This window comes from Agrobacterium sp. GW821-FHT14E08 (genome assembly GCF_058803865.1).
In genome coordinates this window covers 676164-732224 of sequence record NZ_JBXAPJ010000002.1, presented here as the reverse complement: position 1 = coordinate 732224, position 56061 = coordinate 676164, and the positions used below count along the sequence as shown (strand labels likewise).

Genomic DNA, 56061 nt, shown 5'->3' with positions numbered 1-56061 from the left:
TCCGGGCGCAGCAGCACGGATGGTTCCCCGGCGAGAATATCACGCAGGACCCCGCCGAACGTCGCCGTCAGAACACCGGTGACGATGGCCACCGTTGCCGAGCCGCTCGCGGCCAGCCCCTTGGCCGCTCCCATGACGCAATAGGCGGAGAGGCCGATGGCATCGAGCCAGATCAGCACCCGGTAACGGGATTCGAAAAGATGTGCGGTGAAGAAGAGCAGAACCGCAACTGAGACACAGACGAGAATATAGGTCGGGTTCACTACCCAGAAGACCGGCGCCCTGCCTAGCACGAGATCGCGCACCGTTCCGCCGCCGATCCCTGTCGCGGCTGCGAAAAACAGGAAGCCGATCAGGTCGAGCTGCTTGCGCGAAGCGGCCAATGCGCCGGTTGCGGCAAAGACGGCAACGCCGGCATAGTCGAGAAAACCCAGCAGTGTCATGAAAAGGTTCCCCCCGGAAACACGGGCTGCGAACACGTCAGTGTCGCGCAAGCACTAAACTCTAGGCTGGCCGCCCGGATGATCGCAACATCCATAACCGAAACGGATGCAAAGGAAAATGCCGTGCGAATCGCTCTCGTTGCCGCTCTTCAGGCGCTGGTCCTTTTGATGTTTCCGGCGGCGCTGTCGGCACAGCAGCAGCTGGTGAACGATCCCGAGATTTATGAGAAGGACCATTTCCGCAAGGAGTGCAAGGTTGCGGCCTTCGGCGACGATTTCGTCACGCGGCTGGATATCAATAATGACGGCCTGATGGATGCGGTCGTCAATCACGGTGTTCTGGATTGCGATGGTGAAAAAGGTCGCAGCTGCGACGACGAGGGATGCCCCTATAATTTCTACGTCCAGGTGAAAGAGGGCGGCTATCTGATGATCGCCACAGCCCGGATTTACGGCTACGACTTCATCAAGCGTTTCGGCAACATGGTCTTCGTGCTGAAGATGCACCCGCGTTATTGCGAGCGCACGGACAAGGAACCCTGCCTGATGACGGTGCGGGTGCGCGGCACGAAGTTCGTCACCATTTCGCGCAAGTAACGGCGAAGCCGTTGGCGGCAAGGGCGGTCATGGCGCGATGCGCCTGATTTTGACCCTCTGATTATAGCGGTGGCGAAGAGAGCGCGGAATGATGAGGGTAGCAGTCGCGACGGCAAAAACTGTTGCCGCCACCACCCATAGGGCATCCGACTGGAGTGTGGCACCGAGCACCGCGCCGCAGATCGCCCCGCATATCATGCCAAGCCACGGTACGATCTGAATACCCCAGTCGAGGCTCCGCTCGCCCAGGAGAAAACGGCCGATGCCGCGGCCGAAGCGGGAAAGAGCACCGGTCACATAGGTAAGGCCGATCGGTAGCCCCTCAATATGCTCGACCGCGGCATTGACCATGCCCATGGCGAAAACGACGAGATAAAACTGCGCGAGGGCGGCCTCATTGCGCAACAGCGCTGCAATTGCCATCAGCGCCCCCACGCCCATGAGAACGGCAAAGATGCGCCGGTCGAATTTATGGGCGACCAAAATACCCCCGGCATTGCCCGCCACGAAGGCAACGATTGCGAAAAGCAGTTTCACGGCATGGGAGTAGGTGCCGGCCTCCATCGAGACGGCGGCGCGCGTGGTGTTGCCGGTCATGAACGAGACGAAATCGCCGGAAATATAAAGACCCACGGCATCCGTCATGCCGGCGATGAAGGAAATGGCGGCTACCAGCGCGATGCCGGTTCCGGTGCGTCTTGCCCTGATGATGCTGCGGCGTCTTTGTCTGGTCATGGAAGGCTCGATATGAAAAGCGACGGCCGATACGCCGACCGTGCTATCCTATGTCTAGAATGCCGGGAGGCCCGTTTGCAATCTTTCCTGATGCGTTACCAGCCGCGCCATTTTGTCTAGACAAGTATAAAATCCCTGCCTACCATGCCTCAAATAAAGCGATAAAAAATGTCGCACAAAAATAAATCAAAATGGGGTTCAGATCATGAAAAAAACGTGGGTTCTCGCCACAATCGCAGCGCTTGTTTCATCCGCTACCGCCTATGCGGAAACGTCGGTGACCATCGGCATGTCCGGCTGGACCGGCTTTGCGCCGCTGACACTTGCCAAGCAGGCGGGCATTTTTGAAAAGAACGGCCTGAAGGTCGATATCAAGAAAATTCCACAGGCCAGCCGGCATCTGGCCCTTGCGTCCGGTGACATCCAGTGCGCCGCCACCACGGTGGAAACATGGATCGCGTGGAATGCCAATGGCGTGAAATCCACCCAGATATTCCAGATGGATAAATCGCATGGCGCCGATGGTATTGCGGTGCGCGGTGACGTTTCGAAAGTCGCGGACCTGAAGGGCAAGACGGTTGCCGCTTCCGCGCCGGGCACGTCCCCCTATTTCTTCCTTGCCTGGATACTCAAGGAAAACGGCCTCACCCTGAAGGACGTCAAGGTCGTCAACCTTGAGCCGGGACCGGCCGCGCAGGCATTTGTGGCTGGCCAGAACGACGCGGCCATGACCTATGAGCCCTATCTGTCCACCGTGCGCGCCGCGCCCGACAAGGGAAAAATCCTCGCCACGACGCTCGAATATCCCGCCGTTATGGATACGTTCGGCTGCACACCGGATTTCCTGAAGGCCAATCCGCAGGCGGCGAAAGCCCTGGCGGACAGCTATTTCCAGGCGCTCGACCTCATCAAGGCCGAGCCTGAGAAGTCCTATGCGACGATGGGCGCGGATGTGAAGCAGGCAGGAGAGGCATTCGCAGCCTCGGCGAAGTTCCTAGAATGGCAGGACAAGGCCGCCAACCAGAAGTTCTTCGAGGGCGAATTCAAGACCTTCTCCGAAAAATCGGCCGATCTGCTGCTGGAAATCGGCGTGATAAAGTCGAAACCGGATCTTTCGACCCTCGCGGATACATCCTTCATCAAGTAGCAGAAAAGGCGGCCACATTTCGGTAGGGAATGTTGCCGCCAAAGTTAAGCGAGAGCGTCGATTGTGCGTCACGAAAAGCGCAAGGCGCTCCGATGGCGCGGCGAAAATGCCGCGCCGGTTTTTCGGACAGGCGACAGATGCAACCTCTTCAACCCATAAGGAACAGTACGCGGATTATCCTCGGCATCCTGTTCTTCGTGCTGTTTTTTTCCGCCTGGGGCTTTGCCACGCTGGGCGGTTTCGTATCGCCAACCTTTCTGGCCGACCCCATTACCATGCTGAAGGATGGCATTTATCTGCTCACCGATCAGGGTTTTGCCAGCGATATCGGCATGACGATCTGGCGCGTGGTGGGCGGTTTCGTGCTGGCATCGCTCATTGCCGTGCCAGTTGGCATCGCCATGGGGGCGTACAAGCCCATCGAGGCGTTGCTTGAGCCTTTCGTCTCCTTCGCACGCTATCTGCCGGCTTCCGCTTTCGTACCGCTCCTCATTCTCTGGGCCGGCATTGGCGAAATGCAGAAGCTGCTGGTGATCTTCATCGGCGCGGTGTTCCAGATCATCCTGATGGTGGCCGTGGCTGTCGCCGGCACGCGGCGTGATCTGGTGGAGGCGGCCTATACGCTTGGCGCGAAAGACCGGGGTGTGGTGCGCCGTGTTCTCATTCCCGCCAATGCGCCCGATATTGCCGAAATCCTCCGTCTCGTTCTCGGCTGGGCCTGGACCTACGTTATCGTTGCGGAATTGATCGGCGCCTCCTCGGGCATCGGTTATATGATCATCAACAGCCAGGCGCTGATGGCGACCGGGCAGATCATCTTCGGTATTATCGTCATCGGCATTATCGGTCTTATTTCGGACTTCGCGTTCAAATCGCTGAACCGGAAGCTTTTCGCCTGGAGGCTTGCCTGATGAGCGAACTCGTTATTAGGGGCGTCAGCCGCACCTTTCCGGGTGTGCAGGGCGGGCAGCCGACGCTGGCCCTCCAGCCCACCGATCTGGAAATCCCCCGCAATGATTTCGTCACAATCCTCGGCCCGTCGGGATGCGGAAAATCGACCCTGCTGCGCATCATCGCCGGTCTCGACCGCCCGACGACGGGCGAAGTGCTGCTGTCCGGCAAAGCGGTAACGGGGCCGGGGGCGGATCGCGGCATGGTGTTCCAGTCCTATACGCTATTTCCCTGGCTGACGATCCGCGAAAACGTCGCCTTTGGCCTGCGTGAACGCGGCGTTGCCGAGAAGGAAAAATGGGAGATCGTCGACAGCTATATCGACAAGGTCGGCCTGCGCGGTTTCGAGAACCATTGGCCGAAACAATTGTCCGGCGGCATGCAGCAAAGAACGGCCATCGCCCGTGCCTTGGCCAACGGCCCGAAAATCCTGCTGCTCGATGAACCTTTCGGCGCTCTCGACAACCAGACGCGCGGGCTGATGCAGGAATTGCTGCTCGGCATCTGGGAGCGGGAGCAGAAGACGGTCATTTTTGTGACCCATGACATTGAGGAGGCGGTGTTCATGGCGTCGCGTGTGGTGACCATGTCCGCAAGGCCGGGTCGCATCAAGTCGATCACGCCGGTCGACCTGCCGCATCCGCGTCACTACACCGTCAAGGCCAGCCCGGAATTTTCCGAGCTGCGTGCGAAGTTGACGGAGGAAATTCGCAGTGAGGCGATTGCCGCCGCTGCCCATGGATAGTTGACCCATCAAAACGGGAGGATGGAAGCATCGGGATGAGGAGCACAGGCGCCGATCTTCAGGAAAAATCGCTGCACGAGCGCATCCGCAATGATGTCGAGCGTCATATCATGTCGGGCGAGTGGCCGCCGGGATACCGCATTCCCTTCGAACACGAGATGACCCGTCAATATGCCTGTTCTCGCATGACGGTGAACAAGGCTCTCGGCGAATTGGTGCAGCGCGGACTGATCGAAAGACGCCGCCGTCTCGGCACCTTCGTTCGCCAGCCCCATGCGCAATCGGCCGTTCTGGAAATTCACGATATCGAGCGGGAGGTGCAGACGCTGGGTCTGGTCTATGGTTACCGTCTCGACAAACGACGGCTGCGCCCTGCGGGGGAAGAAGACGGCGCATCCATGGCGCTTGCCGCGGACGCCCGGGTTCTGGAACTTACCTGCACGCATTTCGCCGGCGGTATTCCCTTTTGCCTTGAGGAACGCATCATCAATGTCACCGCCGTTCCGGAAGCGGAATCTGCCGATTTTTCGCAGATCGGCCCGGGAACCTGGCTGCTGAAGATGGTTCCATGGAGCGCTGCCGAACATCGCATCAGCGCCGTTTCCGCCGACCGTAAAAATGCGGCAGCGCTCGGCATAACCTCCGGTGCGGCATGTCTGGTCATCCATCGCCGCACCTGGCATGGGGCGGACTACGTCACCAGCGTCCGGGTGACCTATCCCGGTGACCGCCACGCCCTCGTGGCGCAATTTTCGCCCTCTCAAAACGCCTGAGGGCGCTCCGACGGTCAATTTTTTGTAAAGAAGAGTTTACGGGTGGTCTTTTGACAATATAATAGTTGTCAAAAGAACTCAGGTTTATTATCGGAACGTCAAGCTTTCACGACGGTATCCGTTCATGACCCCGGTTTTCAGGAACCGGTCAATCTGCGGATGAGTTCATCGACGGAAATCCGGGATAAAAATTATGTCAGCTGAGACCTCAACTTCTTCCGCGTCCTTCACCAAGGCAAACAAAACACGGCACATCTCACTTGCCATGACGGTCACCTTGCTGGCCGGCTTGAGTGCCGGAGCGGTTTTTGCTCAGTCGGCATCTGACACCCAGACACAGTCCGCCCCGGGAACGGAAACGGTTCAGCCTGCGCAGCAGCCGGCGGAAACGCCGAGCGCTCCGGCAATCCAGCCGGCACCGCCTTCCGCTGCTACACCGGAGCAGCCAGCCGCTGCCGCGCCTGCGCCGCTGCAGCCTGCGCCTGCCGCAGGTAACTCCGCGCCGGCGGCTGAAGGTCTCGCACCACAGCCGACACAGACTGAACAGCCCGCACCAACGAACGCAACAGCCGCGCCGAACGAAGTCTCGACGCCGGTTGAACCCGTAAGTGCCGAGCCTGCGAGTGCTGAACATCGTGCGGACATTCCGCACAACCTGTCCCCCTGGGGCATGTTCATGGCGGCGGACTGGGTCGTGAAGGGTGTCATGATCGGTCTTGCCTTCGCATCGCTCGTCACCTGGACAGTATGGGTTGCGAAGTCGATCGAACTTGCCGGTGCCCGCGTACGCGCCGGTTCGACGCTTAAGGTCATCCGCCGGGCAAAGACCCTGAACGAGGCGACTGAGGCCGTCGAAAAGAAGGGCGGGCCGGCAGCGCTGATGTTGCGCATGGCGACCCACGAAATGCAGCTTTCCGATGCGGTGGTCGAACATACGGATGGCGGCGGTATCAAGGAGCGTGTCTCTTCGGCGCTGTCGCGTATTGAAACCCATGCCGGTCGCCGCATGTCACGCGGAACGGGCGTTCTCGCGACCATCGGTTCCACCGCTCCCTTCGTCGGCCTGTTCGGCACCGTCTGGGGCATCATGAACTCTTTCATCAGCATTTCGGAATCGCAGACGACCAACCTTGCCGTTGTTGCGCCGGGCATTGCCGAGGCGCTGCTCGCCACCGCCATCGGTCTCGTCGCCGCCATTCCGGCCGTGGTGATCTATAACGTCTTCGCCCGCTCGATCACCGGTTACCGCCATCTGCTGGCGGATGCAGCAGCCGGCGTGGAACGCCTCGTCAGCCGCGACCTCGATTTCCGCCGTATTCCGCCGGGCAGCGCCAGCAAGCCAGCAGTATCGCTGGTTGGACGGTGATCGGTCATGGCTGGCGGTATTCGCGAAAATAGCGGAGACGATCTCTCCGAAAACCACGAGATCAATGTCACGCCCTTCATCGACGTGATGCTGGTTCTGCTGATCATCTTCATGGTCGCCGCGCCGCTGGCGACCGTGGATGTGAATGTCGATCTGCCCGCCTCCACGGCCAAGCCGGCGGAGCGTCCGGAGGAGCCGCTCTATCTGACGGTCAAGGACGATCTCTCACTCAATCTCGGTAATGACGCGGTTGCCCGCGAAGCCTTGGCGGCCGCCATCGACAGGCAGACCGGCGGCAAGAAGGACACGCGTATTTTCCTGCGTGCCGACAAGGCCGTCGACTACGGCCACTTCATGGAAATCATGAACCTGCTGAGAGATGCCGGTTATCTGAAGATCGCCCTGGTGGGACTGGAAAACGCGGCTGCGGCGTCGCAGCCCGCCGCTGCTGGCCAACCCGTGGCGCCGGCAGCGCAGGGAACCGCGCCATGACTGAAAACGGCTACCCGCAGGCCCGGCATTCCCGTCTCGGGGAAGTGACGCTGTGGTCCGCCGCGGCGCTGCTCATGCTGGGCGTTCATGCCGGTTTTGCCTATTATCTGATGCAGGAGCCCGAGGAGCAGGAAGCCGGCGGGCCGCCTCCTGCCGCGATCATGATCGAAATGGCGGCGATACCGGAAGCCGTCAAGACTGAAGAAACGACGCCGGCGCAGGATGTCGAAGACGCGGAAGAGGTGAAGAGCGACAGCAGCGAACCGGTGGAGGAAGCCGCCCCGGAAGAGCCGCCGCCACCGGAGCCGGTTGCGGAAACGCCGCCACCACCGCCGGAGCCGGTGCAGCCGCCTGAGCCGCCGGTCGAGGAGATCGTCGAACCGCAGGAAATTCCCGAACCCGTGGAACCCATCGATCCTGTTCAGGAGCAGATGATGGCGGAACTCGAAAATGTCGAGGTTCCCTTGCCAGTCGTAAGGCCTCCGCCGCCACCCGTCGAAAAGAAGGTGGAAAAGAAAGAGCCGGAAGAGAAAAAGAAGGTTGAGCGCCAGCGTCCCAAGCCGCAGCAGGCATCGGAATTGCGCGAAACCGCAAAGGCGGAAGCCCAGCAGTCCGATCGGACGGCGGCATCACGCAGCAATGCCGGTTTCTTCTCGTCCTCGTCCATGTCAAATGCCGACTGGGGTGCGAAAGTGCGCTCGGCGATGCAACGGCGACTGGTTCGCTCGGCTGGAAAATCGGGAATGACCATTACGGTTTCGTTCAAGATTGACAGCGGCGGATCCGTCGGCGGTGCGAGGATTGTTTCATCCACCGGCGACTCGGCGATGGACCAGAAGCTTCTGGCCGTCATACAAAAGGCGTCCGTCTCGCCGCCCCCTCCAGGCGCAAATACGAGTTTTACCTTGCCGATTCTTTTCAAGTAGGCTGGAACTGAACGATTATCTCAGGCATCCCAGCTCCGGAAAGGATGGGATGCCTGATTTATTTTCCATGTTGATTTGCAGCGGTCCTATGCCGCAAAGTAGGACCAATCCGTCCCATCGCATGCAAGCCAACAGGAATCACGAAAATCATGAAATTCTCAATCGCAGAGGCGGAGGATCTCGTATCCTCTATCTTTGAGCGCAATGGCGTTCTGCCGCAAAACGCCCGCTCGGTGGCAAAGGCGCTCGTCGCCTCCGAGGCGGCCGGTCAAGGCGGTCACGGTTTTCGTCGTATCCCTGTTTATATTCGCCAGGCGCGGGTTGGAAAGGTCGATGGCAAGGCGCGTCCCGTAGCGGCGCGGGTAAAGCCGGGCGTCCTCTCAGTCGACGCCAATCACGGCTATGCCTATCCGGCGATCGATTGCGCCCTTGAGGAATTGCCTGACATGGTCCGGCAGCAGGGCATCGCGCTTGCCGCGATCCACCGTTCCCATCATGCGGGTGTCATGGCGCTGACGGTCGAGCGGCTCGCCGAAATGGGCTTTGTCGCGCTCATGTTCGCCAATGCGCCGGCATCCATGGCGCCCTGGGGCGGCAGCAAACCGCTTTATGGAACCAATCCAATCGCCTTCGCCACCCCCGTCGGCGGCGCCGATCCGCTGGTGATCGATCTGGCCCTGTCCAAGGTCGCACGCGGAAAGATCATGGCGGCCCGCCAGAAGGGTGAAACCATCCCCGGCGACTGGGCTCTGGACCGAAACGGCCGGCCGACGACCGATCCCGAAGAGGCCATAGAGGGAACCATGGTGCCCGCAGGCGAGGCTAAGGGCGCTGCCTTGGCGCTGATGGTGGAGATCATGGCAGCAGCGATTACCGGCGGAAACTTCGCATTCGAGGCGTCTTCCCTTCTGGATGACAAGGGTGCTCCGCCGTCGCTCGGCCACACGATCATTGCCATAGATCCGGTATCGTCGGGCGGTGCCGCTTTTACCGAGCGACTGGCGCTCATCGCTGGCGAAATAGAAAAGCAGGAGAATGTGCGTCTGCCCGGCCGGCGCAGCCAGGGCGTTCGCAGGCAGGCTCTGGAAAGCGGGATCGTCGTCGAAAGCGATATTCTCGCTGAAATCCAGTCGCTTTGACGAGCCGAAAAATAAAAACCCGGCGGACCGAGTGATCCGCCGGGCAAACCGTTTATAGCTGCTTTGCACTGCGTCGATGTGGATCGGAAATCATTTCCGAACCACTTCTGGTCCGCCATCCTTCCATTGAAAGGAAGGATTCTGACGCAGAAAGCCGCTCATCCGGTTTTGGCTTACGGGAAGGGGACGATTTCGCGTAAGCTGTCGTAGCGGGTCATGGGCGCCGGTCGGCCTTGGTCCGGCGCGATCAGGCATCCTGTTCGATCAGGCCGCGCAGCAGCGCGATGCTGACCGCATTCAGCAGATTGGCAGCACCCAGCCTCTGGCGCACCCGCTCCAGCGTATCCTTTACGTCCGCTTCGTCCGCACCGGTCATCAAGGCGACGTGTGAGGGATGTTTGCCCCGTGCCACCAGTCCCAGATACTGTCGTTCACGGTCCGAAAGGACGATTTCACGTGTTTGGCGATGTTCATGCGGCGTTTTCGAAGACATGTTCTTTCAGCCTCAAAAGAGATCGACCTTCGCGCAGCACGATCAGGGTCTGTTATAATTCCAATCCCTTGAACCGGCCGGCTAACCACTGCGTCTGCTCTTGAGCAGCAACGCCAATCTCGGTCAGGAGTTTCGTCAGGCATCAGGAATTCTGCAATAAACGGTCACTTGCGCACCAGCCGGTCCCGGCATCATCTCTCGGCAATGGAAAACTGCTCCATTATTCTTCCCAGGAACCGGAATCGGTGCCTTTCGAGAACAATAAAAGATTCAAAGCTTTGGAATGTTTTCGTTATACCCGAAGGGACACGCGGCGCTCTATTATGCGATATCCCATATCAAGAGAATAACATCTCGCGCCAAGTTCTGCGTCTTTATTGTTATGTTTCGATACAGAAGCCGATAAACATCGATATATTTTACAAATTTATTTGATGATTGCGAAACATTGATGCAGAAAACGGGTCTTATCCGGTGGAATGATGCGCGTGTTTTCTGCGAATATCCGTGGGCGTTGCCCCGAACCAGCGGGAAACGGAGCGCGAAAACGCCCCTGGCGTTGAATAACCGAGCCTGTAGCTGATGTCGGAGACCGGAAGGTCGCTTTCCACGAGAAGCTTGAAGCCGGCATTTTTGCGAATGGCGTCCTTTATCTCGTTGAGATTGGTTCCAAGCTCCGCAAGCCGCCGCTGAAAACTACGCTCCGACAGGTTGAAATAGGGTGCGATTTCGCCGAGCGACAGTTCCGCATCAGAGAGCCGCACCTGCATGTATCGTTTCACCTGATCGATGAAATGTGTCGCATCCGCCGATGTTTCCGGCCGCAGCATCCGGCACTGCAAGTTCATCAGTTCGAACAGCCGCTCATCCGCATTCGGATTGACCACATCGAGAAGCGATGTTGGAAGACGCATGGTATGGATAGGCTGGGAAAAGCTGACGCGTCTGGTCATTCTTTCTTTAAATAGCTGAATATTATTCGGTTTCTGCCGTTCCAGACCGATCTCTATCTGGTTGATCCGCTCTCCTAGAATATCGCGAAGGCGCTGGATCAGAATAGCAAGCGATAAATCCACATATTGATCGCGCTTGGCAATCACCGGCGCAAAGGACCATGACAGGGTAACCTGCGCGGCATCCGCCACCATGGTGAAGTTGCTATTATTGGTCGCGTAATAAACGTGATCCTGAAGAAACCGCAGAAAGGCTCGCACCGTCGGCGCGCTGATCAGGCCATATCCGAATGCGCCGGATGCGCCGGCGGGAAAGGTGGAAGCGCATTGCAGACCGAAGGCATCGTCACCGGAGATCAATGCGCAGGTCTCCAGCAGGCGGCACAATCTGTCGAGGCTGATACGCTCCGTCAGGCTGTCGAACGTGGCGGGATTTATATCGAGAGCCTTGCAGATGGGGGTGATATCAATGCCCCGCGACCGCGCATAATTGCCGACGCCAGCGGCAAGACCGGCCACCACAGTTATCTCGTCGCTGACCCTCTTGTCGGGCATCCCTCGCCTTGGCGTAGCATGTTTGGAAATTGTCGCCTGATGGTAAGCTTTGTAAGGCCTCTTGTCGAGCGGTTAGGCCGGGGGATTTTAGAGGCGGGCAGGGCGGGCGTTCTGCTCTAGCACCTGCATGATGGTTTTCCCCGCATCTTCGATGGCACCACTATTGTCCACCGTCGTTACGTCGAAATCCCCGGCGACCGCAAGCGAGCTGCGTTCCAGCCGCAGGAGGATTTCCTCCCGGCTTTCCCGCCCGCGCTGCTCCAGCCGCCGCGCCAGCACCTCCGGCCGTGCAACGATGTTCACCACCTTGAGGCGTGAAAAGGCGGCGCCAAAATGGGGTAACGCCGAGCGCGAGCCGTTGGCGATCACCACCTCTCCCGCATTGAGATGGTGATGGACGGCGGCTGGAATGCCGTATTTCAGCCCATGCGCCTGCCAGGAGACCGCAAAGGCGCCCTCATCCTGTAAGCGGTTGAACTCGGTCATGGACACGGCATCGTGGTTTTCGCCGCCCGCATCGCCGCTACGGGTAATGACCCGGCGGGTGAAGTGGAAGCCCGGCCGTCCGCACAATTGTGCCGCCGCATACTCCATCAGCGTGTCCTTGCCGGCCCCGCTCGGGCCGACAATCACGATCATGGTTCCGGGCGTTGCGCCGGCCCGCCGATTATCCTGTTCCTCACCGGTCATGCGACACGTTTGCCCTGACGCCAGACGGAACGGGCAACGGGAACACCATCTTCGCGGTGAACCCTGACGAGATCGGCCCGCAATCCCGATGCTATGCGGCCGCGGTCATGCAGGCCCACCGTTCGTGCCGGTGTAGCGGTGACCATGCGGAGCGCTTCCGGCAGGGTGATGGCTTCCACCTGGTCGGCGAGCAGGAACGGCGCGTAAAGCAGGCTGAACGGCACATAGTCGGAAGAGAGAACATCCAGCACGCCGAGCTCGGCGAGATCGCGTGCAGCGATGTTGCCGGAATGGGACTTGCCACGGACGATGTTCGGCGCACCCATCAGCACGCTCATGCCGGCACTGTGCGAAGCTTTTGCCGCCTCGACGCTGGTGGGGAATTCTGCCAGTTTCACGCCGTGTCCAATCGCTTCGCCCACATGGGCTTCGGTTGCGTCGTCGTGGCTTGCAACGGTTATGCCGCGCGCCGCGCAACGGGCGGCGAGATAGTCGCGGTGCTTGGCGGAAAATTCCGCCGATGCTTCCTGCCGCCGTCTGACAAATTCGGCGAAGGCCTCGTCGCTCAGTCCGCGCTTTTTCTGATAATAGAAGATGTACTGATCCATCGACTGGAACTGGCGCTGTCCCGGGGAATGATCCATCATCGAAATCAGCCGCACGCGTGGATCGGTTTCGAAATCTTCGAAATGTTCCAGCACATCGGCGGAGGCGACTTCGCAGCGCAGGTGCAGCATGTGGTCTGCCCGCAGGCGGTTCTGATCGGCCGCAGCCTCGATGGCGTCGGCCATTTCCCGCATTTCGCCCTTCTTGAAGCCGCCATCCTCGTCGGAGCCAAGCCGCAGGCAGTCGAACACCGTGGTGATGCCGGACGACGCCACCTGTGCATCATGAGCCTGGATGGCAGCGATCTTGTCCCAAAGCACGCCGGGGCGTGGCGAATAATGTTGTTCCAGATGGTCGGTGTGCAGCTCCACCAGACCGGGGATGAGGAAGTCGCCTTCGAGATCCTCTCCGGTTTTGGAGGCGCCTTCGCTGATATCGGCAATTTTGCCGTCACGGATCAGAACGGAACCCAGAATAATATCGTCTTCCAGAACGATACGGGCGTTGGAAAGGGCGTGCTCGGTCATGGGGTCGCATCTTTCTTTGGCTGCTGGCCAAGCGGGTGCCAGCGATGAACGGTAAAGGGCGCGCCACGCGTTTCTTCTATGAACAAAGCGAGGCCGGAAATGTGGAGGGGCTGATCTGTAAATTCGGCGAATTTCGCCGTGAGAATCTCATGCATGGCGGGCTGATCGCCCTCATCGATACGGCCGGTCAAAGTCATGTGAAAACGGAAGTCATCCATGACATGCGGATAACCCCAGAGCGACAGGTTCTGCCGCTGGCTTTCCGTCAGCATTTGTGGCCGCCGCCGGGCAATGTCGGTCTCGGACAGGGGCGCGCGAAACCGGTCGAAATGGTCAACGATCTCCGCGGCAAAATCCTGCAAGGGCTGATGGATGCGATCAGGGACCAGCGCGAAAAACGGTCCGAGTGCACCGACGACAATGCGCGGAACATCGAAAGCAGACTGGCTGGTGGCAAAGTCTTCCAGAGCGGTGATGAGGTCTGCCTCGCTGTATTTTTCAGCAAGCTCAAAAGGAGCCTTCAGCGTGGCGTGGAAACCGTAACGGCGGGGCTCTTCCGTCATTTCCGCATAGCTATCGTGGTCGTCATGCAGAGTGCCGGAAAACGCATCCCGCCCAAGCCAGCGCGATGCTGCTTCGGTTAGCGGATGATCTTTAGCCGGAGAAAAATAGATGGCGTAGCGCACGGTAAGCACTCTTCAGTGTCATGGAAAACCAAGGATGAAAAGCTATTTGGCGTGACTCGCCCGCTTCCCGCAAGGTCAGGAGTGCGAGGTAATCGCTTTCCGTGACAGAATGATGATGCAGCTGGAAAAAACTGCATTCGAAAAGCAGTCAGGCTCCAGAATACCTTGAAGATGCGCCACCATGTGAAGGCGTTTGCACGGCAAGAAAATTTGCTTCTGTGCCGAGCGAAAGCGGGAGGGCGAAAGCCGTGTGGCTTTCGCGTAAAATCCCGCTTCGGTGATGCGACTAGTGCTGTGTCTTCCCGATCAGGCGCGAGCGCAGGGAGTTCGAAATATGGTCGAACAGGAAAACAACGAACAGGATGAGCAGGACCATATAGGCGACCTTGTCCCAGTCGGCATTGGTGCCCATCGCTTCCAGGAGTTTCAGGCCGATACCGCCGGCGCCGACTGCGCCGATGATCGTGGCTGAGCGGGTATTGCTTTCCCAGAAATAGAGCGATTGGGAAATGAAGACTGGCAGGACCTGTGGAAGCACGCCGAAACGATTGACGGCAATCGGCGATGCACCGACCGACTTGACGCCCTCGCGCTGCTTGTCATCCACATTTTCCAGCGCCTCGGCATAGACCTTGCCGAGCGCACCCGTATCGGTGAAAAAGATCGCGGCGATGCCGGGGATCGGTCCCGGGCCGAAGCTGCGGGTGAAGAACAGGGCCCAGATCAGCATGTCGATCGAACGCAGGAAGTCGAACAGGCGCTTCATGCCCCAATTCGCTGCCTTGTTGGCGGTGATATTGCGCGCAGCGATGAAGGCGAGCGGCAGGGCAACGAGCGTACCGAATAGCGTGCCCACAAAGGCCATGACCAGTGTCTGCATCAGCTTGGAGAAGATATCGGCGTGCTGCCAGACGCTATTGTCAAGGAAATCGTCGGCCATATGGCCGATATTGGAGCGCTCCGGATCGAGCCTCTCTCCCCACAATGCCAGGGCAGCCAGTTCGCGGTAACCCTTGCCCCAGAATTCCGACTTGGTATCGAACAGGAAATTCGCCCATCCGAGAAAACGCCGCTGCACATAGACCTGGCTGGTGCGGATTTCCGCCTGACCGGCAAAACCGTAATGCACCAGAACCTTGTTGCCGTCCTGCTGGATTTCCTGCGGCAGACCTTCAGGCGCACGGGCCGCCTCACCATTGATGATGACGGGATAGTTCTTGCCGTCGACATAGACGTCCACCCGGGTCGGGGTGACATCGAGGCGATTTTCCGTGCCCGCATAGATCACGCTATAGCCGCCATCCGGCAGTGGCTGCAGCCAGTCGATCTTTGCATCGGCGGGATATTGCCCGCGGCTCGACCATTGTGCATCCACCTTGCCATCTTCGAAACGCAGACGCGGCTGTGCTCGCCAGGAATACCAGTCCTGAATATAGCTGGAGGCGCGATCCCAACGACCCTGCGCGAAGGTCGGCCCGACATTGAAAAAGAAAAAACAGGCGATGAGATAAACAACGACGGCGACAATGCCGGCGAGCAGACCGTATCGCTGCATGAAACCGCGATTGAACACTGCGGGATGTGCGGCTGTCAGCCTCTCGCGGTCAGCGGTGTTGAGAATGAAGCTGGACGACATCAGGCCGCTCCCCGTCCGAATTCAAAGGATTGATGACCAATCAGCCTGCGGCGCAGCCAGCCGGAAAATTGGTCGACAGCGATGATGGTGATCAGCAGCAGGATGATGATGGCATAGGTCTTGGAAGCATGATCGTTACCGATCGAAAGCCGGAAGACCTCGCCAATGCCGCCGCCGCCGACGGCGCCGATGATGGTGGAGGCGCGCACATTGATTTCGGCGCGCAGCAGTGCGTAGGAAACGAAATTGGGCAGAACCTGCGGCACGATGGCGAAGCGTACCCGCTCCAGCCAGTTGGCTCCGGATGCGCGCAGACCCTCATCCGGCTTCATGTCGGCATTCTCTACCACTTCGAAGAACAGCTTGCCCAAAGCGCCGATCGTGTGGACGGAAATCGCGATGATCGCGGCGATCGGGCCGATCGAGAGAATGGCGGTCAGCAACCCGGCGACGACGATCTCAGGAAAGGCGCGCAGCACTTCCATCACCCGGCGCACGACCCAGCGCACGATCCCCGAACCGACAAGATTGGTGGAGGCGAAGAAGCACAGCACGAAAGCGAAGCCCGTGCCAATGATCGTCGAGACCAGCGCGATATTGAGGGTAATGATCAGCTGATAGATGAAATGCGGTATGTAGAAACTGTCGGTGACGTAAACGCGATCCGCGACATAGTTGTATTTCATCGAGCCGTTGTCATAGGGCGACGGCAGGTCGAACATCGCCCGGAAGATTTCAAGCGGACTGTCCGGCACGAAAGTTTTCAGGAAGTCGAAAAAATACGGCAGCCGCTCGAAGAACTTGCCGGAATTCGCCTCATTGGCGAAATTCAGCGACGCTCCGAGAATGATCAGAAAGACCACGAGCGAAATGACGGTATAAATCCGTCGCGTCGCAAGCTGCTGTTGATAGTGACGCATGACCGTTTTGGACGATGCGCTCAATCCCTCGCGCGTGAGGGTACCAGGTTGCAGTGTGGTCGCCATGCCGCTTTTCCCTTATTGGCAAAAGCGGCGATGCCGCCAGGCACCGCCGCTTCCGGAACATGATGTCAGGATCAGCCGCCGATAACGGACTTACGGGCGTCGATGATCGTCTGGTAGAAGGACGGATCGACCTTGATGTAGGCAGTGTTCTTACCCTGGGTGTAACCCTGGAAGCAGGCGAGGTCTTTCTTCGGCAGTTCCATGAAGAAGGTCTCGACCTTCTGCTTCATGCTGTCGCCGATCTTGTTGGCAACGAGAAGCGGACCGTTCGGGATCAGCGGGGACTTCCAGACTTCGACGATATCGTCCATGTCCAGGTTGCCCTTCTTGACCATCTGATAGAGGTTGCCGGCCGTATAGCCTTCTTCCCACTTGCCGACGCCCGAACCGAAGGTGGTGCCGACATCAAACTTCTTGTCGAGAACGGCGAGAACCAGGTTTTCATGACCGCCACCGAAGCCGGTTTCGGCGAAATATTCCTTGACCGGAACGCCGGTTTCCTTGGGGATCGCCACGTTCGGGATGAGGAAGCCGGAGGTGGAGTCGGGATCGGCGAAGCCGATCTTCTTGCCCTTGGCGTCGGCCAGCGTCTTGATGCCGCTGTCCTTGCGGGCAACCATGATCGTGTAATAACCGGTCGAACCATCGGCGCCGGCCGTGGTCAGGATCGGATCGACGGCCTTCGGATCGGCAAGAGCGATCTTGGCGTAGGAGGAGGCGCCCATGGAGGCGATGTCGATGGTGCCGCCAAGCAGGCCCTGGATCACGCCGTTATAATCCGGCGATGGGAAAACCTGAACTTCGGAAACGCCGGTCGCAGCCTTGAGGCCATCGGCAACGCACTTCGTGTTGCGGATCTGGTCAGCTTCGTTTTCGGAACCGTCGAGACCGATACGCAGGACCTTGACGTCCTGAGCCATGGCGGAACCGGCCAGAACGCCAAGGGCGACTGCCGAAAGAAGGATTTTCTTCAACATGGACTTTCTCCTGTTTCCCGGCGAGCCGGAGTTTGTTGTGAAGTATCGGCCCTTGACGCGGGCGCAAACGATGCTGAGCGGTTCCTCAGAGCCCGGCGAGAGCGAGCGGTTCGGGACCGGCAGATTGCTGCACCGGCCGCGCGGCAAGCTGCGCGCCGGGAATATTGATGCTGGTCGAGGTCATGGTCTCGTCGATGCCGGCGCCGTGCGAATCCGTGCCGTAAATCTCCGTGACGGCTGCTGCCGTCAGCTCCGCCGGCGTTCCGTCGAAAACAACGCGACCCTGCGACATGCCGATGATGCGTTCGCAATAATTGCGCGCCGTATCCAGTGTATGCAGGTTGGTGATGACGGTGATGCCTTCGCGCTCGTTGATGTCGCGCAGCGCGTCCATCACGATCTTGGCGTTCAGCGGGTCGAGGGAAGCGATCGGCTCATCGGCCAGAACCATCTTCGGAGACTGCATCAGCGCACGGGCGATGGCCACGCGCTGCTGCTGGCCGCCGGAAAGCGTGCCCGCCGCCTGCATGGCCACATGTTCGATGCCAAGCCTTTCCAGCGCGGCAATCGCCATCAGGCGTTCTTCATCCGTGAAGATGTTGAAAAGGCTGAGCAGCGTCGAACGATGGTTGAGGCGGCCGAGCATGACATTGGTAAGCACGTCGAGGCGCGGCACCAGATTGAACTGCTGGAAGATCATGGCGCAGTCGCGCTGCCAGTTGCGGAGCGCCGCACCCTTCAGCGCCGAGACTTCCGCGCCGTTGAAATGAATGGAACCCGAGGAGGGGTCGACGAGGCGGTTGATCATGCGCAGCAGCGTCGATTTTCCGGCACCCGAACGGCCGATCACGCCAACCATCTGGCCTTGCGGTATCTCGACATTCACGGCATCGACCGCAGTGTGGTTGCCGAAACGGCGCGTGACTTGCTTCAGGTGAAAGCTCATTTCCCCGTCCAATCTTCTTGTTACGGGGTTCGACCTAACAGGGGTCCGTGAAGTGTGGATGTCAGTTTGATGAATAAAATATTACAGAATTCGCAGATGAGACATCCGTGTGTTCGCCGACAAACCTTCCCGGAGAGTTTTCAGAGGATTGAAACTCTTCCCGGCAGCATCGTTCCTCAAAACGCCATCGCGCAGATCCCGGAATATGCTTCCGGAATCTGCGATTGCTTCGGTTCTGGATGGAGTTTAGCCGGCGTATTTTGCGACGAAATCCTCTGCCGCGAGTGTCCGGAAATCATCGAGCGCGCCGCGCAGCGTTGCGTGGTCCCAGTCCCACCATTTCAGAGCGTCCATACGGCTTCCGAGCTCGGCCGGGAAACGCTCCCGGATCAGCCGGGCGGGAACGCCGCCGACGATGGTATAGGGTGCCACATCTTTGGAAACGACCGCACCGGCCCCGATCACCGCGCCGTTCCCGACAGTGACGCCGGGAAGTATGGTCGCGCCATGGCCGATCCAGACATCGTGGCCGATCACCACCCGCTTGGCGCGGCGGGCCGCGAAGAAGTCCTTTTCATCCTCGGCATCGTCCCAGTAGCTGCGGGCGCGATAGGTGAAATGATGCAGCGTCGCCCGCGACATCGGATGATTGGTGGCGTTGATGCGCACGGAAGCGGCGATGTTGACAAATTTGCCGATGCTTGCGCACCAGATCGCGCCATCCTGCATGACATAGGAATAATCGCCCATCTCCACTTCCTCGATGCGGCAACGCTCCGAAATTTCGGTATAGCGGCCGATCGATGAGCTGGTGACGCGGGCACTTTCGTGGATGACGGGTTCGAGACCGACCTTGACGCTCATGCCGCTGCCTTCCGGGGAGAAAATTGCGAGACATCAAGAATGCGGTCGGCCACGGCTTCCCGCACTTCCTCGTCATGAAAAATGCCAAGCAGGGCCGTGCCCTTCGCCTTTTTCTCGACGATCATGTCAACGACCACGCGCCGATTTGTGGCGTCGAGCGACGCTGTCGGCTCGTCCAGAAGCAGGATTGCATGATCGGTGATGAAGCCGCGGGCAATATTCACGCGCTGCTGCTCGCCGCCCGAAAACGTCGCCGGCGGGAGTGACCAAAGTTCCCGCGGCAGGTTGAGCTTCGAAAGCAGCATGGCTGCATGTTCGCGCGCTTCATCGGCGGCAACCTTGCGCGCCAGAAGCGGTTCGGCAACGACATCGATGGCAGCGACACGCGGCACGGTGCGCAGGAACTGGCTGACATAACCGATGGTGCGGTGGCGGATCTCGAGGATCGTGCGCGGCGAAGCATTGCCGATGTCGACGACCTGGCCTTCATGACGGATGAGAATCTGCCCGCTGTCGATGGCATAATTGCCATAGAGCATTTTCAGGATCGAGCTTTTGCCGATGCCGGACGGGCCGCCGAGCACGACACATTCGCCGCCGCAAACGGAGAAACTGACATCGCGGACGACGGGCAATTCGATACCGTCGCGAAGATGCATGGTGAAGCTTTTGAAGACTTCCGAAACGATAAGAGGCGTCGGCATGGCGTCAAACCTGCAGAATAGAGGAAACAAGCAATTGCGTATAGGGCTCGCGCGGATCGTCCAGCACCCGGTCGGTCAGGCCGTGCTCGATAACGTCGCCGCCCTTCATCACCATCATACGGTGGGAAAGCAGCCGCGCGACGGCCAGATCATGGGTGACGACGACGACGGCAAGACCGAGATCGTTGACGAGACCGCGGACCAGATCGAGCAGTCGCGCCTGCACGGAAACATCGAGGCCCCCGGTCGGCTCATCCATGAAGACGAGGCGCGGTGAGGTGACGAGGTTGCGGGCGATCTGCAGGCGCTGGCGCATGCCGCCGGAAAAGGCGCGCGGCTGATCGTCAATGCGGTCGGTGCCGATTTCCACCCGCTCCAGCCATTCGCTGGCCGATTGCCTTATGTTGCCGTAATGCCGGTTGCCGACGGCCATCAGCCGCTCGCCGACATTGGCGCCGGCCGAAACCGCCATGCGCAGCCCGTCCGCCGGGTTCTGGTGCACGAAACCCCAGTCGGTCCGCATCAGGAAACGCCGTTCGGCCTCGCCCATATGGTAGAGGTCACGCACCGAGCCGTCGCGCATGCGATATTCCACACTGCCCGCCGTCGGCATCAGCCGGGTGGAAATGCAGTTGAGGAGCGTGGTCTTGCCAGAACCGGATTCGCCGACAATGGCCAGAACCTCGCCTGGATAAAGCTCGAAGGAGACGTTGCGGCAACCGGCCCGCTCGCCGTAATATTTGGAAACGTCCCTGACTTTCAGAAGCGGTGCGTCGCTCATTCTGCGGCCTCCTTCACATCCGCCAGCAGGTGGCCTTTATGGCCATGGGCGCGGCGGTCCTCGCAATGGTCGGTATCGGAGCAGACGAACATTCGCCCGCCCTTATCATCAAGCACCACTTCGTCCAGATAGACATTCTCCGCGCCGCACAGTGAACAGGGTTTGTCAAAGCGCTGGATTTCGAAGGGATGATCTTCGAAATCGAGGCTGACGACGTCCGTATAGGGCGGCACGGCATAGATGCGCTTCTCACGCCCGGCGCCAAAAAGCTGGAGGGCGTCCGAGAGGTGCATTTTCGGATTGTCGAATTTCGGGGTAGGCGATGGATCCATCACATAACGCCCGGCAACCTTCACCGGATAGGCATAGGTGGTGGAGATGCGGCCGTTGCGGGCGATATCCTCGTAAAGCTTGACGTGCATCAGGCCATATTCCTCCAGCGCGTGCATGACGCGCGTTTCGGTCTCGCGCGGCTCAAGGAAGCGTAAAGGCTCGGGAATGGGAACCTGATAGACGAGGACCTGACCCGAATGCAGTTCTTCTTCCGGAATGCGGTGCCGCGTCTGGATGATGGTTGCATCCTTGGTGCGGGTGGTAACGGCAACATTCGCCACCTTCTGGAAGAAGGCGCGGATGGAAACCGCATTGGTCGTGTCGTCGGCGCCCTGGTCGATGACCTTCAGCACATCCTCTGGACCGAGGATGGAGGCGGTCACCTGCACGCCGCCGGTGCCCCAGCCATAGGGCATGGGCATTTCGCGGGAAGCGAAGGGCACCTGATAACCGGGAATGGCGATGGCCTTCAGGATCGCCCGGCGGATCATGCGTTTGGTCTGTTCGTCCAGATAGGCGAAGTTGTAGGCAGCCAGCCCGTCGTCGAATGAAACTTCTTTAAGCATTGCGCGTTAACCTTGCGAAAAAAGGAGTACAAGCTCATGGAGATTGGAATTCTTGCAGCCGTGTTCTTTGCTGTCTTTGCAGCATCGACCGTCTTTTGCGCCCTCTGGTTTGGCGAGCACGGCAGCCGCTGAGCTATTCGGCTGCATCACCCATCCATTCCGCGCCATTGGAATTGATCGCGTCGAAATCGGCGCGCATTTTCCTCACCAGACCGAGTTCGGCCTGGAAATCCACGTAATGCGGCAGTTTCAGATGTTCGACGAAACCCGTCGCCTGCACGTTGTCGGCGTGTGAAATGACGAATTCCTCGTCCTGCGCGGGGGCCACGACGTCCTCGCCGAATTCGCCTGCCCGCAGCGCGCGGTCGACCAGCGACATGGCCATGGCCTTGCGCTCGCTCTGGCCGAACACCAGACCGTAGCCACGGGTGAATTGCGGCGGCGCTTTTGCCGAACCCTTGAACTGGTTGACCATCTGGCATTCGGTGACCTGTATGTCGCCCAGCGAGACGGCAAAGCCGAGTTCCGGCACGTCCAGTTCAATCTCCACTTCACCGATGCGTATTTCACCGACAAAGGGGTGCGTGCGGCCATAACCGCGCTGTGTTGAATAAGCGAGCGCCAGAAGGAAACCCTCATCACCACGCGCCAACGATTGCAGGCGCAGGTCACGCGGCATTGGAAACTCCATCGGCTCCCGCGTCAGATCGCCGGCAATATGATCATCAGGCATATCGCCGTCGGTCTCTATCAGTCCCTCTTGCGCCAGAATGTCGGAGACGCGCATGACATATTCCGGCTCGCCTTCACGCCGGGCAGCGGTTTCGACGGTCTCGTCCTCGAGAAGAGAGGGGTCAAGCAGGCGGTGGGTGTAATCGAAGGTCGGCCCCAGCAATTGCCCGCCCGGCAAATCCTTGTAGGTCGCGGAAACGCGCCGGTGCACCGTCATCTCAGCGGTATCGACCGGAACCGAATAACCGAAACGTGGCAGCGTCGTGCGGTAGGCGCGCAGCAGAAAGATGGCCTCGATCATGTCGCCGCGGGCCTGCTTGACCGCAAGGGCTGCAAGCGATTGATCGTAAAGAGACGCTTCCGCCATAACCCGGTCGACGGCGAGCGAAAGCTGCGAAACGATCTGCGCCACCGTCATGGCGGGCAGGTCACGGTCTCCGCGCCGCTTGTCGGCAAGAAGCCGGTGGGCGTTGGCAATGGCGGTTTCCCCGCCTTTGACAGCAACATACATCTTATGCCTCCACGAGTTGGATGCGCGTCGTGCGCGGCAGGCAGACAAATCTATCGGCGGATGTCAGGATGACGTCGACGCCGCGCGGGAAAATGGCATTGTTCTCCGCCCACAGCCTCGGGAATATGTCCGGCAGGCCTGTCGGGCTAATGATGTTGACGTGGCGGATACCGGGGCCGGAGAGCAGCAATTCCCGCCCGCCATCCAGATCAGGCAACTCGATGATGAGCGTGGTGGAGCGGTCCGGATATTCCTGGCTTCCCTGGGCGAAGAGACCGAAGGAGGCTATGGCGCTGCCCGCTTCGATGACGGCGAAATGCGCCGCATTTTTTTCATCCGTCGCGACCGCACCCGTATGAAATGCGACCCAACCGGGGACGGTGGTTTTTCGTAGCGCGCCGCTCAGCCAGACTGGCGTATCGTGATCGCAGAGCGCCAGCAGAACCGCGCCAGTGGCGGGGGCGAGAGGCGATGGCGGGGCGACCGCGGTTTCGATTGTCTGCGGCGTGCCCGGCCGGGCCATGCCATCCATGAGTTTCTTGAAAATCCGTTGGGAATCGAAGACGGCGTCGGAGAAACCGCCCGTCAATGCTTCGGCCTTGACGCTCATCAATCTTCTCCTCGAACCATGGTGAAGAAATCGACCCGTGTTGCGGCGGTTTCTTTTGTTTTCCTGTCCTTCTCTTCGGTCAGTCGTTTCTCGACCGGTGAAAGAAGCTCGGTCTCGACAAAGCCGCGGGTCGGGCTTTCCTGCCAGAGCGCATCGAAAACGGCGGCGTACCAGGCCTTCTTGCGGCCGGTGCCGAGAACATGTGCGTGACCCACGGTGCCTGAGGCAAGTTTGACGGTTGCCCGGGTCACGGTCGTCTCACCCAGATTGAAGGGCGCGCCGCCGCCGCCGATGCGGCCTTTGACCATGACGAGGCCGGTTTCCGGCCCACGCACATTTTCCGTCCGGGGGCTTTCATCCTGCCGGTTCCAGACGGTTTCAAGTTCCTGAACCGTGGCGCGGGCAAGAAGCGCCGCCACCCGCTTTCTGTCTGCATGCAAATCTGCAGTTTCATGAATCATCGCTTGACCTCTAATGTCTATTGATATAGACAACTATACAATATAAGGTACATTTAACGTTAGTGAATGACAAGCGTGTGACATGGGCCCTTCGGCAGCGATGAAAAGAAAGAACGGCGTGGCGCTCTGGCGGCAGATCGCCGACAGGATCAGAGGCGAGATCGCGGCGGGCGATCACGATGAAACCGGCATGTTACCGCCGGAAATGACGCTGGCTGAAAAATTCGGCGTCAACCGCCATACCGTCCGAAGCGCCATTGCCGCACTCGCCAGCGAAGGCATCCTCGAGCCGGTGCAGGGGCGCGGCACGATGATCGCCCGCAAGGAGCGCCTGAGTTTTCCAATCTCACGGCGCACGCGGTTCACGGCGGGGATCGCCGATCAGGTCAAGGAAATGGAAGCGCTGCTTCTGTCTCACACGACCGAGCCGGCAAATGCCGATCTGGCGGCGCGGTTGCAATTGCCGGTCGATGCGCCGCTCATTCGTCTCGAAACGCTGCGCAAGGCCGATAATCGGCCGGTGTCCCGTTCGACCACATGGTTTCCGGCCGATCGTTTCGCCGGAATAGGCGAGGCCTACCAGAAGAGCGGCTCGATTACCGCTGCCTTCAATATGCTGGGCGTGGCGGATTACGTGCGTATTTCCACCGTCATTTCCGCCAGCCATGCGGACACGCAGGATCTGGCCGATCTGGAACTGTCGCCGGGCGCAATCCTGCTCGTCACCCAGGCGCTGAATGCCGATATGGATGGCGTGCCGGTACAATATGCCATCAGCCGCTTCTCGGCCGATACGGTCGAATTCACGGTTGAAAATTAAGGTGCAGGCTTATTCCGGCTGCGAAAGCCCCAGCACATCCAGCATGGAATAAAAGCCCGGCTTTTTGTCGAAGGCCCAAAGCGCCGCGACAATTGCCCCGCGTGCGAAGATGGAGCGGTCACCGGCATAGTGGGAGAGCTCGACGCGCTCTCCCTCGCCGGCGAAAATGACAGAATGTTCGCCGATCACCGAACCGCCGCGCAGCGTGGCAAAACCGATGGTGCCCGCCTCACGCGCGCCCGTATGCCCGTCGCGTACGCGCACCGAGGACGCGGTGAGATCGACCTTGCGGCCCGCCGCCGCCGCCTCGCCGAGCAGAAGGGCGGTGCCCGACGGCGCATCCACCTTATGTTTGTGGTGCATTTCAAGGATTTCGATATCCCAGTTCTGCGCATCCAGCGCCTGCGCCGCCTGCTGCGTCAAAACGCTGAGCAGGTTGACGCCGAGGCTCATATTGCCCGATTTGACGATGCGCGCATGGCGCGACGCCGCCTTGAATTTCTCCTCGTCTTCCGCTGAGCAGCCCGTGGTGCCGATCACATGCACGATACGGGCCTGCGCGGCGAGGCCGGCAAAGGTAACGCTGGTTGCCGGCAAGGTGAAATCGATCACCCCTTCCGCATGCAGAAATGCCTGAAGCGGATCGCTGGTGATCTCGACACCGATCGGGCCGAGACCGGCGATTTCGCCCGCATCGCGGCCGACAAAGGCAGAGCCTTCGCGCGCGACGGCGGCATGCAGCTGGACGCCGGGCGTCTGGTGAATAAGGCGGATCAGCGCCTGTCCCATGCGGCCCGCCGCGCCGACCACCACCAGTTTCATGCCGCTGCTGCCCATGCTTTCACTCACTTTTCATGTCGGGCGGATCGAGACCCGCCGGTATCGGACGATTCATGTTGCCGCGGTGACGTTAAAGACCGCCCGGCCGCTTCGCAAGCATCACATCAAATGGTCGACCGCTGGAAACGCGATCATGCCCTCCAGCGCCGTCCATCGAGCGAAAGGCCGAAATCGGAAGGTGTTCTCGCATAGGTCGCCAGCCCGGAAAGGGCAGCCTGCGGATGGGTGACGACGAAGGTGGGGATGGTCCGCATCAGCGCGCTGTGCGGCGCCTTGTCCTCGAAGGCGGCCCGGAATTCGGGGCTTTTCAGCGCCGGAATGATTTTCTGCGAAATGCCGCCGGCCAGATAGACGCCGCCCTTGGCCATGAAGATCAAGGCCAGATCGCCAGCCAGGCGGCCGAGATAGGTGCTGAAAAGCGAAAGCGTTTCTTTCGCCTGCGCATTCTGGCCGGAAAGCCCGTGAGAGGTGATGTCGGCGGGATCGGAAAAGACGGGGTCTATGCCATCGGCTTTGCAGACGGCGCGATAAAGATTGACCAGTCCACGCCCGCACAGGATCTGCTCGCCGGCGACACGGCCCTCAATGGTTTCAATATGCGGAAAAACCGCATAGTCGCGCGTGCTTCTGGGGCCGATATCGACATGGCCGCCTTCACCCGGTACCGGGAACCACATGTGGCGGGCGTAAACCAGCCCGGCGACGCCAAGGCCCGTGCCCGGCCCAAGAACCACACGCGACGCCAGCACGTCTTTTTTGCCGGCGCCGATGGGCTCGCGATTGTCATCGTCGAGCGCTGCAATCGCCAGAGCCTGCGCTTCGAAGTCGTTGATGACGATGACATCCTTCAGGCCGAGTTTCGCCAGCATATCCTTCGGCTTCACGACCCAATGGCAATTGGTCAGCGGAATTTCGTCGCCTTCGATGGGGCCAGCAATCGCAAGGATGGTCGAGACCGGCTGCAGCGAGGTCTTGTCCAGAACCGCCTGCTGAATGGCGTCGTCAATCGTCGGATATTCCGCTGTTTTCACGGTGGTGAGGTGCACGGGTTCCGCGAAGGAATCGATCAGAATGGAAAAGCGGGCATTGGTGCCGCCGATGTCGCCAAGCAGGATCGGAAAGGACAGATATTCGGTATCGGACGTCTTCGGCATTACCTGTTCCATGTTGGCGCGTCATTCGGCGAGGTTGAAGTCGATGAGGTTTTCTGCGGTGGCGCGGTTGAGCGCCATGGGAATATCGTAAACCGTGGCAAGCCGGGTCAGTGCCTTCACATCCACATCATGCGGCATCGCCGTCAGCGGGTCGGTGAAGAAGATCAGCATATCCACCTCGCCGGTCGCAATCATCGCGCCGATCTGCTGGTCGCCGCCGAGTGGGCCGCTCTTGAGGCGAATGACATCGAGCCCCGGACAGGCTTCCTGAACCCGCCCGCCGGTCGTGCCGGTGGCGACGATCCTGAATCCGGCTAGCGCCTTTTGATGGTGACGTGCGAAATCCGCCATATCGTCTTTTTTCTCGTCGTGAGCGATGAGTGCGATACAGCGTTGCCCTGCCATGTCCCCAGCCTGTTCCCGGTAAAGAATTAAATCGATTTGAAGCCTTCTATAACAGCTTGCAGCCATTTGAAAAGGGAAGCTGTTGAATGCCGCATTTCTGTATCAGTTCAATGTCGGACGCTGGGTCGGAAGCGGAATATCTGAAGGCGGCTGAATGGCCGGAGCATTCTGGATGACCTGTTCGACGCTCTGTTGCCGCACGGCCTGGGCCGGGGAATAGGCCTGGGCGGCAAAACCCTCCGGATTGGCGGAAGGAGCGGCAGCCACGGCAGCGCAGGCCGATGGCAGGTCGGAAACCATGACGGGGCGGGGTTTAACCGGCTTGGCGTTGGGATCCTTTTTCGGAGGCGCCCAAGGCTCCTTGCTGAACCACCAGGCCAGCGACTTGTCGCAGCCATCACCCTTGCCCACGGCCGCCTGCGGTTTGCAGTTGGGCGCGCCGGGCGGGCATTCGAGCCTGACGTGGAAATGCTCGTCGTGACCGTAAATCGGCCTGATCTTGCCCATGAAAGTGCGGTCGCCCGTCCAGGTCTGGCAGAGTTTCTGCTTGATCGCCGGGTTGACGAAAATCCGCTCCACCTGCGGATAGCTTGCGGCCATCATCACCAGCCGGGCATTGAGCGGTGACCATTTGCGGTCGTCCACCGTCAGAAACTTGCTTTTGTCCAGCATGGATACGAAAGGCACCGTTTCACGCTGCTCCACGCTCAGCCGGGGCGTGGGCATCGGCCGCCACCAGATATCGACATCGAGACCGATCTGGTGCGAGGCATGGCCTGTCAGCATCGGCCCGCCGCGCGGCTGGGAAATATCGCCCAGCAGCAGCCCCGGCCAGCCGATTTTCTGGGCGTCCTGCGAAAATTGCTCGAGGAAGGAAATCAGCTGCGGCTGTCCCCAGCGCCGGTTGCGGGAAAGGCGCATGGCCTGCCAGCCTGGACCATCCGTCGGCATGGCGATCGCGCCGGACTGGCATCCCTTGGCATAGGAGCCGATCGGCTGCGAGCTCGCGGCGGAAGGCAGAGCCATGTGGCCAAACACTTCTTTTGCGGGCCTGTCTTCAGCCGATACGGTTTGAACCTGCAGCTGCACCGCGGAAACAACCGAAATCGCCAGCATGGCCGCCTTGAAAACTCTGGATGATCCCGCCGTCATATAGTCGTGCCCGTCCGATCAGATGATTCTCTTCTCCTCAAGATAAACTGGAACGGGATTTTGTTGAAACCATGTTTCGACCGCTGGCGCCAAAGCATGAGGATAAAGACGCCGATAAAGAGCTTGTGAGGCGGCGCATCTGTTTTTTGCCAATCTTTGTTTTATGCTCTCTCCAACAAACACGAAAACAGGGACATTCCCCCAATGATATTGGCACCACTGAAATCCCGCTGCCTCATCGCTCTTGCGGCATCCGCCCTGCTGATACCGGCGGCGGCCTCCGCACAATCGGCCGATGTATGGCGAAAGGGGATTTCGACGGTCGGGGAACTGAAACATCCCGATGGCTTCGATCATTTCGACTATGTGAACACCAAGGCGCCGAAAGGGGGCATCCTTCGCCTGTCGACGGCGGGCACCTTCGATACGCTCAATCCGCTGCTCGCCAAGGGCGAGGCGGCGACCGGCCTTTCTCTTGTTTTCGATACATTGATGAAATCGACGGAAGAGGAGCTGTCGGCCTCCTACGGTCTTCTGGCCGAGGGCGTGAGCTATCCGAACGATATTTCGAAAGCCACCTTCCGGCTGCGCGCCGAAGCGAAATGGGCCGATGGCAAGCAGGTGACGCCGGAGGATGTCGTCTTCAGCTTCGAAAAGGCCAAGGATCTGAGCCCGCAGCTTGCGACCTATTACACCCACGTCACCAAGGCGGAGGTGAGTGGCGAAAGGGACATTACCTTCACTTTCGATGAAAAGAACAATCGCGAATTGCCGCAGATTGTCGGGCAATTGCTGATCGTTCCCAAGCACTGGTGGGAAGCCGCCGGCCCGGATGGCAAGCCGCGCGACATATCGCGTGGCACGCTGGAGCCGGTGATGGGTTCCGGCCCCTACAAGATTGCCTCAGTCTCTCCCGGCTCGACAATTACTTATGAACGCCGCGACGACTACTGGGGCAAGGACGTCAACGTGAATGTCGGGCTGAACAATTTCAAAACCATCGCCTACACCTTCTTCGCCGATCAGGATGTCGAATTCCAGGCCTTCAAGTCCGGCACCGTTGATTTCCGGCAGGAAGCCTCCTCCAGCCGCTGGGTCACGGGTTATGATTTCCCAGCCGTTAAGGAAGGCCGCGTCAAGAAGGAAGAACTGCCGAATATCTATCGTTCCGTCGGCATCATGCAGGCCTTTGTGCCGAACCTGCGCCGCGAAAAATTCCAGAACCCGAACCTGCGCAAGGCACTCAACTACGCTTTCGATTTCGAGGAGCTGAACCGAACGCTGGCTTACGGCCAGTTCCAGCGCATCAACAGCTTCTTCATGGGCAGCGAGCTGGCCTCTTCCGGCCTGCCCACCGGGCGAGAGCTGGAAATTCTTCAGGAACTGAAGGATCAGGTTCCGCCGGAGGTCTTCACGACAGAATATCGCAACCCCGTGGCAGGCGATCCCGCCAAGCAGCGCGACAATCTGCGCGAGGCGGTCAGGCTGATGAAGGAAGCCGGTTACGAGCTGCGCGGCAACCGCATGGTCAATGCGAAAACCGGACAGCCGCTCGATATGGAGTTTCTGATCGATTCCGCCGGCATGGAAAGAACCATCCTGCCCTATGTCCAGAACCTCAAGAAGATTGGCATCAACGCGACGATCCGCACAGTCGACGCCTCGCAATATACCAACCGCACCCGCAGCTTCGATTATGACGTCATCGTCAAGCTCTGGGCGACTTCCGCCAACCCCGGAAACGAACAGGCGGATTTCTGGGGCTCGGCCGCCGCCGACCGGCAAGGGTCCAACAATATTGCCGGTATCAAGAACCCCGCCGTCGATGCGTTGGTCAGGAAGGTCATATTTGCGCCCAACCGGGATGAACAGGTCGCCGCCGCACGCGCGCTCGACCGGGTACTTCTGGCAAACAGCTACGTCATACCGCAATTCTACCGTGGTGAGATGTTCATCGCTTACTGGAATACGCTCATCCGTCCGGAAAACCTGCCCCAATATGGTGTCGGTTTTCCGGAAGCATGGTGGTCCAGCCAGGCCGCGAACTGACGCTGGCCTTGCTTTCGTGCCGAAGGCTTGATTCACATAGGGCGAGACGAATCGCTTAAAGCGCAGGCAGCGCTTTCAGGAAAGGACCGGGTTTGACAGAAACGAAAACCGCTGACGTATCGGCCGGGAGCAGAGGCTGATGGGCGCCTATATCCTCAGACGTCTGGCGCTGATGATCCCGACCATCATCGGCATTATGGGCATTTCGTTTCTCGTCATCCAGTTCGCGCCGGGCGGGCCGGTGGAACAGGTCGTCGCGCAATTGACCGGGCAGGGCGACAGCGCCTCCGACCGGCTCTCGGGCGGCGGCGATCTCATGGGCCAGTCCGGCGGTTTCGATGACAGCGGTTCGAAATATCGCGGCGCGCAGGGTCTCGATCCGGAACTGATCGCCAAGCTCGAAAAGCAGTTCGGTTTTGACAAGCCGCCGCTCACCCGTTTTCTCGAAATGATGTGGAATTATATCCGCTTCGATTTCGGCGACAGCTTCTTCCGCAATTCCTCCGTCATCGATCTCATCATCGACAAGCTGCCGGTGTCCGCATCGCTCGGCTTCTGGATTCTGATCATTTCCTACATCATCTCCATTCCGCTCGGCATCAAGAAAGCCGTGTCCGACGGCTCGACCTTCGATGTCTGGACCTCCGGCATCATCATCATCGGTTATGCCGTGCCGAGCTTCCTGTTCGGTATCCTGCTCATCGTCCTCTTTGCCGGTGGATCCTTCTTCGACTGGTTTCCGCTCCGCGGTCTGGTGTCGGATAATTTTGATCAGCTGAACTGGTGGCAGAAGATCATCGACTATTTCTGGCACCTGACCCTGCCGCTCATTGCGCTGTCGCTTTCGGCCTTTGCGACGACGACGCTGCTGACCAAGAACTCCTTCATCGACGAGATCAAGAAGCAATATGTCATCACCGCCCGCGCCAAGGGGCTCACGGAGCGCAAGGTTCTTTATGGTCATGTGTTCCGCAACGCGATGCTGATCGTGATCGCCGGTTTTCCGGGCGCCTTCATCTCGGCCTTCTTCACCGGATCGCTGCTGATCGAGAATATCTTCTCGCTCGATGGCCTTGGCCGCCTCGGTTATCTCTCGGTCGTCAACCGTGACTATCCGATCGTGTTCGGCACGCTCTTCATCTTCTCGTTGATGGGCCTCGTGGTCGGCCTCATTTCCGACCTTATCTATACATGGATCGATCCGCGCATTGATTTCGAGCGGAGGGACGTGTGATGACGCTTGCCCATACCGCCGCAGCCGAAACGATAGAAAAGCCGAAGCGCCCGTGGTTTTCGCCGACCACCAAGCGCCGCTGGCAGAATTTCAAGGCTAACCGGCGCGGTTATTGGTCCTTCTGGCTGTTCCTGATCCTGTTTTTCCTGAGCCTGATCGCGGAATTCATCGCCAATGACAAACCCGTCCTTGCCTCCTACAAGGGCGAGCTGCTGGTGCCCGTCATGGTGGATTATCCGGAGGAAAAATTCGGCGGCTTCCTTGCCCAGACCGATTACAAATCCTCCTTCATTCAGGACGAGATCAACGCCAATGGCTGGATGATCTGGCCGCCGATCCGTTATTCCTATCAGACGGTCAATTCCAATATTCCCCATTCGGCACCTACCGCGCCGTTCTGGCTGATGGACGAAAAAGACCGCTGCTCGGCCTATCCGCAAGGCAATGCCGATCCCGGCTGCACTCTCGGCAACCTCAACTGGCTCGGAACGGACAATCAGGCGCGCGATGTCACGGCGCGGATGATCTACGGTTTCCGTATTTCCGTGCTGTTCGGTCTGACGCTGACCATCGCGTCGGCCCTTGTCGGCGTCACCGCCGGCGCGATTCAGGGTTATTTCGGCGGCTGGACCGACCTGCTGTTGCAGCGTTTCATCGAAATCTGGTCGTCCATGCCAGTGCTTTATATCCTGCTCATCATCGCGGCCATCCTGCCGCCGGGTTTCTTCGTGCTGCTCGGCATCATGCTGCTCTTTTCATGGGTCGGCTTCGTCGGCATCGTGCGCGCCGAATTCCTGCGGGCCAGAAACTTCGAATACGTCCGCGCCGCCCGCGCCCTTGGCGTCGGCAACTGGACGATCATGTTCCGGCATCTTCTGCCCAACGCCATGGTGGCGACACTGACCTTCCTGCCTTTCATCCTCTCCGGTTCGATCACGACGCTCACCTCGCTCGATTTCCTCGGCTTCGGCATGCCGCCGGGATCGCCGTCGCTGGGCGAGATGATCGCGCAGGGCAAGAACAACCTTCAGGCCCCCTGGCTTGGCCTCACTGCGTTTTTCACCATGTCCATCATGCTCTCACTGTTGATTTTCGTCGGTGAAGCGGTGCGCGACGCCTTCGATCCACGCAAGACGTTCCGGTGATCGCCATGACGGAAACAAAGACCCAACCGCTTCTCTCCGTCCGCGATCTCTCCGTCGCTTTCCACCAGGGCGGCGCGACCAGCATAGCCGTTGATCACGTTTCTTTCGATCTGATGCCGGGTGAGGTCGTCGCCCTCGTTGGCGAGTCCGGTTCCGGCAAGTCCGTGACGGCGAACTCCATTCTCAAATTGCTGCCCTATCCGGCGGCAAGCCATCCATCGGGAAAAATCCTGTTCGACGGCAAGGACATGCTGACTTTGCCGGAACGCTCCCTGCGCGCGGTCCGCGGCAACGACGTCACCATGATTTTTCAGGAGCCGATGACTTCGCTCAATCCGCTCCACACCATCGAGCGGCAGATCGGCGAGATTCTGGAGCTGCATCAGGCAATCACCGGAGCGCAGGCGCGGGCGCGCACGCTGGAACTGCTGCTGCAGGTGGGTATCCGCGAACCGGAAAAGCGCCTGAAGGCCTATCCGCATGAATTGTCCGGCGGCCAGCGGCAGCGCGTGATGATTGCCATGGCGCTTGCCAACCGGCCGAAACTGCTGATCGCCGACGAACCGACGACGGCGCTCGACGTGACGGTTCAGGCCCAGATCCTCGAACTTCTGAGCGACCTCAAGACCAAGCACGGCATGTCCATGCTGTTTATCACCCACGATCTCGGCATTGTCCGCAAATTTGCCGACCGCGTCTGCGTCATGACCAAGGGCAAGATTGTCGAGACCGGCACCGTGGAGCAGGTTTTCAACGATCCGCAGCACGCCTATACCCGCCATCTTCTGGCGGCGGAGCCAAAGGGCGAGCCTCCCCATTCCGACGCCAGCAAACCCGTGGTCATGCAGGGCGACGATATCAAGGTCTGGTTCCCCATCAAGGCGGGGCTGATGCGCCGTGTGGTCGACCATGTGAAGGCGGTCGATGGCATCGATATTACCCTGCGCGCCGGGCAGACGGTTGGTGTGGTGGGCGAATCCGGTTCCGGCAAGACGACGCTCGGCCTGGCGCTCTCGCGGTTGATTGCGTCTGAAGGGCGTATCAGCTTCATCGGCCAGTCGATTGACCACTATTCCTATGAAATGATGAAGCCGCTCAGAAACCGGCTGCAGGTGGTGTTTCAGGATCCTTACGGTTCGCTCAGCCCGCGCATGTCGGTAGGCGAGATCGTCGCCGAGGGCTTGAAGGTGCATGAGCGGTCTCTGTCTGCCGACGAGCGCGATACGCGTGTCGCCACCGCGCTGGAAGAGGTCGGTCTCGACCCCGCGACGCGCTGGCGGTATCCGCACGAATTTTCCGGCGGCCAGCGCCAGCGCATCGCCATTGCCCGCGCCATGGTGCTTAAACCCCGTTTTGTCATGCTGGACGAGCCGACATCCGCGCTCGACATGAGCGTGCAGGCGCAGGTGGTCGATCTGCTGCGCGATCTTCAGGCCAAGCACGAACTCGCCTATCTCTTCATCAGCCACGACCTGAAGGTGGTGAAGGCGCTTGCCAACGATCTGATCGTCATGCGCCATGGCAAGGTGGTGGAGAGCGGCCCGGCGGCGAATATATTCGCTGATCCGCAGCAGGAATATACCAGGGCGTTGCTGGCGGCGGCCTTTAATATCGAGGCTGTCGAAACCAAAGCGGTAAGCCAGTAGACGTGTCGCTATTTCTATTAAGGCAATGATTTTTCTGTTGCTTTGCAAAAAATGCCGACCCATGTTGCGCAGGACGTGACGCGGAAACGGATTGATTGCAATGGCAGCGGATGTGATCGTTTTGGGGGCGGGTATCATCGGGGTTTCGGTTGCCCTGCAACTGGCTCGCAGGGGCAAGTCGGTGGTGCTGGTGGACCGGCGCGGACCGGGTGAGGAAACTTCCTTCGGCAATGCCGGGCTTATCCAGAGAGAAGGCGTCGTTCCCTACGCCTTCCCGCAGGACCTTGCTCTGCTGTTGCGCTATTCCCTGAACAACAGCATCGATGCCCGTTATCACCTCTCCGCTTTGCCGAAGATCGCGCCCTTTCTCGGCCGTTACTGGTACAATTCCGCAGCCACGCGGCACGCAGCGATTGCCCGCGCCTATGCGCCGCTGATCGAGCATTCGGTTTCCGAACACAGCATTTTGATCGATGAGGCAAAGGCCGCCGATCTCATCGTCAAGAACGGCTGGATGGAGGCCTATAGAACCGCTGCAAGGCGGGATGCAGACTATGCCTTCGCCGAGCGTCTGGCGCGTGACCACGGTATTTCCCACACGAAACTCGGGGACGAAGAACTCGCGACTGCCGAACCGCATCTAAGCCGCGATTTCGTCGGTGGTCTGAAATGGGACGATCCCTGGTCGGTGCGTGATCCGCACGCGCTGACACTGGCCTATGTCAAACTGTTCGAAAGTCTCGGCGGAACCTTTGTGCGGGGCGATGCCTCCACCCTCAGCCAGACTGTCGCGGGCTGGACGGTGCGCACCGAAACCGGCGCGGTCGAGGCCGAACATGCCGTCGTCGCACTTGGCCCCTGGGCGGATACGGTGACGGAACGCCTGGGTTACCGCTTTCCGCTCGGTGTGAAGCGTGGCTATCACATGCACTATGCGCCGCAGGAGGGCACGAAGCTTAACAACTGGCTGATCGATGCGGAGCGTGGTTATTTTCTGGCGCCGATGCGAAAGGGTATCCGCTTGACGACGGGCGCGGAATTTGCCGAACGCGATGCGCCGAAATCTCCGGTGCAGATCGAGCGGGCGGAACGGGTGGCTCGCACGGTCTTTCCTCTTGGCGGCAGGCTGGATGCAGAACCGTGGATGGGTGCGCGCCCCTGCACGCCGGATATGATGCCGATCATCGGAAAGGCGCCAAGGCATAGGACATTGTGGCTCGCCTTCGGGCATGCCCATCACGGCCTCACACTCGGGCCCATCACCGGCCGCGTGCTGGCGGAAACCATGCTGGGGGAAGCGCCTGTTATCGCCATCGACGCCTATCGCCCGGAAAGGTTCAATCCCTGATAGCCGAATCCGCTGGCCTTCCTGCGGCGGGCCACGTAACATGGGCTTATCCAAGGGGAAAAGGGGCAAGCGTCATCATGACGGCGAGGTTTCTCATCTATCAGCAGCAGGACGATTTTCGTTAGCGAAGCGCTTCCGCGCGCGAAACAGAAGAGAAACGGCCTGCTGGTGCATGATGGATGATATTGAAAACGCAAAGAAATTTTTCGCCGATAACCCCGATATCGAAATTCTCGAAGCTTTTGTCATAGATGCGAACGGCGTGCCGCGCGGCAAATGGATTCCGCGCGAGAGGGCCATCGACGTTCTTGAAAAGGGAATGGCGATCCCACGCTCCGTTTATGCGCTGGATATCTGGGGTCGCGATGTGCACGCCGCAGGCCTCGCCGAAGGCACGGGTGATCCGGATGGGTTCTGCTTTCCTGTTCCGGGCACGCTGTCGCGGGTGACATGGCTCGGCCGGCCGACCGCGCAGGTCCTGCTTGCGATGAAGAACCCGGATGGAACAGGATTTTACGGCGACCCGCGCAATGTCCTGGCGCGGGTTCTGGAAACATACAAAAAAGCCGGTCTCACGCCGGTCGTGGCGACGGAACTCGAATTTTACCTGATCGACCCGGTCCGCTCCGCGCTCGATCCCGTTCGTCCGCCGCATAGTCGCGAAGGCCGGTGGCATACCGGCCAGACACAGGTTCTGTCGATTTCCGAATTGCAGGATTTCGAGGACGTCTTCCACGATATCGCCACGGCCTGCCGGGCACAGGGCGTGCTTGCCGATACGACGCTGCGGGAAAACGGCCCAGGACAATATGAGATCAACCTCAATCATGTACCCGATGCGTTGCAGGCTGCGGATTTTGCCGTCTTCCTGAAGCGCATCGTCAAGGGTGTGGCGCGGCGGCATGATCTCGATGCCACCTTCATGGCCAAGCCTTACGGGTTGCAGGCCGGTAATGGCATGCATGTCCATTTTTCCGTCCTCGATAAGGACGGCAGGAATATCTACGCCGGAGAAAACGGCCCGTCGGACGCGCTGATGCATTCGGTTGGCGGCCTGTTGGAAAACATGGGGGAGAGCATGGCGATCTTCGCCCCCCATGCCAATTCATATCGACGCCTGACGCCGAGCGAACATGCGCCCACCTATGCCTCCTGGGGCATCGACAACCGCTCGGCGGCGGTGCGCGTCATCGTCGCCAGCAAGGCCGCAACCCGTATCGAACACCGCGTGGCCGGTGCCGATACCAATCCCTATCTCGTCGTCGCGATGATCCTGAGTGCGGCACTTGCCGGCATGAAGGAAAAACGCCAGCCCGGCGGGGCGATTTCCGGCGACAGCCATGCCATCAATCACGAACCTTTGCCCACCAACTGGGACTACGCCCTGCAGCGTTTCACACGCTCCAGCTTCGCTTATGCGACGCTTGGCCAGCGCTACCGTACGCTGTTTTCCGCCTGCAAACAGCAGGAGCTTTCCGAATTTTCCCTGCGTGTAACCGACGTCGAATATGACGCCTATATCAGGACGGTGTGAGATGGCTGAGGTGACGAGCATTCCCAATCCCGGCCACACCTCCTCCTGGTATGCGGCCTCCTCCAATGTCAAATCCGTGCGGCCCTCGCTTGAGGGCGCACTGGAAGCCGATGTCTGCGTCATCGGCGGCGGCTTTACCGGCATTTCCGCCGCTCTCGAACTGTCCGAACGTGGCTATTCGGTCATCGTGCTGGAAGGCGTGCGGGTCGGTTTTGGCGCCTCGGGCCGCAATGGCGGCCAGATCGTCAATGGTTATAGCCGCGATCTCGAAACCATTGCCGGCCGCTACGGGCATGAAAAGGCGGTGAGGCTCGGTGAAATGTCGCTGGAAGGCGGCACGATCATCCGCAGCCGCATCGCGAAATACGCCATCGATTGTGATCTTGTCGATGGCGGCTTCTTCGCGGCCTTTACGCCGAAACAGATCCACGAGATGGAGGCCCATAAGGCCCATTGGGAAAAACACGGCCATGGCGGGCTTGAAATGGTCGCCAAGGCCGATGTCGGAAAATACGTACACACTGATCGTTATGCCGGCGGCATGATCGACCGTTTCGGCGGCCACATCCATCCGCTCAATCTGGTGCAGGGGGAAGCGGCGGCGGCCGAAAGTCTCGGTGCGCGCATATTCGAGAATTCGCGGGTTATTTCGGTGGAGCAGGGCGCAAATCCGGTCGTGCGCACGGCGATGGGCAGCGTGAAGGCGAAATATGTTCTCGTCTGCGGCAACGCCTATCTCGGAAAGTTGCTGCCGGAAATCGGTGACCGCATGATGCCGGTCTCAAGTCAGGTCACGGCGACGGAGCCGCTTGATGCCGACCTGATCGAGGAACTTCTGCCCGCAAATTATTGCGTGGAGGATGCGAATTACATTCTCGATTATTATCGCCGCACCTCCGATAATCGCCTGCTTTATGGCGGCGGTATCGGTTATGGCGGCAGTGACCCGACGGATCTGACCGGCGTTATCCGCCCGAACATGCTGAAGACCTTCCCGCAACTGGAAAAGACGAAGATCGACTTCGCCTGGAGCGGCAATTTCGCGCTGACACTGACGCGCATCCCGCATATGGGCAAGCTATCTGACAATGTCTATTTTTCGCACGGCGACAGCGGCCACGGCGTCACCACCACGCATTTGCTGGGCAAGATACTGGGCGAGGCCGTTGCGGGCCACGCCGAGCGTTTCGATGTCTGGAGTTCCCTGCCGAACTATCCGTTCCCGGGCGGCAAGACCTTCCGTGTGCCGCTGACCGTGCTTGGTGCGTGGTGGTACGGCATGCGCGACAGGCTCGGATTTTAAAACGTCACCGCTTTCAAACCGGCAAGTGCGTTGTTCGCAATATCCTCAGGTGTGGCGTCGATGCTGACGGTCACGACACCCGGTTCGCCGGTCGGCACTTCCAGCGTGGCAAGCTGGGTCTGGAGCAGCGAGAGCGGCATGAAGTGGCCCTTGCGTTCGCCCATGCGCCCGCTGAGGAGTTCGAGGCTGCCATCCAAATAAACGAAAGCGAGCGGGCCGCCGGTAGCCTCGCGAAGGCGGTCGCGGTAGATTTTCTTGAGCGCCGAGCAGGAAACGACGACACCATTGTTTTCATAGCCCTTGCGCAATTCTGCGCCGATCACGTCCAGCCACGGCCAGCGATCGTCGTCGGTCAGCGGAATGCCGTCGGACATTTTATCGATATTGGATTTAGGGTGAAGCTTGTCGCCCTCAATAAAGGCAACGCCCAGTTTTTCCGCCAGTTCCTCTGCGACCGTGGTCTTGCCAGAGCCGCTCACTCCCATCACGACGATTGCCTGTGTCACCCGAACCTCGAATGTTTCTGTTTCGACGGTCAGCCCCTAACATGCGAGGCGGATGTCGGGAACATAAAAATGCAGTGGCTCCTCATGTCAGTGCCCGGTTTTGCGGGCCGCTGCTCTTTCCAGTGCAGAAAAGGCAGCGTGAATCAGGATCGCGAGTGCGGCAACGATCAACCCGCCCTGAAGGATAAAGGCGAGATTGTTGGATTGCAGGCCCGCAATAATGACTTCTCCGAGCGTGCGGGCCGCGACCGTCGAGCCTATGGTCGCGGTTGAAAGGCTGATGACTGCCGAAAGCCGGATGCCCGCAAGGATCGCCGGGAGGGCAAGAGGCAGTTCCACTTTGACAAGCCGTTGCCAGCCGGTCATGCCGCTGCCTCTGGCAGCATCCATCACGGCCGCCGGCAGGGTCGTCAGTCCCGTCAGCGTGTTTTCGAAAACCGGCAGCAGCGCATAGAGGAACAGTGCGATGAGCGTGGGTTTCTCGCCAAAACCGATCATCGGCACCGCGAGCGCCAGAACCGCCACCGGCGGAAAGGTCTGGCCTATGTTGACGATGCTGCGCGACAGCGGCAGAAAATCCGCTCCGAAGGGGCGGGTGACGAGAACCGCGAGCGCTCCGGCCACCAGCGTGGCAAGCCCCGTGGCAATCCCGACAATGGCGAGATGCGACAGTGTGAGTGAAAACAGGTCGGCCTGGGTGTAGATCGCCGGCGCATTGGCCTGCACGAGAGGGCGGAACAATGGCGCAAAGACCTGCGGCGTTGCGAGAAAGACGATTAGCGCCACTACCAGAAGGCCGGGGGCGAAAAACGAAGCGGCATTCTTCATGGGGTTCCGGCAGCACGCTGGAGGAGAACATCGCGCCGCACCCGGCCCGCCGGCTGGCCGTCGTCTTTCAGCACCGGAAGGGCATCGCAGCCCGCCCACAACATTGCCGACAGGGCATCGCGCTGGCTGGTATGCTCGTTCAGCGGTTTGCCTTCAGCGCTTCCCGGCTCCACGACCTCTGCAACGGACAGGACCGACAGCAGTTTCAGCGCGCGTTCGTTTTCGCCAATCATGGTACGCACGAAATCCGTTGCCGGTTTCAGCACCAGCTCGGCTGGCGGGCAATCCTGAACGATACGGCCCTTGTCCATCACGGCGATGCGGTTCGCCAGATGGAAGGCCTCATCCATATCATGGGTGACGAGAACGATGGTAACGCCGAGCTTTTTCTGGATATCGAGAAGATCGTTCTGCGCCTTGGCGCGGATCACCGGGTCCAGCGCACCGAAAGGTTCGTCCATCAGAAGAATGTTCGGCTCTGCCGCAAGCGCGCGTGCCACGCCGACGCGTTGCTGCTGCCCGCCCGAAAGCTCATGCGGAAAGCGGTCGGCATAAAGCGCCGGATCGAGCTGGAAGAGATGCATCAGCGCATCGATTTTCGCATTGATGCGCTTTCGGTCCCAGCCGATCAGCTGTGGAACGGTCGCGATATTCTCCGCCACGGTGCGATGCGGAAACAGACCATGGCCCTGAATGGCGTAGCCGATCTGACGGCGCAGCTTGTAGCCCGGAATAGTGCTCACATCCTCTCCGTCGATACGGATCGTGCCGGATGTCGGCTCCACCAGCCGGTTTATCATGCGCAGCAGGGTGGTTTTTCCCGACCCGGAAGTGCCGACGATGACGGTAACGGTGTGCGGCGCCACGGTCAGCGATACCTGATCGACCACGGCCGCATCGCCATATCGTTTCGTGATGGTGTCGATCTCGATCATGCCTTTTGCCTTCCGCCTGCGCTGAAGAGATTGCTGTCGATGATGGCATCGAGCGCGATCGCAGCGGCAAAGCCGATGAGAACGGTCGGCACGGTGCCAAGCAGCACGAGGTCCATCGCCGTCTGTCCGATGCCCTGAAACACGAAAACGCCAAATCCGCCGCCGCCGATCAATGCCGCGATGGTCGCAAGCCCGATATTCTGCACCAAAACGATGCGGATACCGGTGAGAATGACCGGCATGGCCAGCGGAAATTCCACCCGCAGCAGTCTTTGCACAGGTGTCATGCCAAGCCCGCGCGCGGCCTCCCGCACGGCCTGCGAGACGCCGGAAAGACCGACAACCGTGTTGGAAACGACCGGCAGCAGCGAATAGAGAAACAGCGCCACGAAGGCGGGCGCCATGCCGATGCCGGCGATGCCGATCTTCGCCGCGCCGGGCACATTGGCTGCGATCCATCCGAGTGGTGCAATCAGAAGACCGAAAAGGGCAATGGAGGGAATGGTCTGGACGATATTGAGAGCGTTCAGCACACCGGCGCGCAACCGCTCGACCTTATAACAGAGAATGCCGAGCGGGATACCGGCCACGGTTGCCGCAACCAGCGAGCCGATGGCAAGCTCCACATGCCGTAGCGCCTCGGTCCAGAAGATATCGGCCCGGCCGGTATACTCCTTGATGATGGAGAGATCGTCCCAGAGGCCGCTTGTCAGCACCGCCGCGAGCGTCGCGATTGCCCCCAGCAACAGCAAAATCCGTATAGACGGTTTCGGCTGGAGACGTGCAATGCAATCAGTAGTGAGCAGCGCAAACCCTGCAAACATCAACCAGAAACCGCTGGCTGGCGAAACGCGGGCAAAATTGTTGCCTTCAGGCGTCAGCGCAGAGGCCGCCCGCCCGACGAAGATCGCCAGCACTGCCAGGCCAACCAGCGCGGCTGCGAGTTTCAGGCGCGTCGGAAAACGAAAAAAGGCGATGAAGGCGGCGCCAACAATGATGGCGGCGAGGAGGATAGCAGCAGGCACCGGAAGGGCTTCGAAGATCGTGCGCGTTTCGCCCTGAATGATCCGGTTGGCGCGGAACGTCATGAAGGGAGATGCAAAAAGCGCGTAGAGAAGCAGGCACGAAATCAGCACGCCCACCTTGTCAGGCCATTTCGTCAAATTCCGCTCCCCCGGATCGTGGGTTCGTACGGGATGGTGAAAACCGCGCATGGGTTTCCGCCATCCCGCTTCCCAAAGGCTGTTATTTGAGGAAACCGTTCTTCGTCAGGAAGTCGGTCGCAACCGCCTTGGCCTGTTCGCCACCCACCTGCACGCGGGCGTTCAGGTCCTGCAGGGTCGCCAGATCCAGCTTTTCGAATACGGGTTTCAGCAATTCCTCGATATTGGGATACTTTTTCAGCACCTCTTCGCGGATGATCGGTGCAGGCTGGTAGACGGGCTGCACATGCTTGTCGTCTTCAAGAACGACCAGACCGGATGGGGCGATGCCGCCATCGGTGCCATAGACCATGGCCGCATTGGCATTGTTTGTCTGATTGGCGGCAGCGGCGATGGTGGCCGCGGTATCGCCGCCGGATAGCGTGATCAGCTGATCCGGCTTCATGGTGAAGCCGTAGGTTGTCTGAAATGCCGGCAGGGCAGCGGCGGAATTGACGAATTCCGAGGAGGCGGCAAGAACCACCGCACCGCCATCGGCGATGTACTTTCCGAAATCCGAAAGCGTTTTCAGATTGTTTTTGTCGGCGACATCCTTGCGAAGCGCAATCGCCCAGGTGTTATTCGCGGGTGATGGCGTCAGCCAGACGATCTTGTTGGCGTCATAATCGAGCGTTTTCGCTTCCTCATAACCCTTTGCGGCATCCTTCCAGAGCGGGTCGTCCGCCTTGGAGAAAAAGAAGGCGGCATTGCCGGTATATTCCGGATAGATGTCGATCTCGCCCGCAGTGATCGCTTTTCTCACCACCGGGGTGGCGCCGAGCTGGTTGCGATCCGTCGTCTGGATATTGTTTTTGTTCAGCACGGCAAGGATGATGTTGCCGAGAACGCCGCCCTCCGTGTCGATCTTCGACGACACGACCACCTGCGCCTGAGCGATGGAACCATAAAATGCAAGCGCCAATCCGACGCCTGTCAACATCATCACGCGTTTCATGAAAATTCCTCCGGTGGGTCAGCCTGTCGAACACGCGAAAATTGCCGTCGCAATTGCGGAGAAACAGGAACGACCAGAAGAACAAATGGTTGCAACACCACCAGCTTTTTTTGCGGGAATGGCAGGCGCGCTGGTCCGGCTCAGGTTTTGTCGTCCTGCTTGCGTGCATCCTTGCCCATGACGAGCGGCATAAGGACGGACAGGAACAGAAGCCTCAGAACGTGATGCGACCCGACATAGGCGGTATCGGCATGCATCATCACCGCCATGGCCGCCATGGTTTCGAGGCCGCCCGGCGAATAGGCGATCATGACGGCATTGAGCGGAACGCCGGTGATGCCGGAAATCATCCAGGCAATGCTTCCGGCGATCACCATCACGGCGATTGTGACGACGAAACCCGCCAGAAAGCCTTTCCGAACGTCCATCAGGGATACATTCGAAAAACGGGTACCGATGAGACAGCCGATCAGCACATAGACCGGCAGGCTGAGCCAGGTCGGAACGCCGCCCTCGGTGAGGCCGGTAATATGGGTGCCAATGGACACGGCAACACCGCCGAGCAGCAGGGCTGCCGGAAACTTCCATCGCAGGAAGAGCCATCCCATCGCAAGGGATGCGCCAATGGTCAGCGCCAGTGTGAAAAGGCCCATCGGCGGGTTGACGATGAGCGGTTCCGTGCTGACGAGGTCGAAATATTCGACGATCAGCGGCACGGAAAGGGTGAGCGCCAGCACACGCACGCTTTGCACGATACTGACCGTCGCAAGGTCGCTTTTCGTCTCCGCGCCAAGACTGATGATGTAGCTGAGGTGCCCGGGCGAAGCGCCGAGCATCGCCGTGGTCCTGTCATATCCGAAGCCGTAATGCAGGATCCAGTAGGCGACATAGAGCATGATGACGACGGCGACGAGCACGACGACGAAGCTCAGGGGCCATGTTTTTGCAGCATCGATGACCGAAGGCGTGACGCTCGTTCCCATCGAAATGCCGACAATGACGAAACAGGCATTGCGGATGAAGGCGGGAATTCCGAGCCTCACGCCGGCCAGTCCCGTGATCGTCACGGCGAGTGCAGGGCCGGAAAGAAAGGGGGCCGGGATATTGAGGAGGCTGGCGATGAGCGCACCCATGCTGCCGACAAGCGCGGTAAGCGCAAATGTATGGAATTCAGGCTTGATGATCATTGCGACGCTGATGGGTTGCTTCAGAAAAGCTCGCGACCAAATGCGCCGCTTCGTCTTGCGACGTCAACATGCGGGGCCAAAAATATTATATTTCAAGAGCGATTTTATAAAAGAAAAGCCCGTGGCCTGCGGACACGGGCTTGGTAACCGCCGATAGGCAGGGGACGATCAGGCAGCCGGCAGAGGAGCGGCAACCTTCGGCATTTCCGTATCGATCCCGAGCAGGAAGTTGATCTGCGGCCGTGCCTTGACGAGATCGTCGATCGAATATTCCGTCAACACGTCAAAGAAGGCATTGAGCGCCTTGCGAAGTGCCGAGTTCAGCCCACAGCTGTCCACAAGCGGACATTCCACAGCGCCATCCTCGAAGCATTCCGCCATCGCGAAGCTGTCTTCCGTCACCTTCACCACGTCAAACAGGCTGATCTTTTCTGCAGGCTTGCCAAGACGCACACCGCCATTGCGGCCGCGCACGGTTTCCACCAGCCCGGCCTTGTTGAGCGGCTGCAGAATTTTGAAAAGGAACAGCTCAGAGACGCCGTAAGCCCGCGCAATCTCCGGAATGCGGCTCAGCTTGCCTTCATTCGCGGCGCAATACATCAACATGCGAACGGCATAGTTGGTCTGTTTGGTCAAACGCATGCTGGTCTCCTAACTCTCAATGTGGAGTTATATAGTCTCTTTTTCAGTTTAGAACAATTCCAGAAACTGAAAAAACTGGCATCCATCCGATATTTCTCGAACGGCCTTGTTGACCGGCCCGATGATTCATGAACAAACAAGTCAAGAATCTGAATGTAATGGAGGCATTCGTAATGGCAAGCTTGAAATCATGTTTTTCCGCTGCCGTTTTTTCCGGGTTGACGATGGTTCTGGCCGCTCCCGCCGCTTTTGCGGATGGTGAGGTAAACGTCTATTCCTATCGACAGCCGGAGCTGATCCAGCCGTTGCTCGATGCCTTCACGAAAGAAACGGGCATAGAGACCAACGTTCTTTTCCTCGATAAGGGACTGGTGGAGCGCATTCAGGCCGAGGGGGTCAATTCGCCGGCCGATATTCTGCTGACGGTTGATATTGCCCGTCTCGTCGAGGCGAAGGAAGGCGGCGTCACGCAGCCAGTGCTGAACGATCCCGTCATCGAGAAGGATATTCCGCCCAATCTGCGCGATCCGCAGGGCGAATGGTTCGGCCTGACGACGCGTGGCCGGGTTGTTTATGCTTCCAGGGAACGGGTGACCCAGAAGGACATCACCTATGAGGAGCTTGCCGATCCGAAATGGAAGGGCAAGATCTGCATTCGCGACGGCCAGCATTCCTACAATATCGCGCTGATCGCCTCGATGATCGCCCATCATGGTGTGGATTATACGCGTACATGGCTGACGGGCCTGAAGAACAACCTGGCGCGCAAGCCTGACGGAACCGACCGCAGCCAGGCAAAATCGATCTTTTCCGGCGAGTGCGATATTGCGCTTGGCAATACCTATTATGTCGGCCTGATGCTGACCAACGACCGCGAGCCGGAAGAAAAGGAATGGGCGGGATCGGTGCGGGTGATCTTCCCCAATGCGGGCGATCGCGGCACGCATGTGAATATTTCCGGCATGGCCCTGACGAAATACGCGCCCAACAAGGACAATGCGCTGAAGCTGATGGAATTCCTCGCATCGCGCGAAGCACAGGAAATCTATGCCAAGCAGGTCTTCGAATATCCGGTCCTGCCCGGCGCGGAGCCTTCCGATGTGGTGAAGGGCTTCGGCCCCATTAATCCGGACAAGCTGCCGCTGACGGATATCGCCGCCCATCGCAAACAGGCATCCGAGCTGGTGGATGAAGTCGGTTTCAACGACGGCCCAACCAATTGATGTCGCTGCCAATGCCCGCGATCGGTTGAGAGTTAGGCTACCGGCGGGTCAATTTCCCGCCGGCTTTTCGTCCAGAGACGCATTGTAGTCGAGGATAGCCTTGCGCCTTTCCGGCGTTCCGGGATGGGTGGACACGATGCTGGTGCCGCCCTTGTCGCCGAGTTTTTCCTCAAGAAGCGCAAAGAAACGCTCTATCGCGGTGGGATCCAACCCGGCCTTGCGCATCAATTCCACGGAGCGCTGGTCGGCCTGCCGTTCGGCGTCGCGCGAATGCGACAAAGCCAGAAGGCCGCCGCCCTGGGTGAGAATATCTTCCATGGCCGAACCGACATCGCCGGCAATCAGCATGACGAGACCGGCGACACCGGCGGCGCGATAGAGCTGCCGCAGGCTGTGTTGATATTCGACATGGCCGATTTCATGCGCAAGAACCCCGATGATCATCTGCCTGTCGTCACCGGCCAGCTCCACCAGTTCATCCGTCAGAACGATGGTGCCGTCCGGAAGCGCAAAAGCATTGGGGCCGATATAGCCGCCTTCGCGAAAATTCAGCTTGTAGTCCTCGGGCGAGCCTTCAGCGTGGGCGGCGATCTTTGCGAACTCTGAACGGATCGCGTCCTGTTCCGGCTGCGGCAGGGCGCTCGGAGAAAACACCGTCTTGTCGAAGGCCTGCAGCGTACTGGCCGACATGACCTGCGGAACGATTGGCGGCGTGACGGCAACCGCCACCTCCACGAGGGCCGGAAGAGCAAGCTTGTAGGTGCCGTAGGCGAGAAGAACGGCCGCGGCCGCGATGCCGACCAGCCGTGGACGAAATTGTTCCAGCCAATGCACGAAGCCGGAACGTTTCGTGATGTGCCGGCCGAGCAGCCGGTCCACGCCATCATTGTCGCGTGTTTCAAAGAGCGAGCCGTCAGGAAAGTGCAGCTCCCGGGGAATGGCCCCGACCCGATGGCTGATCTCAACCGTATTTATCTCGGCCTGGGTTCTGACATGGTTGTCCCCGGCGTCGAGCACGAGAAGGACAGTGCCGCCAAGTTTTAACCTGGCGGCGCTCGAAAGGTTTGAGCGAGCGGCATGCCACTCGCCCGAAACGGTTTCTCCGGTATCAGAAACCAAATTCGAAACCTTCCATATCCATATATTCGGCGCTGACGGCCGCACCCGTCGCCTCCATGGAGGAGAGTACCTCGCCCACATCGCCGTTGAAACGGATTGCCGTGCGCTCGACGGTGTAACGCGCCTCGCGCACCGCCGCCCAAGGCCGCATCAGGCCGAAGGTGAAAACGGTGACGATCAGGTTGGAGATGACGATCCAGAGGTAACGGCCGCGGTGAAGGTCGCTGTGCAGGTCGTGCTTTCCGTCAAGCAACATGGACGAGATGACGACGTTGCGAACACCGGTGCGATAAACCACGCCGGCAAGGCCATAGACGAGAAATGCGCCAAAAAGACCGATATAGAGAGAGGCAAGCGCAGTCACCATGGCAGTCGTCTCATCTTCGAGCATCGCGCTGTTGGCGGCAAAGGCAGCAATGCCGAAGAAGCCGACCACGACGCTGCCGATCACGACCATGATGGCGGGAATGATCCAGACCCGGTAAAGCGCGCCAATCTTCGGATCGGCAGTGAAAGGGCGATCACCATAACGCAGATTGCTGAAAATGTAGCGGTTCGCCCAACGGCTGGCCAGAGGCGCCAGAATGCCGAAGGAAAAGAGCGCGACCAGGCCGCCAAGCAGAATGGAAACGAAAGCCCCGCCGGCGGTGCCGACGAAATCGAAACGCACATTGCGATAGCTCGTCACCCGCGCATTAAAACGGATGCTGCGTGTGATCAGCCAGGGAAAGAAGATCATCAGCAGGATCAACGGCAGGAAGACCAGAAACGGATGGATGAGGCCAACAAGCTGCGAGATGACGATGAAGGCAAAGGCGATCAGGCGGCCCTTGAAGATTTGTCCGCCGGTGGCGTGATAACCGAAGGCGCGGCCGGCAAGCACGGTATTGCCGTTGAAGTAACGCTTGCGGCGCACCTTCGCCCAGGCGGAATAGATGCCGATGGTGATGATCGTCAGAAGAATATTGACGATCCAGATTCCGAAATATTCCTTCGCGTTTCCGGTGAAGGAGCCGCGTTCGATCCCGCGCTGATCCGCACGGACAGAGATGTCACTCATAAATAATCCCTCATGGCATGCCCCTCTCCGGGCAGATTGAGTTTGCAAGCTTCCCCGTTATTCGTCGGTTTGGCAGCGTCCCCACGCCGCAACGGCACTCTTACGCGATAACAGCTTTAAGTGGAATTATTTTGACAGAAGAAAACTTGATTTTTTTAGTTATCTTTTTAATCAAAAAAGCCCCGCCGTGAAAACAGCGGGGCTTTTTTAGCATTTCGGTCGTGTCGGCTTATTTCATCGTCGGCATGACGAATTCGGCACCCGATTTGATACCGGACGGCCAGCGCGAGGTGATCGTCTTGGTCTTCGTCCAGAACTTGATCGAATCCGTGCCGTGCTGGTTGAGGTCGCCGAAGCTCGAAGCCTTCCAGCCGCCGAAGGAGTGATAGGCAAGCGGAACCGGGATCGGAACGTTGATGCCGATCATGCCGATATTCACGCGGCTTGCGAAGTCGCGGGCGGCATCGCCGTCGCGGGTGTAGATCGCGACACCGTTGCCGTATTCATGTTTCATCGGCAGTTCCAGCGCGTCTTCGTAGTTCTTGGCGCGAACGACGGAGAGAACCGGTCCGAAGATTTCCGTCTTGTAGATGTCCATATCAGGAGTGACGTGGTCAAACAGGCAGCCGCCGACGAAATAGCCGTCTTCATAGCCCTGCAGCTTGAAGTCGCGGCCATCGACCAGAAGCTTCGCGCCCTGTTCGACGCCGCTGTCGATCAGGCCCTTGACGCGCGTCTGCGCTTCCTTGGTGACGAGCGGGCCCATATCGGCCTTGTCGTCGGTATAGGGGCCGATCTTCAATGCTTCGATCTGGGGGATAAGTTTTTCAACGAGACGGTTTGCCGTCTCTTCGCCAACCGGAACCGCAACGGAAACGGCCATGCAGCGCTCGCCGGCCGAACCGTAACCCGCACCCATCAATGCGTTCACCGCCTGATCGAGATCCGCGTCCGGCATGATGATCATGTGGTTCTTCGCACCGCCGAAGCACTGCGCGCGCTTGCCGTTCATGGCGGCTGTGCCGTAGACGTAACGGGCGATCGGCGTCGAGCCGACGAAGGAGACAGCGCCGATATCCGGATCGGTCAGGATGGCGTCGACAGCACCCTTGTCGCCGTTGACGACGTTGAGAATACCAGCCGGAAGACCGGCCTCGATCATCAGTTCGGCAAGACGGATCGGCAGCGACGGGTCGCGCTCGGAAGGCTTGAGGATGAAGGCGTTACCGCAGGCAATCGCCGGCGCAAACATCCACATCGGGATCATGCCGGGGAAGTTGAACGGTGTAATGCCTGCGCCAATACCGACCGGCTGGCGGATCGAATACATGTCGATGGCCGGGCCGGCGCCTTCGGTGAACTCACCCTTCTGCAGATGCGGAATGCCGCAGACGAATTCGCAGACTTCGAGGCCGCGCACGATATCGCCCTTGGAATCCTCGACGGTCTTGCCGTGCTCGCTGGAGAGCAGCACAGCCAGCTCGTTCATGTCGCGGTTCAGAAGTTCGACGAACTTGAAGAAAACGCGGGCGCGGCGCTGCGGGTTGGTGGCCGCCCACTTGGGCTGTGCCGCCTTGGCGCTTTCAACGGCGGCGCGCAGTTCGGCGTCGCTGGCAAGCGCAACGGTTGCCTGCACTTCGCCGGTCGCCGGGTTGTAGACATTCGATGTGCGGCCGCTGGTGCCGGGCACATGCTTGCCGTTAATGAAATGACCGATTTCCTTCATGGGTTTTCCTCCAGAATGTGATGGCGCAGCATTACCTTTCGATTTGCACAAATCAATTGCCTGAAATAAGCATCCATTGTGCAAAAATAGACATAATGAGGGTGCCGTGAACTGGGATGATGTGCGTTTGTTTCTAAGCGTTGCGCGAAGCGGCCAGTTTCTTTCAGCGGCGAGAAAGCTTGGCGTCAACCATGCCACCCTCAGCCGGCGCATTTCCGCACTGGAAGCGGCCATCGGCACGCAGCTGTTTTTGCGAAGCACCAATGGCTGCGAGCTGACGGAAGAAGGCCAGCGCCTTCTTGCCGGGGCCGAACGCATGGAAACCGAAATGCTGAACGCCCAGGCAAATCTCGGCCGCGTCGATACGGCGGTGGCGGGAACGGTGCGTATCGGCGCGCCGGATGGTCTCGGCGTGTCCTTTCTCGCGCCTCGGCTTGGCAGGCTCACGGCACGGTATCCCGAGCTGAAGATCCAGCTTGTGCCGGTGCCGCGCTCATTCTCCCTGTCGCAGCGCGAGGCCGATATCGCCATCACGATCGAAAGGCCGGAGCAGGGGAGGCTGATGTTTTCGAAGCTCACCGACTATTCGCTGGGGCTTTATGCATCGGAGGCCTATCTCGCTGAATACGGAACGCCGGCGGATGTCGACGCACTGAAACGCCATCGCCGCATCGGTTACGTGGAGGATCTGATCTTCTCGCCCTCCCTGAATTACACCGGCGAAATCATGCGCGATTGGGATGCCGCCTTTGAAATCTCCAGTGCCACCGGCCAGACGGAGGCGGTGCGCTCCGGCGCCGGTATCGGCATCCTGCATAATTACATCGCCGGGCAATATCCCGAACTTCTGCGGATCATGCCACATCTCGGTATCAGCCGGTCCTACTGGACGGCCTATCACGAGTCCGCCCGCCAATTGGTTCGTGTCCGCACGGTGGTCGATTTTCTTCAGGAACTCGTGGCCGAAGAACGGCGAATCTTCACCTGAAACCGACGTTCCCGATCTATTAGTAATATTATTGTGCGAGTCCGATGGCTCCGGGCTTGACAAGGCACGGTTGGGTGAACGACCAATGCAGCCATTGGGAGAAATCGGAATCTGACATGTCGAATATGATAAGAAAGCTGTCGCCGACTGGCCTTGGCGTGGCCGTCATGCTGCTTGGAATGCTGCTTTTTGCATTGAACGACGCCATGGGAAAATGGCTCGTCTCCACCTATAGCCAGGGTCAGGTTATCCTGATCCGAAGTGCTGCGGCCCTTGTCATCCTCGTTCCGATTGTCTGGCGAGCCGGTCTTCCCGGCCTCGTGAAAATCGAGCGGCCATTTCTCCAGGTGGCGCGCGTATTTTTCTCGACCGCCGAGCTTTTCTGTTTCTATTTCGCCGTTGCGAGCCTGCCGCTGGCCGACGTCATGACTTACTGGCTTGCGGCCCCGATCTATGTGGCGGCGCTCTCGCCGTTTCTGCTTGGGGAAAAGGTGGGCTGGCGTCGCTGGACGGCCATTGCCATCGGTTTTGTCGGCGTTCTTATCGCGCTGAAACCAAGTTCGGCAAGCCTCACCTCCGCCGCGCTGTTCTCCATTCTCGGCAGCGCCGCATTTGCCTTCATGATGTTGTCCGGACGCCAGCTACGCAATACGCCGGATACCGTACTCGCCTTCTGGCAGATCATCGGCGCCGCCCTTGCGGGCATTGTTGCGGTGTTCGTCACGCCATCCGGCTGGTTGCCGGTCCAGTCCAGCTTTGATCTGGCGTTTCTCGGCCTGCTCGGCGTGGTCGCCATGGCGGCGCATGTACTGGTCAACCGGGCCCTGAAACTCGCGGACGCCGCCACTGTCGCGCCGCTGCAATATACATTGCTGCTCTGGGCGGTGATTTTCGGCTGGCTGTTCTTCGGTGATGTGCCCCAGACGAGTATCGTCGTCGGTGCGGGCCTGATTGTTCTCTCCGGCCTCTATATCTTCTTCCGCGAAAATACGCTCAAACGCCGTCGCGAAACCGCCGAAGGACTGGCTGCGGAGCAGGTTTGATCTTTCTTGTCCGCCGTTGTTACACTCACGGGACTTGACGAAGGCGTGATCTTCAGGGAGTAAGAAGGGGCCCTGCGATGATTTGTCTCGCAAGGGCAGAGGAAACAAAGGTGCCGGGCCCCTCTGGCGAGAGTTTTACGGCGCTCTCGCGATGTCGGTACCGCCTGCAAAAATTGGCCGGCGGATTAAAAACTATGAAAAACCTGAATGTGCTTCGCGCGCGTGCTTTCTGCGTGCGGCCTGACGCCTCGCGTCGGTCCGCTATCGCTCTCGTTACCGGAGGTAACCGGACATGAGCGCCGCCCAGAAAACCACGCTGTCCTACTTCAAGTGGGCTTTTATCGTCACCATCGTCGGTCTCATCCTCGGCGGCTATCTTGGCTGGGAAATGACCGGAACGGTCAGCGGCACGGCGACGATCTTCTTCATCTGTGCGGTGCTCGCCGTGCTGGAAATCTCGCTTTCCTTCGACAACGCCATCGTCAACGCCAACAAGCTCAAGGAGATGACGCCGGTCTGGCAGCACCGCTTCCTGACCTGGGGTATTCTGATTGCCGTTTTCGGCATGCGTATCGTCTTCCCGCTGCTGATCGTGGTCGTTGCCGCGAATGTCGGCCCCTGGACGGCGCTCGTCATGGCCGCCACGGAGCCGGAACGTTATTCCGAGATCATGCGTGACGCCCATCTGCCGATCGCTGCTTTCGGTGGCACCTTCCTGATGATGGTTGGCCTCAACTTCTTCTTCGACCATGAAAAGGACGTGCACTGGGTGCGTTGGATCGAGGAAAAGGCTGCGGTCTATTCCTCCGTCAAGGGCATCGAGATCGCCTTCGTGCTGGTCGTTATGCTGATCTTCTCGCGCATCATCGGCGCTAGCGACAATCCGGAGCTCGGTCCGGTCGCGGCCAATACCTTCTTCCATTCGGCGATCTGGGGTCTTTTGACCTTCCTGCTGGTGGAAGTGGTCGGTGGTATTCTCGATCGCAGCCAGGAAGTGCTGGAAGGCGCCGCAAAAGGCGGCTTCGGGGCGTTTCTCTATCTCGAAGTGCTCGATGCGAGCTTCTCCTTCGATGGAGTTATCGGCGCCTTCGCGCTCACGCAGAACCTGTTCATCATCGCCATCGGCCTCGGCATCGGCGCCATGTATGTGCGCTCGATGACGATCATGCTGGTGGAAAAGGGAACGCTTGCCGAATACCGCTATCTGGAGCACGGCGCATTCTACGCGATCCTTATCCTGTCGGTCATCATGTATGTCCAGACCATGTTCCATATACCGGAGGTCATTACCGGCCTTGGTGGTGCGACCCTGATCGGCATCTCGCTCTGGTCGTCGATCCGCCACAACCGTCAGCAAAGCGCTGATGCGGTTGACGCTGCACGCGGCGCGGAAATCTGATCAGCGATGATCCTTGCCTTCCGCCGCTGAGGCGGAAGGCAGTTTTTAGGCATTGAATCTTGTGTTGCCTATTTTTGTTGCCATTTATTCTTTGCGTAAAATTTAAACTGTAAAGCTGATTTGCCTTCTAAAGGCCTGTTTCTGCTCTCTTTTGTGCGCCGCAATAAAACTGGCACGCTTCCTGCATCTCACATTGCAAGTCCAGAGGGGACACTAAAGCCCGGAAAACGGGTCGATAAATACCGCCGCGCCGCGCGACCTTAAAGGTTTGCGAAGGCGCGGCGGTTTTGTTTGTGCGGTATGGTTCTTGAGTTTTGCTTCCGGTTGAATGAAAACGGTGGGATAACGACTGGAAGGTTTAGCCTTTTGCCTGCAGAACTTTCGCCTACGGAGGCCCTTGGGCTTTGGCATCGTGTATCCACGGCGCAGGTAACGGCCGATGCGCCGGATTTGACCTTGCGTCAGACCGCGATCCTGCTGCAGATTTACCTCATGCCGCCGCCCCATACTGTTCGTGGACTGGCCGCGATGCTGGGCGTGACCAAGCCGGTCATCACCCGCGCACTCGACAGTCTCGGGGCGCTGGGGCTGGTTGACAGGGTGCGTGACGAGCGGGACAAGCGTAATGTTGTGATAAAACGCACGGTGGCAGGTGCGCTCTATCTGGAAAAATTCGGCGATCTGATTATTGATCAGGCGCGCAAGATCTAACCCCTGGATGTGAACCCATGATGCTCGACCGCCGCCTGAATGTCTTCCGCTCCGATCTGGCCGACGAGAAACTGCAAGGTTTGGTCCAGGCCGAACGTTTTGTAACCGGCACCGCGGCACAGATTACGGCCCCCGTGACCGGTCTGCGGCCAACGCCCGACCTTGCTGCCGGTATCGATACGGAGCTCCTCTTTGGCGAAACCGTGCGCGTTTTCGACCGTGCGAATGGCTGGGGCTGGGTGCAGGCGGATGCGGATGGTTATGCCGGTTATGTGCCGGAGACGGTGATCGGCGATGTGGTCGCCGCTACCCATCAGGTGGTTGCGCCGCGCACCTTCCTCTATCCTTCCGCCGAACTGCGCAAGCCGCCGGTTGCTGCCTTGTCCATGGGGAGCCTGATCCGGATTGTCGGTGAGGCGGAAACACGCGGCACCCGTTATCTGTTGACTGAAAAAGGCGAGGGGGTCATCGCCGCCCATTGCCGGGAAGCCGATGCGGCTCTTGAAGAAGACTATGTGGCGGTGGCGCTACGTTTTATCGAAACGCCTTATCTCTGGGGTGGACGCTCCGGCTTCGGCATTGATTGTTCCGGCCTCGTGCAATTGTCCATGGCAATGACGGGCCGCCGGGTTCTGCGCGATACCGACATGCAGGTGAAATCGCTTGGCCTGGAGATCGAACGTGATGAATTGCGCCGCGGCGATCTGGTCTTCTGGAAGGGCCATGTCGGCCTCATGGAAAATGAGGAAACGCTGCTGCACGCCAATGGCCATACGATGAATGTCGCGCGCGAAAATCTCGATGCGGCCATCGAGCGTATCGGCTGGCTTTATGAAAAGCCGACGGCTTTCCGGCGTCTGGAAAGCTGAGGGGAAGCTTTTCACGAAATTGTGCCTGCCTCGCCCTTTGTGCGAATGCTGCCGAGAGCCTACATCAAATGGGTGATGGTACGGGACCGGCATCGATGAAAACAAAAACGGCAACACGATTGGCAGCGGTTATCGCGGCGGTTCTATTGAGCGCTTCCGCCGAGGCGCAGACTGTTTATCAGAACGGTTTTGCCCCGGCGCCCGACGCCTACGCGAATTTGCCCGGCGTCAAGGACCCGCGAACGCTGCAACCTAAAGTCCGTTACACCTGCCACAGCGAACTTGGCGTGACTGGATATGCCAGGGGTCCGCACCGTGATGTTTTCGGCAGCCGCGGGCTTCCCGTTCAGGGTTACCGCTGCACCGATGAAAACGGCATTTCCAGCTTTGGCGGCAGAAATCCCGTCTCCAAGGACTGGTATCCCGGCATCAATCCCGTCGACCCGACCTTCTGAAGTAATATGACTTAAAGCGGCGTTTGCGACGCCCGCACTCTGGACTTGTTGTCGCTTTTTCAGATAAATCTTTGACATGACAGGCTGATAATAGCTGTCGAGGTGCGGGGTGACGTCGGCCCTGCCGATGTTCTGGGCCGATGCTGGGGAATGCAAGCATGACGAAGACCGATATAGCAACCCGTGTCCACAATCACACCTGGAAGCTCGATCCGATCGTCCGCAGCCTGATCGATACGGATTTCTACAAACTCCTGATGTTGCAGATGATCTGGAAACTCTATCCGGAAGTCGACGCGACATTTTCCCTGATCAATCGTACCAAGACTGTGCGGCTGGCCGAAGAGATCGACGAGATGGAACTGCGTGAGCAGCTCGATCATGCGCGCACTCTGCGGCTCTCCAAGAAGGAAAACATCTGGCTCGCGGGTAATACATTTTACGGCCGCTCACAGATTTTCGAACCGGAATTCCTCTCCTGGCTTTCGAGCTATCAATTGCCGGAATATGAGCTTTTCAAGCGCGACGGGCAGTATGAGCTGAATTTCCATGGTCGCTGGATGGACACGACGCTCTGGGAAATTCCGGCGCTGGCGATTATCAACGAGCTGCGCTCGCGCAGCGCCATGCGCTCACTTGGTTATTTCACGCT

57 protein-coding genes (2 of these 57 running past the window's edge) are annotated in these 56061 nt (G+C 59.2%); 25 read left to right on the top strand and 32 right to left on the bottom strand.

Going from position 1 to position 56061, the window contains the following annotated elements; genetic code table 11:
* On the bottom strand, window positions 1-443 hold the 5' portion of the coding sequence (locus AC1ROR_RS12315) for a trimeric intracellular cation channel family protein (RefSeq protein WP_035219581.1). Its footprint begins 196 nt before the window's first position; the window shows 443 of its 639 coding nt (coding positions 1-443); its start codon is at window positions 441-443; its stop codon lies beyond the left edge, outside the window.
* A gap of 78 nt (window positions 444-521) precedes the next feature.
* Here AC1ROR_RS12315 and AC1ROR_RS12310 point away from each other — a divergent pair, with 78 nt between their 5' ends.
* Window positions 522-1040, top strand: a complete 519-nt coding sequence (locus AC1ROR_RS12310; protein ID WP_051795964.1) for a hypothetical protein — start codon at window positions 522-524, stop codon at window positions 1038-1040.
* A gap of 27 nt (window positions 1041-1067) precedes the next feature.
* Here AC1ROR_RS12310 and AC1ROR_RS12305 read toward each other — a convergent pair whose 3' ends face one another.
* Window positions 1068-1775: a YoaK family protein gene (locus AC1ROR_RS12305; protein WP_498589546.1), complete on the bottom strand. Its 708-nt coding sequence runs from the start codon at window positions 1773-1775 to the stop codon at window positions 1068-1070.
* Between the two features lie 205 nt (window positions 1776-1980).
* On the opposite strand from AC1ROR_RS12305, the gene AC1ROR_RS12300 reads away from it, so the two are divergent.
* The 8 genes from AC1ROR_RS12300 to AC1ROR_RS12265 all read left to right on the top strand — a co-directional run bounded on the left by AC1ROR_RS12300 (window position 1981) and on the right by AC1ROR_RS12265 (window position 9314).
* Window positions 1981-2922: an ABC transporter substrate-binding protein gene (locus AC1ROR_RS12300; protein ID WP_498589545.1), complete on the top strand. Its 942-nt coding sequence runs from the start codon at window positions 1981-1983 to the stop codon at window positions 2920-2922.
* Window positions 2923-3059: 137 nt separating this feature from the next.
* A complete protein-coding gene (locus AC1ROR_RS12295) occupies window positions 3060-3833 on the top strand; it encodes an ABC transporter permease (RefSeq protein ID WP_498589544.1) in 774 nt (257 codons plus the stop codon).
* Window positions 3833-4618 carry an ABC transporter ATP-binding protein gene (locus AC1ROR_RS12290; protein WP_498589543.1) on the top strand — a complete coding sequence of 262 codons (786 nt, stop codon included), beginning with the start codon at window positions 3833-3835 and terminating at the stop codon, window positions 4616-4618. The genes AC1ROR_RS12295 and AC1ROR_RS12290 overlap by 1 nt, the downstream gene beginning before the upstream one ends.
* Window positions 4619-4653: 35 nt before the next feature.
* Window positions 4654-5391: a histidine utilization transcriptional repressor HutC gene (hutC, locus tag AC1ROR_RS12285; RefSeq protein WP_142174709.1), complete on the top strand. Its 738-nt coding sequence runs from the start codon at window positions 4654-4656 to the stop codon at window positions 5389-5391.
* 193 nt (window positions 5392-5584) lie between these two features.
* A complete protein-coding gene (exbB, locus tag AC1ROR_RS12280; protein WP_035219572.1) occupies window positions 5585-6757 on the top strand; it encodes a tonB-system energizer ExbB in 1173 nt (390 codons plus the stop codon).
* A 6-nt stretch (window positions 6758-6763) separates the two neighbouring features.
* Complete coding sequence (gene exbD, locus AC1ROR_RS12275) at window positions 6764-7249, top strand: TonB system transport protein ExbD (RefSeq protein ID WP_035219571.1); 486 nt, start codon at window positions 6764-6766, stop codon at window positions 7247-7249.
* A complete protein-coding gene (locus AC1ROR_RS12270; RefSeq protein WP_035219570.1) occupies window positions 7246-8175 on the top strand; it encodes an energy transducer TonB family protein in 930 nt (309 codons plus the stop codon). The genes exbD and AC1ROR_RS12270 overlap by 4 nt, the downstream gene beginning before the upstream one ends.
* A gap of 149 nt (window positions 8176-8324) precedes the next feature.
* Window positions 8325-9314, top strand: coding sequence for an Ldh family oxidoreductase (locus AC1ROR_RS12265; RefSeq protein ID WP_498589542.1), 990 nt, complete (start codon window positions 8325-8327; stop codon window positions 9312-9314).
* 247 nt (window positions 9315-9561) lie between these two features.
* Here AC1ROR_RS12265 and AC1ROR_RS12260 read toward each other — a convergent pair whose 3' ends face one another.
* From AC1ROR_RS12260 to phnG, 16 genes are all read right to left on the bottom strand, one after another.
* Entirely contained in the window at window positions 9562-9807 is a 246-nt protein-coding gene (locus AC1ROR_RS12260) for a helix-turn-helix domain-containing protein (protein WP_035219567.1), read from the bottom strand.
* 467 nt (window positions 9808-10274) lie between these two features.
* The gene (locus AC1ROR_RS12255) at window positions 10275-11315 is read right to left on the bottom strand and encodes an AraC family transcriptional regulator (protein ID WP_498589541.1); all 1041 of its coding nucleotides are present in this window, start codon (window positions 11313-11315) and stop codon (window positions 10275-10277) included.
* 87 nt (window positions 11316-11402) lie between these two features.
* On the bottom strand, window positions 11403-12005 hold the full coding sequence (phnN, locus tag AC1ROR_RS12250) for a phosphonate metabolism protein/1,5-bisphosphokinase (PRPP-forming) PhnN (protein ID WP_498589540.1): 603 nt from the start codon (window positions 12003-12005) through the stop codon (window positions 11403-11405).
* The gene (locus AC1ROR_RS12245) at window positions 12002-13138 is read right to left on the bottom strand and encodes an alpha-D-ribose 1-methylphosphonate 5-triphosphate diphosphatase (RefSeq protein WP_080833042.1); all 1137 of its coding nucleotides are present in this window, start codon (window positions 13136-13138) and stop codon (window positions 12002-12004) included. The genes phnN and AC1ROR_RS12245 overlap by 4 nt, the downstream gene beginning before the upstream one ends.
* Complete coding sequence (locus AC1ROR_RS12240) at window positions 13135-13833, bottom strand: DUF1045 domain-containing protein (protein ID WP_208612384.1); 699 nt, start codon at window positions 13831-13833, stop codon at window positions 13135-13137. Before AC1ROR_RS12240 ends, AC1ROR_RS12245 begins: the two co-directional genes overlap by 4 nt.
* A gap of 277 nt (window positions 13834-14110) precedes the next feature.
* A complete protein-coding gene (gene phnE / locus AC1ROR_RS12235) occupies window positions 14111-15460 on the bottom strand; it encodes a phosphonate ABC transporter, permease protein PhnE (RefSeq protein ID WP_498589539.1) in 1350 nt (449 codons plus the stop codon).
* Window positions 15460-16446: a phosphonate ABC transporter, permease protein PhnE gene (gene phnE / locus AC1ROR_RS12230; protein ID WP_498589538.1), complete on the bottom strand. Its 987-nt coding sequence runs from the start codon at window positions 16444-16446 to the stop codon at window positions 15460-15462. The genes phnE (AC1ROR_RS12235) and phnE (AC1ROR_RS12230) overlap by 1 nt, the downstream gene beginning before the upstream one ends.
* A gap of 71 nt (window positions 16447-16517) precedes the next feature.
* Entirely contained in the window at window positions 16518-17423 is a 906-nt protein-coding gene (gene phnD, locus AC1ROR_RS12225) for a phosphonate ABC transporter substrate-binding protein (RefSeq protein WP_035219553.1), read from the bottom strand.
* A gap of 85 nt (window positions 17424-17508) precedes the next feature.
* Window positions 17509-18369, bottom strand: coding sequence for a phosphonate ABC transporter ATP-binding protein (gene phnC / locus AC1ROR_RS12220; protein WP_035219542.1), 861 nt, complete (start codon window positions 18367-18369; stop codon window positions 17509-17511).
* 246 nt (window positions 18370-18615) lie between these two features.
* Window positions 18616-19233: a transferase hexapeptide repeat family protein gene (locus AC1ROR_RS12215; RefSeq protein ID WP_498589537.1), complete on the bottom strand. Its 618-nt coding sequence runs from the start codon at window positions 19231-19233 to the stop codon at window positions 18616-18618.
* Window positions 19230-19937 (bottom strand): phosphonate C-P lyase system protein PhnL, encoded by a 708-nt coding sequence (phnL, locus tag AC1ROR_RS12210; RefSeq protein WP_498589536.1) that lies wholly within the window; start codon window positions 19935-19937, stop codon window positions 19230-19232. The genes AC1ROR_RS12215 and phnL overlap by 4 nt, the downstream gene beginning before the upstream one ends.
* A 4-nt stretch (window positions 19938-19941) precedes the next feature.
* The gene (phnK, locus tag AC1ROR_RS12205) at window positions 19942-20718 is read right to left on the bottom strand and encodes a phosphonate C-P lyase system protein PhnK (RefSeq protein WP_035219536.1); all 777 of its coding nucleotides are present in this window, start codon (window positions 20716-20718) and stop codon (window positions 19942-19944) included.
* Window positions 20715-21617: an alpha-D-ribose 1-methylphosphonate 5-phosphate C-P-lyase PhnJ gene (locus AC1ROR_RS12200; RefSeq protein ID WP_498589535.1), complete on the bottom strand. Its 903-nt coding sequence runs from the start codon at window positions 21615-21617 to the stop codon at window positions 20715-20717. The genes phnK and AC1ROR_RS12200 overlap by 4 nt, the downstream gene beginning before the upstream one ends.
* A 133-nt stretch (window positions 21618-21750) precedes the next feature.
* Entirely contained in the window at window positions 21751-22860 is a 1110-nt protein-coding gene (locus AC1ROR_RS12195; RefSeq protein WP_498589534.1) for a carbon-phosphorus lyase complex subunit, read from the bottom strand.
* Between the two features lies 1 nt (window position 22861).
* Window positions 22862-23470 (bottom strand): phosphonate C-P lyase system protein PhnH, encoded by a 609-nt coding sequence (gene phnH / locus AC1ROR_RS12190; RefSeq protein ID WP_498589533.1) that lies wholly within the window; start codon window positions 23468-23470, stop codon window positions 22862-22864.
* A complete protein-coding gene (phnG, locus tag AC1ROR_RS12185) occupies window positions 23470-23931 on the bottom strand; it encodes a phosphonate C-P lyase system protein PhnG (RefSeq protein WP_035219528.1) in 462 nt (153 codons plus the stop codon). The genes phnH and phnG overlap by 1 nt, the downstream gene beginning before the upstream one ends.
* Window positions 23932-24013: 82 nt before the next feature.
* Between phnG and phnF the strand changes: the two genes are divergently transcribed.
* The gene (gene phnF, locus AC1ROR_RS12180; protein WP_498589532.1) at window positions 24014-24751 is read left to right on the top strand and encodes a phosphonate metabolism transcriptional regulator PhnF; all 738 of its coding nucleotides are present in this window, start codon (window positions 24014-24016) and stop codon (window positions 24749-24751) included.
* A 9-nt stretch (window positions 24752-24760) separates the two neighbouring features.
* Here the strand turns inward: phnF and dapB are convergent, their stop codons facing one another.
* The 4 genes from dapB to mepA all read right to left on the bottom strand — a co-directional run bounded on the left by dapB (window position 24761) and on the right by mepA (window position 28302).
* Complete coding sequence (gene dapB, locus AC1ROR_RS12175; protein WP_498589531.1) at window positions 24761-25588, bottom strand: 4-hydroxy-tetrahydrodipicolinate reductase; 828 nt, start codon at window positions 25586-25588, stop codon at window positions 24761-24763.
* Between the two features lie 134 nt (window positions 25589-25722).
* Window positions 25723-26745, bottom strand: coding sequence for a glucokinase (locus tag AC1ROR_RS12170; RefSeq protein ID WP_498589530.1), 1023 nt, complete (start codon window positions 26743-26745; stop codon window positions 25723-25725).
* 21 nt (window positions 26746-26766) lie between these two features.
* Entirely contained in the window at window positions 26767-27150 is a 384-nt protein-coding gene (locus AC1ROR_RS12165; protein ID WP_035219519.1) for a methylglyoxal synthase, read from the bottom strand.
* 102 nt (window positions 27151-27252) lie between these two features.
* A complete protein-coding gene (gene mepA, locus AC1ROR_RS12160) occupies window positions 27253-28302 on the bottom strand; it encodes a penicillin-insensitive murein endopeptidase (protein WP_498589529.1) in 1050 nt (349 codons plus the stop codon).
* A 204-nt stretch (window positions 28303-28506) separates the two neighbouring features.
* Here mepA and AC1ROR_RS12155 point away from each other — a divergent pair, with 204 nt between their 5' ends.
* The 7 genes from AC1ROR_RS12155 to AC1ROR_RS12125 all read left to right on the top strand — a co-directional run bounded on the left by AC1ROR_RS12155 (window position 28507) and on the right by AC1ROR_RS12125 (window position 38561).
* Window positions 28507-30351, top strand: a complete 1845-nt coding sequence (locus tag AC1ROR_RS12155) for an extracellular solute-binding protein (RefSeq protein WP_498589528.1) — start codon at window positions 28507-28509, stop codon at window positions 30349-30351.
* Between the two features lie 139 nt (window positions 30352-30490).
* Complete coding sequence (locus tag AC1ROR_RS12150; RefSeq protein ID WP_020812944.1) at window positions 30491-31585, top strand: microcin C ABC transporter permease YejB; 1095 nt, start codon at window positions 30491-30493, stop codon at window positions 31583-31585.
* A complete protein-coding gene (locus AC1ROR_RS12145) occupies window positions 31585-32730 on the top strand; it encodes an ABC transporter permease (RefSeq protein ID WP_080833080.1) in 1146 nt (381 codons plus the stop codon). The genes AC1ROR_RS12150 and AC1ROR_RS12145 overlap by 1 nt, the downstream gene beginning before the upstream one ends.
* Window positions 32731-32735: 5 nt before the next feature.
* Window positions 32736-34376: an ABC transporter ATP-binding protein gene (locus tag AC1ROR_RS12140; RefSeq protein WP_498589526.1), complete on the top strand. Its 1641-nt coding sequence runs from the start codon at window positions 32736-32738 to the stop codon at window positions 34374-34376.
* Window positions 34377-34476: 100 nt separating this feature from the next.
* On the top strand, window positions 34477-35724 hold the full coding sequence (locus tag AC1ROR_RS12135; RefSeq protein WP_498589525.1) for an NAD(P)/FAD-dependent oxidoreductase: 1248 nt from the start codon (window positions 34477-34479) through the stop codon (window positions 35722-35724).
* Window positions 35725-35896: 172 nt separating this feature from the next.
* A complete protein-coding gene (locus tag AC1ROR_RS12130) occupies window positions 35897-37258 on the top strand; it encodes a glutamine synthetase family protein (protein WP_035219508.1) in 1362 nt (453 codons plus the stop codon).
* A gap of 1 nt (window position 37259) precedes the next feature.
* Window positions 37260-38561, top strand: a complete 1302-nt coding sequence (locus tag AC1ROR_RS12125) for an NAD(P)/FAD-dependent oxidoreductase (RefSeq protein WP_498589524.1) — start codon at window positions 37260-37262, stop codon at window positions 38559-38561.
* Here the strand turns inward: AC1ROR_RS12125 and AC1ROR_RS12120 are convergent.
* From AC1ROR_RS12120 to rirA, 7 genes are all read right to left on the bottom strand, one after another.
* Complete coding sequence (locus AC1ROR_RS12120; protein ID WP_035219505.1) at window positions 38558-39046, bottom strand: gluconokinase; 489 nt, start codon at window positions 39044-39046, stop codon at window positions 38558-38560. The two genes, AC1ROR_RS12125 and AC1ROR_RS12120, sit on opposite strands and share 4 nt — an antisense overlap.
* 108 nt (window positions 39047-39154) lie before the next feature.
* Window positions 39155-39895 (bottom strand): ABC transporter permease, encoded by a 741-nt coding sequence (locus AC1ROR_RS12115; RefSeq protein ID WP_498589522.1) that lies wholly within the window; start codon window positions 39893-39895, stop codon window positions 39155-39157.
* Entirely contained in the window at window positions 39892-40830 is a 939-nt protein-coding gene (locus tag AC1ROR_RS12110; RefSeq protein ID WP_498589521.1) for an ABC transporter ATP-binding protein, read from the bottom strand. Before AC1ROR_RS12110 ends, AC1ROR_RS12115 begins: the two co-directional genes overlap by 4 nt.
* Window positions 40827-41993 carry an ABC transporter permease gene (locus AC1ROR_RS12105; RefSeq protein ID WP_498589519.1) on the bottom strand — a complete coding sequence of 389 codons (1167 nt, stop codon included), beginning with the start codon at window positions 41991-41993 and terminating at the stop codon, window positions 40827-40829. Before AC1ROR_RS12105 ends, AC1ROR_RS12110 begins: the two co-directional genes overlap by 4 nt.
* A gap of 82 nt (window positions 41994-42075) precedes the next feature.
* Entirely contained in the window at window positions 42076-42987 is a 912-nt protein-coding gene (gene osmF, locus AC1ROR_RS12100; protein ID WP_498589517.1) for a glycine betaine ABC transporter substrate-binding protein OsmF, read from the bottom strand.
* A 140-nt stretch (window positions 42988-43127) separates the two neighbouring features.
* Window positions 43128-44174, bottom strand: a complete 1047-nt coding sequence (locus AC1ROR_RS12095) for an AbrB family transcriptional regulator (protein WP_080833099.1) — start codon at window positions 44172-44174, stop codon at window positions 43128-43130.
* 168 nt (window positions 44175-44342) lie between these two features.
* Entirely contained in the window at window positions 44343-44816 is a 474-nt protein-coding gene (rirA, locus tag AC1ROR_RS12090) for an iron-responsive transcriptional regulator RirA (protein WP_035219495.1), read from the bottom strand.
* Window positions 44817-44989: 173 nt separating this feature from the next.
* On the opposite strand from rirA, the gene AC1ROR_RS12085 reads away from it, so the two are divergent.
* Window positions 44990-46039: a Fe(3+) ABC transporter substrate-binding protein gene (locus tag AC1ROR_RS12085; RefSeq protein WP_498589515.1), complete on the top strand. Its 1050-nt coding sequence runs from the start codon at window positions 44990-44992 to the stop codon at window positions 46037-46039.
* Between the two features lie 48 nt (window positions 46040-46087).
* Here the strand turns inward: AC1ROR_RS12085 and AC1ROR_RS12080 are convergent, their stop codons facing one another.
* The 3 genes from AC1ROR_RS12080 to AC1ROR_RS12070 form a co-directional block, all read right to left on the bottom strand.
* Complete coding sequence (locus tag AC1ROR_RS12080) at window positions 46088-47158, bottom strand: M48 family metallopeptidase (RefSeq protein WP_139785997.1); 1071 nt, start codon at window positions 47156-47158, stop codon at window positions 46088-46090.
* Window positions 47148-48218: a YjgN family protein gene (locus tag AC1ROR_RS12075; protein WP_035219489.1), complete on the bottom strand. Its 1071-nt coding sequence runs from the start codon at window positions 48216-48218 to the stop codon at window positions 47148-47150. The genes AC1ROR_RS12080 and AC1ROR_RS12075 overlap by 11 nt, the downstream gene beginning before the upstream one ends.
* A 229-nt stretch (window positions 48219-48447) precedes the next feature.
* Window positions 48448-49944 carry a CoA-acylating methylmalonate-semialdehyde dehydrogenase gene (locus AC1ROR_RS12070; protein ID WP_035219487.1) on the bottom strand — a complete coding sequence of 499 codons (1497 nt, stop codon included), beginning with the start codon at window positions 49942-49944 and terminating at the stop codon, window positions 48448-48450.
* 106 nt (window positions 49945-50050) lie between these two features.
* On the opposite strand from AC1ROR_RS12070, the gene AC1ROR_RS12065 reads away from it, so the two are divergent.
* The 7 genes from AC1ROR_RS12065 to pncB all read left to right on the top strand — a co-directional run.
* The gene (locus AC1ROR_RS12065) at window positions 50051-50932 is read left to right on the top strand and encodes a LysR family transcriptional regulator (protein ID WP_080833104.1); all 882 of its coding nucleotides are present in this window, start codon (window positions 50051-50053) and stop codon (window positions 50930-50932) included.
* 125 nt (window positions 50933-51057) lie between these two features.
* Window positions 51058-51975 (top strand): DMT family transporter, encoded by a 918-nt coding sequence (locus AC1ROR_RS12060; RefSeq protein ID WP_035219874.1) that lies wholly within the window; start codon window positions 51058-51060, stop codon window positions 51973-51975.
* A gap of 292 nt (window positions 51976-52267) precedes the next feature.
* A complete protein-coding gene (locus AC1ROR_RS12055) occupies window positions 52268-53374 on the top strand; it encodes a DUF475 domain-containing protein (protein ID WP_080833108.1) in 1107 nt (368 codons plus the stop codon).
* Between the two features lie 366 nt (window positions 53375-53740).
* The gene (locus tag AC1ROR_RS12050; RefSeq protein ID WP_498589514.1) at window positions 53741-54085 is read left to right on the top strand and encodes a MarR family transcriptional regulator; all 345 of its coding nucleotides are present in this window, start codon (window positions 53741-53743) and stop codon (window positions 54083-54085) included.
* Between the two features lie 17 nt (window positions 54086-54102).
* Entirely contained in the window at window positions 54103-54954 is an 852-nt protein-coding gene (locus AC1ROR_RS12045; protein ID WP_498589512.1) for a C40 family peptidase, read from the top strand.
* 95 nt (window positions 54955-55049) lie between these two features.
* Complete coding sequence (locus AC1ROR_RS12040) at window positions 55050-55409, top strand: hypothetical protein (RefSeq protein WP_035219873.1); 360 nt, start codon at window positions 55050-55052, stop codon at window positions 55407-55409.
* A gap of 158 nt (window positions 55410-55567) precedes the next feature.
* On the top strand, window positions 55568-56061 hold the beginning of the coding sequence (gene pncB / locus AC1ROR_RS12035) for a nicotinate phosphoribosyltransferase (protein ID WP_035219476.1). Its footprint extends 811 nt past the window's final position; the window shows 494 of its 1305 coding nt (coding positions 1-494); the start codon lies at window positions 55568-55570; its stop codon lies off the right edge, out of view.

Coding starts and splice junctions, on each gene's coding strand:
- AC1ROR_RS12310 (WP_051795964.1), top strand. CDS start 522: ATGATCGCAACATCCATAACCGAAACGGATGCAAAGGAAAATGCCGTG.
- AC1ROR_RS12305 (WP_498589546.1), bottom strand. CDS start 1,775: ATGACCAGACAAAGACGCCGCAGCATCATCAGGGCAAGACGCACCGGA.
- AC1ROR_RS12300 (WP_498589545.1), top strand. CDS start 1,981: ATGAAAAAAACGTGGGTTCTCGCCACAATCGCAGCGCTTGTTTCATCC.
- AC1ROR_RS12295 (WP_498589544.1), top strand. CDS start 3,060: ATGCAACCTCTTCAACCCATAAGGAACAGTACGCGGATTATCCTCGGC.
- AC1ROR_RS12290 (WP_498589543.1), top strand. CDS start 3,833: ATGAGCGAACTCGTTATTAGGGGCGTCAGCCGCACCTTTCCGGGTGTG.
- hutC (WP_142174709.1), top strand. CDS start 4,654: ATGAGGAGCACAGGCGCCGATCTTCAGGAAAAATCGCTGCACGAGCGC.
- exbB (WP_035219572.1), top strand. CDS start 5,585: ATGTCAGCTGAGACCTCAACTTCTTCCGCGTCCTTCACCAAGGCAAAC.
- exbD (WP_035219571.1), top strand. CDS start 6,764: ATGGCTGGCGGTATTCGCGAAAATAGCGGAGACGATCTCTCCGAAAAC.
- AC1ROR_RS12270 (WP_035219570.1), top strand. CDS start 7,246: ATGACTGAAAACGGCTACCCGCAGGCCCGGCATTCCCGTCTCGGGGAA.
- AC1ROR_RS12265 (WP_498589542.1), top strand. CDS start 8,325: ATGAAATTCTCAATCGCAGAGGCGGAGGATCTCGTATCCTCTATCTTT.
- AC1ROR_RS12260 (WP_035219567.1), bottom strand. CDS start 9,807: ATGTCTTCGAAAACGCCGCATGAACATCGCCAAACACGTGAAATCGTC.
- AC1ROR_RS12255 (WP_498589541.1), bottom strand. CDS start 11,315: ATGCCCGACAAGAGGGTCAGCGACGAGATAACTGTGGTGGCCGGTCTT.
- phnN (WP_498589540.1), bottom strand. CDS start 12,005: ATGACCGGTGAGGAACAGGATAATCGGCGGGCCGGCGCAACGCCCGGA.
- AC1ROR_RS12245 (WP_080833042.1), bottom strand. CDS start 13,138: ATGACCGAGCACGCCCTTTCCAACGCCCGTATCGTTCTGGAAGACGAT.
- phnE (WP_498589539.1), bottom strand. CDS start 15,460: ATGTCGTCCAGCTTCATTCTCAACACCGCTGACCGCGAGAGGCTGACA.
- phnE (WP_498589538.1), bottom strand. CDS start 16,446: ATGGCGACCACACTGCAACCTGGTACCCTCACGCGCGAGGGATTGAGC.
- phnD (WP_035219553.1), bottom strand. CDS start 17,423: ATGTTGAAGAAAATCCTTCTTTCGGCAGTCGCCCTTGGCGTTCTGGCC.
- phnC (WP_035219542.1), bottom strand. CDS start 18,369: ATGAGCTTTCACCTGAAGCAAGTCACGCGCCGTTTCGGCAACCACACT.
- AC1ROR_RS12215 (WP_498589537.1), bottom strand. CDS start 19,233: ATGAGCGTCAAGGTCGGTCTCGAACCCGTCATCCACGAAAGTGCCCGC.
- phnL (WP_498589536.1), bottom strand. CDS start 19,937: ATGCCGACGCCTCTTATCGTTTCGGAAGTCTTCAAAAGCTTCACCATG.
- phnK (WP_035219536.1), bottom strand. CDS start 20,718: ATGAGCGACGCACCGCTTCTGAAAGTCAGGGACGTTTCCAAATATTAC.
- AC1ROR_RS12200 (WP_498589535.1), bottom strand. CDS start 21,617: ATGCTTAAAGAAGTTTCATTCGACGACGGGCTGGCTGCCTACAACTTC.
- AC1ROR_RS12195 (WP_498589534.1), bottom strand. CDS start 22,860: ATGTATGTTGCTGTCAAAGGCGGGGAAACCGCCATTGCCAACGCCCAC.
- phnH (WP_498589533.1), bottom strand. CDS start 23,470: ATGAGCGTCAAGGCCGAAGCATTGACGGGCGGTTTCTCCGACGCCGTC.
- phnG (WP_035219528.1), bottom strand. CDS start 23,931: ATGATTCATGAAACTGCAGATTTGCATGCAGACAGAAAGCGGGTGGCG.
- phnF (WP_498589532.1), top strand. CDS start 24,014: ATGGGCCCTTCGGCAGCGATGAAAAGAAAGAACGGCGTGGCGCTCTGG.
- dapB (WP_498589531.1), bottom strand. CDS start 25,588: ATGGGCAGCAGCGGCATGAAACTGGTGGTGGTCGGCGCGGCGGGCCGC.
- AC1ROR_RS12170 (WP_498589530.1), bottom strand. CDS start 26,745: ATGCCGAAGACGTCCGATACCGAATATCTGTCCTTTCCGATCCTGCTT.
- AC1ROR_RS12165 (WP_035219519.1), bottom strand. CDS start 27,150: ATGGCAGGGCAACGCTGTATCGCACTCATCGCTCACGACGAGAAAAAA.
- mepA (WP_498589529.1), bottom strand. CDS start 28,302: ATGACGGCGGGATCATCCAGAGTTTTCAAGGCGGCCATGCTGGCGATT.
- AC1ROR_RS12155 (WP_498589528.1), top strand. CDS start 28,507: ATGATATTGGCACCACTGAAATCCCGCTGCCTCATCGCTCTTGCGGCA.
- AC1ROR_RS12150 (WP_020812944.1), top strand. CDS start 30,491: ATGGGCGCCTATATCCTCAGACGTCTGGCGCTGATGATCCCGACCATC.
- AC1ROR_RS12145 (WP_080833080.1), top strand. CDS start 31,585: ATGACGCTTGCCCATACCGCCGCAGCCGAAACGATAGAAAAGCCGAAG.
- AC1ROR_RS12140 (WP_498589526.1), top strand. CDS start 32,736: ATGACGGAAACAAAGACCCAACCGCTTCTCTCCGTCCGCGATCTCTCC.
- AC1ROR_RS12135 (WP_498589525.1), top strand. CDS start 34,477: ATGGCAGCGGATGTGATCGTTTTGGGGGCGGGTATCATCGGGGTTTCG.
- AC1ROR_RS12130 (WP_035219508.1), top strand. CDS start 35,897: ATGATGGATGATATTGAAAACGCAAAGAAATTTTTCGCCGATAACCCC.
- AC1ROR_RS12125 (WP_498589524.1), top strand. CDS start 37,260: ATGGCTGAGGTGACGAGCATTCCCAATCCCGGCCACACCTCCTCCTGG.
- AC1ROR_RS12120 (WP_035219505.1), bottom strand. CDS start 39,046: ATGGGAGTGAGCGGCTCTGGCAAGACCACGGTCGCAGAGGAACTGGCG.
- AC1ROR_RS12115 (WP_498589522.1), bottom strand. CDS start 39,895: ATGAAGAATGCCGCTTCGTTTTTCGCCCCCGGCCTTCTGGTAGTGGCG.
- AC1ROR_RS12110 (WP_498589521.1), bottom strand. CDS start 40,830: ATGATCGAGATCGACACCATCACGAAACGATATGGCGATGCGGCCGTG.
- osmF (WP_498589517.1), bottom strand. CDS start 42,987: ATGAAACGCGTGATGATGTTGACAGGCGTCGGATTGGCGCTTGCATTT.
- AC1ROR_RS12095 (WP_080833099.1), bottom strand. CDS start 44,174: ATGATCATCAAGCCTGAATTCCATACATTTGCGCTTACCGCGCTTGTC.
- rirA (WP_035219495.1), bottom strand. CDS start 44,816: ATGCGTTTGACCAAACAGACCAACTATGCCGTTCGCATGTTGATGTAT.
- AC1ROR_RS12085 (WP_498589515.1), top strand. CDS start 44,990: ATGGCAAGCTTGAAATCATGTTTTTCCGCTGCCGTTTTTTCCGGGTTG.
- AC1ROR_RS12075 (WP_035219489.1), bottom strand. CDS start 48,218: ATGAGTGACATCTCTGTCCGTGCGGATCAGCGCGGGATCGAACGCGGC.
- AC1ROR_RS12070 (WP_035219487.1), bottom strand. CDS start 49,944: ATGAAGGAAATCGGTCATTTCATTAACGGCAAGCATGTGCCCGGCACC.
- AC1ROR_RS12060 (WP_035219874.1), top strand. CDS start 51,058: ATGATAAGAAAGCTGTCGCCGACTGGCCTTGGCGTGGCCGTCATGCTG.
- AC1ROR_RS12055 (WP_080833108.1), top strand. CDS start 52,268: ATGAGCGCCGCCCAGAAAACCACGCTGTCCTACTTCAAGTGGGCTTTT.
- AC1ROR_RS12045 (WP_498589512.1), top strand. CDS start 54,103: ATGATGCTCGACCGCCGCCTGAATGTCTTCCGCTCCGATCTGGCCGAC.
- AC1ROR_RS12040 (WP_035219873.1), top strand. CDS start 55,050: ATGAAAACAAAAACGGCAACACGATTGGCAGCGGTTATCGCGGCGGTT.